This window comes from Achromobacter sp. MUI-25009338, assembly GCF_057359325.1.
The window spans coordinates 3,432,705-3,488,282 of record NZ_CM170627.1 but is presented as its reverse complement, the minus strand read 5'-3'; the positions used below and the strand labels follow the sequence as shown (position 1 = coordinate 3,488,282).

The window sequence follows — 55,578 nt, the reverse complement described above, 5'->3', positions numbered from 1 at the left end:
CGCCGCCGCCCATCCTCCAAAGGAGACATACCATGCAAGCATACGCACGCGGGCTGTCCGCGCTGGCCGCCATCGCGGCCCTGACGGCGGCCAGCGCCGCAATGGCGGACATCCGCATCGGCTTTACCGGCGTGCTGTCCGGGCCGCAGGCGGCGCTGGGCCAGGACCAGTACGACGGCCTGATGCTGGGCATCGAGCAGCTGGGCGGCAGCCTGGGCGGCCAGAAGGCGGTGGTGATCCGCGAAGACGACCAGCTCAAGCCCGACGTGGGCGCGCAGATCGTGCAGAAATTCATCGAGAAGGACAAGGTCGACGCGATCGTCGGCCTGGGCTTCTCCAACGTGCTCATGGCCGAGCTGCGGCGCATCAAGGAATCCGGCGTGGTGGCGATATCCACCAACGCCGGCCCCGCGCCGATCGCCGGACGCATGTGCCTGCCCAATCTGTTCGTGCTGGGCTGGCAGAACGACAGCATGTCCGAGGCCATGGGCAAGTACGTCAAGGACCAGGGCTACAAGCGCGCCTACCTGATGTCGTCCAACTACCAGGCCGGCAAGGACAAGCTGGCCGGCTTCAAGCGCTTCTACGGCGCCGCGCCGGCCGACGAAATCTATACCCAGCTGGGCCAGCTGGACTATTCCGCCGAGATCTCGCGCATGCAGTCGGCCGGGCCGGACGCGCTCTTCGTGTTCTACACCGGCGGGGTGGGCGTGAACTTCGTGCGCCAGCTGCGCCAGGCCGGCCTGATGGAGAAACTGCCGTTCTTCTCGGAAAGCCTGATCGACTCCAACACGCTGGCCGCGCTCAAGGACCAGGCCACCGGCGCCATCTACGGCACGCCCTGGGCGACCACGCTGGACAATCCGCAGAACCGCAAATTCGTCGAAGCCTTCAAGGCCAAGTACGGACGGCTGCCGTCGGAGTACGCGGTGGGCGGCTATGACGCCGCCTATCTGCTGGACGCGGCGGTCAAGCAGCTCGACGGCAAGCTCGGCGACAGCCGCAAGCTGGCCGCCGCGGTCAAGGCGGCGGGCGCCAGCTTCCCCTCGGTGCGCGGCTCGTTCCGCTTCAACACCAACAACATGCCGGTGCAGAACCTGTACGCCTACCAGGTCGTGAAAGACGGTGAAAACGTCGACGTCAAGCAGTTGGCCACCGTGTTCACCGACCATCAGGACGCCTACGTGGCCGACTGCCCGATGAAATAACGGAACGCCCATGAACGGATCACTACTGCTGTCCCAACTGCTCAATGGCCTGCAGCTGGGCGCGCTGCTGTTCCTGCTGTCCTCGGGGCTGACCCTGATCTTCGGCATCATGAACTTCATCAACCTGGCGCACGGCTCGCTCTACATGATCGGGGCATTCCTGGGCGCCACGGCCTACAACGCCAGCGGCTCGTTCGCCTTCGCCATCCTGGCGGCGGTGGTCGGCAGCGGCTTCGTCGGCGTGGTGCTCGAACGCCTGATCGCGCGGCCGCTGTACCGCCACGATCACCTGTACCAGGTGCTGGCCACCTTCGGCCTGATGATGTTCTTCAACGAGCTGGCCTCGGTCATCTGGGGCAGCCGGCCGTATTTCGCGGCCGTGCCGAGCAGCCTGGACGGCGCGGTCAGCCTGTTCGGCAGCGACTACCCGGTGTATCGGCTGATGATCATCGGGGTGGGGGCGCTGGTGGCGTTGGGGGCCTGGTTCCTGATCCAGCGCACGCGCTTCGGCATGCTGATCCGCGCAGGCGCCAGCAACGCGCCCATGGCCAGCGTGCTGGGCGCCAACGTCGACCTCCAGAAAACGCTGCTGTTCCTGCTGGGCGCCGTGCTGGCCGGCGTGGCGGGCGCCCTGGCCGGGCCGATTCTGTCGGTGCAGTCCGGCATGGGCGAGCCGGTGCTGATCCTGGCGCTGGTGGTGATCGTGGTCGGCGGCATCGGCTCGGTGCGCGGCACCCTGGTCGCGGCGCTGCTGATCGCCATGATAGACACGCTGGGCCGCGCCTTCCTGCCCGACATGCTGCGCGCGGTCTTCGACGCCTCGGTCGCCAACGCGGTCGGCCCGGCGCTGGCCTCCATGCTGATCTACGTGCTGATGGCGGTGGTGCTGGCATTCCGGCCGCAGGGCCTGGTCTTTTCCGCGCGGCGCTGACGGCGCCGCGCAAGGGCATAACATCATGCAAGCAAACGACAAGCGGCGCTGGGCGCTGCCCCTGCTGTTCCTGGTCCTGGCCGGCGTGCCGTTCGCGGCGCAATGGCTGGGAGAACCGTTCTACGTCACCCTGGGCGCGCGCATCCTGATCTACGCCCTGGCCGCGCTGGCGCTGAACCTGGTGCTGGGCTTCGCCGGCCTGGTCAGCTTCGGCCACGCCATGTTCCTGGGCCTGGGCTGTTACGCGGTAGGCATCCTCAGCTACTACGGCTTCGGCAACGGCTGGCTGCAGCTGGCCGTCTGCATCGCCGTATGCGCGCTGGTGGCGCTGGTGGTCGGCACGGTCTGTCTGCGCACCTCCGGCATCGGCTTCATCATGATCACGCTGGCCTTCGCCCAGATGTTCTATTTCCTGGCCGTCAGCCTGCGCGAGTACGGCGGCGACGACGGCCTGAACATCTACGAGGCCAGCGCCTTCGGCCTGTTCGAACTGGACGGCAGCCTGCCCGTGTACTGGGCGGCCTGGGCGCTGCTGCTGGTCTGCAGCATCGGCATGCTGCGCCTGCGCCGCTCGCCCTTCGGCATGATCTTGCGCGCCACCCACGCCAACCCGCGGCGCGTGGACGCGCTGGGCTACTCCGTGTTCGGCGTGCGCCTGACGGCCTACGTCGCCTCGGGCGTGCTGACCGGCGTCGCCGGCCTGCTGCTGGCCAACCTGACCGCCTTCGCCTCGCCCAGCTACATGTCCTGGCCCGTCTCGGGCGAGCTCATCGTCATGGTCGTGATCGGCGGCCTGGGCAGCGTGCTCGGGCCCATCGTCGGCGCCATCGCCTACCTGCTGATGGAAGAAGCCTTCAAGAGCCTGACCCAGCACTGGATGCTGCTGATGGGACCGGCCGTGGTCGTCATCGCCATGCTCGCCAAGGGCGGCTACGGCAATTCCCTGGCCTGGCTGCGGCGCGCGCCGCCGGCCGGACCCGCCGCGCCCACCGCTGCGCCGCCGGCCGGCGACGGCCAGCAGGACCGCCGTGCGCCGGACACCCTGGCCAAGGAGGCCTCCGCATGACCATGCAAACCGCCTCCGCGCCGGCCGGCCTGTCCACCCACGACCTGGTGCGCCGCTTCGGCGGCCTCAAGGCCACCGACGGCGTATCGCTGGACGTGGCCCCCGGCGAATTGCACGCGCTGATCGGCCCCAACGGCGCCGGCAAGACCACGCTCATCAACCTCCTGTCGGGCGAACTGCGGCCCGACGGCGGCGCCGTGCGCCTGGGCGCGGCCGACGTCTCGCGCGCTTCTGTCCAGGAGCGCGTCGCCCAGGGCATGCTGCGCTCCTATCAGGTGACCTCGGTCTTCGACAGCTACACCGTGCTCGACAACGCCTGCCTGGCCGCGTTGCGCAAGCGCCGCCGGCGCCTGTCGCCCTGGACCGCGCTGCGCGACTGCGCCGACGTCGTGGACGCCGCCACCCAGGCGCTGCGCGCCTGCCGGCTCGAAGACGTGGCCGAGGCCGAGGTCGCCAGCCTGGCCTACGGCCAGCGCCGCCAGCTCGAAATCGCCATGGCCCTGGCCGGCGAGCCCTCGGTGCTGCTGCTGGACGAACCCATGGCAGGCATGAGCGCGGCCGAAAGCGCCGGCGTCATCGCCCTGCTGCAAAGCCTCAAAGGCCGCTACACCATCGTCCTGGTCGAGCACGACATGAACGCCGTCTTCGCGCTGGCCGACCGCATCAGCGTACTGGTCTACGGCAAGATCATCGCCACCGGCAGCGCCGAACAGATACGGAACCATCCCGATGTGCGCCGCGCCTACCTGGGCGACGACGCCGACGCATAAGGAGCCGCCATGTTGAGCATCAACGGATTGACGGCGGCCTACGGCCATTGCCAGGCGCTCTTCGGCGTGGACCTGGACGTGGGCGAGGGCGAAGTCCTCGGCCTGATCGGCCGCAACGGCATGGGCCGCAGCACCGTCATCAAATGCCTGTTCGGCCTGCTGCCGGCCAGCCAGGGCAGCATCCGCTACGGCGACCGCTCGCTGCGCGGACTGGCGCCGTACCGCATCGGCCGCATGGGCCTGTCCCTCGTGCCCGAAGGCCGCCAGATCTTCCCGACCCTGACCGTGGAAGAAAACCTCATCGCCACCGCCATCGCGCGCGGCGGCGCCCGCAACTGGACGCTGGAGCGCGTCTACGAACTGTTCCCGCGCCTGCGCGAACGCCGCGCCAACCTGGGCACCCAGCTCTCCGGCGGCGAACAGCAGATGCTGGCCCTGGGCCGCGCGCTCATGACCAACCCCAGCCTGCTGGTCCTGGACGAAGCCACCGAAGGCCTGGCGCCCGTGGTGCGCGCCGAAATCTGGCGCGTGCTGGCGCAACTGAAAGCCGAAGGCCTGTCCATGATCGTGGTCGACAAGAACACCACGGCCCTGCTGCGCCTGTCCGACCGCAACGTCATCCTCGACAAAGGCGTGACCGTGTGGCGCGGCAGCTCGGCCGAACTGTCCAAACGGCCCGACCTGGTGGCCGCCTACGTGGGAGTCTGAAATGAGATTGCAGGACAAAGTGGCGCTCGTCACCGGCGCGGCCGGCGGCATCGGCCTGGCCATCGCGCGGCGCTTCGTCGCCGAGGGCGCCTGCGTGCTGCTGGCCGACCGCAAGCAGGCCGAACTGACCGCGGCGGCCCGCTCCTTGGGAGACCGCGCCGCCGCCGCCACGGCCGACGTGACCGACCCGGCCGACGCCCAGGCGCTGGCCGACGAATGCGTGCGCCGCTGGGGCGGCCTGGACGTCTGCGTCTGCAACGCCGGCGTGATCCGCGCCGCCGACTTCCTGGACCTGACACTGGAAGACCTGGACGCCGTCATGAACGTCAACGTGCGCGGCACCTTCCTGGTCGCCCAGGCCGCCGCGCGCGCCATGGTCGCGGGCGGACGCGGCAACGGCGCCATCGTCACGCTGTCCTCGATGACCGCGGAACTGGCCATGCCCGACCAGCTGGCCTACGGCGCCAGCAAGGGCGCGGTGCGGCAGATGACCAAGTCGATGGCGCTGTCCCTGGCGCCGCATGGGATACGGGTCAACGCCATCGGGCCGGGCAGCATCGATACCGAGATCCTGGCCACGATTACCAGCAACCCCGACGCCCGCAAGACCGTGCTGTCGCGGATTCCGATGCAGAGGTTGGGGTCGCCGGACGAAGTCGCCAAGGTGGCGGTGTTTCTGGCTTGCGATGATTCCAGTTATGTGACGGGGCAGACGGTGTATGCGGATGGGGGGAGGTTGGCGTTGAACTATACGGTTGCCGTCAAGGAGTAGGGGGCGTTATGGGTAGTGTCGCTATGGGGTCAGGTGGGTTAGAGGGATAGAACCACGAAGAGCCGCAGGCCGTGAGCATGACGGTGGTCGAGTCAAGGCCGGATCTACGTTCTGATGTCGCGGCCGGACGAGTTGGCGTAACTGCCTTTTCAGCTTCCTAGCCAGAATATGTTCATTTGGCGGCAGATCTCGCTGACAACCTCGGCTAGGTCGGGCTCATGTAGATTTGCGATGCAGCGCGATTTGCCGGCGTTAGCGCACAGTGACGGATCTTGTTGGTTGAATTGAGCTGGGGCATTCCTGACAGCCGCTCGTCCCATGTCTCAAATAGGTCGTAAGCAGTCGTTGATGGCGGACGGCTTTCGACCCATTGCGGCCGTTGGGCTAGACAGATTGATCGGCTGCAATACAGCGATTGCTATCCGTGTCACATCTGCCTGGCCCAAGGGGCCAAGGGCCTGGCCGCCAGTCCTTACGCGGTGCCGGCCACGCGCAGGAATTCGCGCACGACGGCCGGAGCGTCCATGCCGAACTCGGCCATCAGGTAAGGCGTCGTGCCGCCATGGGTAAACGTGTCGCGTACGCCGACGCGAGCGAAATTGACCGCGACTTTGTTTTCCATGAGCAACTCTGCCACGGCCGAGCCCAGGCCGCCGATGATCGAATGGTTTTCCACCGTGATCACCGTGGGCACTTCGCGCGCCATGGCCGCTATGGCGGGGTTCAGCGGCTTGAGCGACGTGACGGCGACGACGCCCACGTCCTTGCCCTGACGAGCGAGTTCGGCGGCGGCGGCTTCGGCGATCGGAATGCTCAGGCCGCTGGCCAGGAGCAGGCCGTCTCGTCCGGCGCGCAGTCTGGCGAGTCCCTGCTCGGACGACGGGCGGCTCGCAGCGGGCGTGGCCCCGTTGGCTCGCGCCAGGCGCAGATAGACGGGGCCGTCGTAGGCCAGCGCCTCGTCCACTGCGGCGGCGGCCTGTCCGGCGGCCGGTTCCAGGACGCGCATGCGGGGCAGGGCGCGCATCAAGGCCACGTCGTCGATGGCCTGGTGGCTCACGCCGAGCAAGGTGTCCACGCCCGGGATGAAACCGACCAGCTTGACGTTCAATCCGGGATGGGCCACCTGCATGGCGACCTGGTCGTAGGTGCGGCGCGTGGCGAAGACGCTGAACGTATGCACGAACGGGATGCAGCCGCAGCGCGCCATCCCGCCTGCCATGCCGACCATATTGGCTTCGGCGATGCCGGCCTGGTAGAAGCGGTTGGGCAGGGCGTCGCGGAAGATGTCGGTTTCCGTGGGGCCGCTCAGGTCCGCGGTCAGCGCCACGATGCGCGGGTCGCGGCGGGCCGCGGCCAGCAGCGCCTCGCCATAGATCCGGCGCGCGGCCGGGGCGCCGGAGCGGTCGGTGAAATCATTGACGGCCAGGTTGTCTTGAGAGCGGCTCATGCCTGGATCTCCAGATGATCGAGTTCTTGCAGCGCGAGAGCGGCGGCCTGCGGCGGCAGCTTCAGGTTGTGTCCCAGTATCCCTTCGAGCGAGGGCGCGCCCTTGCCGACCAGCGTGCGCGCGATGATGCAATGCGGCTGTCCGGGAACGGTGCGCGCGAGTTGCAGCGTTTTCAGCAAGGCGGGAATGCTGTTGCCGTCGATGTCATGCGTGTGCCACCGGAACGCGCGCCATTTGTCCGCCAGCGGTTCGTCGGGCTGGACCTGATTGATGTGGCCTTCGACCTGCATGGCGTTGGCGTCGATGATGAGGCAGAGGTTGTCCAGGCCCCAGTTGCCGGCGACCAGCGCGGCCTCCCAGACCTGGCCTTCCTGCAGCTCTCCGTCGCCCAGCACCACATAGACGCGGCTGTTGCTGCCCGAGCGCTTGAGCGCGGCGGCCATGCCCACGCCGACGGACAGGCCCTGGCCCAGCGAGCCGCAGGTCGCCTCGATCATGGGGCCAAGGCGTTCCGACGCGTTGATCTCCAGTTCGGAACCGTCGTCGCAATAGGTGTCCAGGCGCCGTGCGTCCAGGATGCCCCGCGCGGCGAGCGTGGCGTAGAAAATGGCGGTGTTATGCGCGGTGGACAGGATAAAGCGGTCGCGCTGCGGCCATGCCGGATCTTCGGGCTTGAGATTCAGTTCCGAAAAGTACAGCGTGGCGAACAGGTCGGCCGCGCCGAGCCCTTGCTGGACATACCCCTGGCCGGTGCGCGCCACCATGTGCACAACCTGCTTGCGCAGCGCGAGCGCGATCCGCGCCAGTTCGGATGCTTCCCGGGTCGGGGCGAATACCGGGAGTGGTGTAAGGGCGGTCTGTGCTGCCATCGTTTTTCCTTCAGTGGGCGGCCACATCAGCGACCATCCCGAAGGCGTGGTCGGTGACCTGCAGGGCGTGATCGATGTCTTGCGCGGTATGCGCGAGGCTGAGGAACATGTTGTGGCGGTGGTGCAGGTAGACGCCATGTTTCAGCGCTTCGGCCGTGAAGCGGGCGCCCCGGGAGTAGTCGGCGTCATCCTCGAACAGCACCAGCGGCAGCTGGGCGGGGCCCGTCTGACTGATCTTGACGCCGTGCTTGTCCGCCTGGCGTTGCAGGCCGTCGCGCAAGCGCTGGCCCATCTTCTCGAAGTGCTGGATCGCGCCGCTGTTTTCCAGGACGTCCAGCGTGGCGATGGCGGCGGCCATGGCCACCCCGCCCATCCAGAACGAACCGGTGATGTAGATCTGCTGCGCCGCTTTGCGAAAGGCGTCGTTGCCGGTCACCGCGGCCAGGGAGTGGCCGTTGGCGATTGCCTTGCTCCAGGCGCAGATATCGGGCCGCACGCCCAGGGGTTCCCAGCTTCCTTGCAATGACAGGCGCATGCCGGCGCGCACTTCGTCGATGACCAGCGCCGCGCCCTGGCGGTCGCACAGGGCGCGTGCCGCCCGGGCAAAATCGGGATGCGGCAATTCCTGCGGTACGCCCAGGTCGTGGCGGAAGGCCGACACCAGGACGGCAGCCAGATCGTCGCCGGCTTCGCGGGCTGCGGCTTCCAGGCTTTCGATGTCGTTGAACTTGAAGTAAATCAGGTGCGCGCGGTCTTCGGCGGTGACGCCTGCCACCGATGGCGTGCACCACGGCACGGCGCCGTGATAAGCGCCTTTGGCCAGGAGGATCTTGCGCTTGCCGGTGCCGGCGCGGGCAATCATCAGGGCGGCGGTGGTGGCGTCCGAACCGTTCTTCTGGAACATGGCCCAGTCCGCGTGGGGCAGCATGCCGACCAGCCGCTCCGACAGCTCCACCAGCCGGGCGGTGGGGCCGTTCATGCAATCGCCTTGCTCGGCCTGCTTGCGGGCGGCCTCGTCGATGACCGGATGCTTGTGGCCCGCGATGATGGGGCCCCAGCTGCACATGAAATCCAGGTATTCACGGCCGTCCACGTCCCAGAGGCGGCAACCGTCGGCGCGCGCAAAAAACTGAGGGTAGCCGGCCGGCAGGATCCTGGCGTTCAGGTGGCCGTACATGCCGCCCGGAATGACCTTGTCGGCCCGGGCCCGTAGGGCCGCGTCCACAAGTGCGAGATTACTGCCCTGGTTCAGATCTACTGCCGTTTGTGTCGCGGTCATATGTCGTTCCCATCCCTGGCTGACAGTGCTTGGAATAAACATGATACATGATATATGATGTTTGCAAACACAGTGTTTGCCCCGATCGGAATGCGGGAAAACAGCGGGGAATCGTCTACTTGCGCCGGCTGCGGCGGACCGATTTGGTCGAGGACTTTTTCACCGGCTCCGGCTCTTCGTGGTCGATGGATTCGAGGTAGGCGACGAACTGTTCGCCGCCCTCGATCAGGTCCTGTTCCACGGCGGTGGCGAGCGCTTTGGCGTCACCCGCCTTCAGCGCTTCGATGATGCGCAAGTGTTGATGCTCACCCTCGTAGGTGGGGTGGCCATGGGGGTAGAGGTAGTTCAGCAAGGGGCCCGCCTGGATCCACAGGCGTTCCAGGATTTCGGTCAGCTGCGGCATGCCGGACCGGCGATAGAGCGAGAAATGAAAGTCGTAATTGGATTGCACCGCTTGCGGATAGTCTTTTTGCTCTTCGGCACGGATCAGCGTGGCGTGGATGCGCTCGAGATCGGCAATGAATGCGGCATCGATGTGCGACAGCGCCTCGACGGCGGCCATCGGCTCCAGATGCAGACGCAGGCGCCGGATCTCCAGGTACTCGGAGAGCGACAGGCGGCGGGTCAGGAAGTAGTAGCCGGCCTTCATTTCGATGGCGCCGTCGTTGGTCAGCAGCAGGATGGCTTCGCGCACGGGCGTTTCGCTGACTTCCAGGTCGGCGGCCAGCGTGGCGATCTTCAGCCGTTCGCCGGGTTGGAAGCGGCCGGACATCAATCTGTCGCGCAGCGTGCGGTAGACCTGTCCGGTAAGGCTGGAGCGAGTGACGGAAGTTTTCTCTGTGGCCATAGTGGGCTGAGCGAAGGTCGACAGCGATTGTCTCGGACCTAGATTTTAGGGAAGAGCTGCTGCCTAGGTAGAACTACGGATATGAGTACCACCTAAAAGAACACAATATATTATATATCGTGTTAAGCCAGTGGCCCGCGCCACGGCAAAGATCGGAGGAACGCTGGATGTCGTCGTCCCCTGAAGTGCTGCGAGATCGCTGGGGCATACCGCATGTCCGGGCCGATGGCGTCGATGAGCTGTTCTTCGCCAACGGCTATGTCCACGCGCAGGACCGGCTCTGGCAGATGGACGCCGCGCGCCGGCGCGCCGTCGGCCGGTATGCGGAATGGGTCGGGCCCGAAGGAGCGGCGGCGGATGCGCTGGCCAGGCGGCTGGGCGTGGAGGCGGCCTCGCGCAGGGATTTCGCGGCGCTGTCGGCCGAGACACGGCGCATGTTGGAGTGCTATGCACAGGGCGTCAACGCCGCAATAAATGAGTTTCCGCTGCCCGTGGAATACGAGCTGCTGGGTGAGCGGCCGCAGCAATGGGAACCATGGCAATCGGTTGCCGTGATGCGCCAGCGCGGCCTGCTGATGGGATCCATCTGGTTCAAGTTGTGGCGCGCGGCCGCGCTGCGCACGATCGGACCCGAGGCCATCGGCCTGTTGCGGTACGACGACGGCGGCAACGAGCGTTTCGTTTCGCCGCAAGTCGATGACGTACAGACGCGGCGCTGGATCGCCGGCCTGCAGTCGCTGGCTCCTTCCATCGATGCGCTGCTGGCGCTGGCGCCGGCGGACGGCACCATTGCCGGGTCCAACAACTGGGCGGTGTCGGGCGCGCGCACCGTCAGTGGCAAGCCCATGGTCGCGGGCGATCCGCACCGGATCTTCGAGATCCCCGGGATGTATGCCCAATTGCACCTGAGCTGCGGCGAGTTCGATGCGCTGGGCTTCTCGGTGCCGGGCGTGCCGGCCTTTCCGCATTTCTGCCATACGGAGCACGTCGCGTGGTGCGTGACGCATGCCTTCGCCGATATCCACGACCTGTACCTGGAGCGTTTCGATCCCTCCGATCCCGCGCGCTATCAGACGGAGACAGGCTGGGCGCGGGCCGAGGTCCATGAGGAAATCGTGAACGTACGCGGCGCGGAATCCCTGAAGGTCCGCGTAATCCGGACGCGTCACGGTCCGCTGCTGGCGGATCCCGAGGCGAGCGGGTACGGGGTGGCGCTGCGTTCGGTGCAGCTGGACCCCGTGGACCGTTCCCTGGACTGCCTGCTGCCGATGCTGCGCGCCCATGGCGTGCGTGAGTTCAATGAGGTGTGCCGTCCCTGGGGCGTGATCGACCACAGCGTGGTGGCGGCCGACACGTCCGGCCACATCAGCGTGAACGTGCGGGCCATCGTGCCGGAGCGCGACCGCGTCAACGGCTGGCTGCCTGTGCCCGGTTGGACGGGGCAACACGAATGGCGCGGCTACATCCCCTGGGAACGCATGCCGCGCGAGGTGGACCCCGCGTCCGGCAAGCTGGTGACGGCCAACAACCGCATCGCGCCGGACGGCGAGGGCGATTACCTGTGCACCGATTGCCATCCCTCGACGCGGGCCCGCCGCATCAGTGAACGGCTCGACGGTTTTCCCGCCGCCAGCGTGGACGACATGGTCGGCCTGCTTGGCGACACCGATAGCGCGCGCGCTCGCGACATCGCCGCGCGCATCTGCAAGGTGACCCCTCAGGGCGCCGGCGCGGAACTGGTGGCCTTGCTGCGAGGCTGGAACGGCAACATGGCCGCCGGCGAGTTGGCTCCGTCGGCCTACTACCAGGTGCGCCAGGCAATGACGCGCATCCTCGCGCGGCGCTCGGGCCTGGACCGCGCCGCCCGGAACATCTTCGCCACGATGGCCGCGCCGGGCGTGGTGCCCGTCAATCAATTGTGGTGGACGCTGCCCGAACTGCTGCGCCGCGAAGACGTCAGCCTGCTGGCCGGCGCCACTTGGGACCAGGTCATTCAAGAAGCGCTGGCCGCCGTCGCCGAGGGCGGCGCGGTGCAGCCCTGGGGGCGCCTGCACCGTCCGGTGTTCTCGCATCCGCTTGCAAACGCCTTCCCGGAGGCAGCGGCAAGGCTTGCGCCCGCCTCCAACGATGTCGCGGGCGATGGCGATTGCGTGTGCGCCACCGGCGCCTGTCCCACCGGCGGCCCCTCGTCCAGCTATGGGCCGGTTGCGCGTTATGTCTTCGACGTGGGTAATTGGAATGCGAGCCGCTGGTCGGTTTTTCATGGCGCCTCGGGCGCGCCCGACAGCCCTCACTACAGTGACCAGAACCCATTGTGGGCGCGCTGCGAGCTTGCGCCCGCGCCGTTCACGCGGGAAGCGGTGGACGCTTGCGCCGTGTCGCGCCAGCGCATCGAGATCAAGGGGCTGAAGCCGGAATCCGCGCATACCGACAGCCCGTAATGCCGAGTGGGGGTGCGCCCGCCGCGCGCCCATGCTGTTTTAACCGGGTCCGCCGCAAGCCTCGGCCGGAACCCACGAATAGAAAGGGGAACAGGATGTTCGCGAATTCCACATTGCAGCGGATCGGATGCGGCATGGTCATGGGCGCCGCCCTGTTGGCCAGCGCCATGGCGCCGGCAGGCGCGGCGGAGGACACACCCAAAAAGGGCGGGACTCTGATCTATGCGAGCCTGTCCGGCCCGGGCACCCTTGATCCCCAGGTTGCGGCCAGCATGGTGGATCTGGAAGTGATCCACCATCTGTACGAAGGCCTGGTGACCATCGACGGCTCCTACAACACCAAGCCCTTGCTGGCCCGCGAGGTCAAGGTCAGCGACGACCTCAAGACCTACACCTTCCTGCTGCGCAAAGGCGTCAAGTTCCATAACGGCAAGGTCATGACCTCCGAGGACGTGAAGGCGACCTTCGAGCGCTATGCCCGTGTCAGCCCGAACAAGGCGGCGCTGGATGATGTGGAAAGCTACGAAGCGCCCGACGCCGATACCTTCATCATCCGTCTGAAGAAAACGAATGCGGCGTTCCTCGATGTCCTGAAGACGCCGGTCTATCCCTTCGTGATCCTGCCCTCGGAACAGAAGGACAAGCCGGCGCGCGGCATAGACATCATCGGCACCGGCGTTTTCAAGCTGGGCCAATGGGTCAAGGACAGCCATCTGGTGATCCAGCGCTTTGCGGATTATGTGCCCGACGACCAGGCGCAAGGCCCCGACGGATTCGCCGGCAAGCGCACTGCCTACGTCGATGCCGTGCGTTTCAACTTCGTACCCGAGGCCAATGCGCGCGTCGCGGCGATGCAGACGGGCGAAGCCCTCTTTACCTCCACCATCCCGCCAGAATTGGCCGCCAGGCTGAAGAGCCAGAAGCACTTGCAGGAAGTGACGGTCTACCCGTACTGCCAGCAATATCTGATCGTGCATTCGCAACAGGCTCCCACCGACAACGTCAAGGTGCGCCAGGCAATTCGCGAGGCGGTGCACGTGGACGACATCATGAAAGTGATCGGCGCGTCCAAGAAGAACCACTCCATGGTCTATCCGGAAGGCGCGTATTACGGGGGCAAGGTCACCGATGGCCGCTACAACCAGAACGATCCGAAGAAGGCGCGCGAACTGCTCAAGGAAGCGGGCTACAAAGACACGCCTATCGTGCTGCAGACGAACAACAACTACGACTACATGCGCGACGCCATCCTGGTCCTTTCGGAGCAGCTCAAGGCGGCCGGGATGAATGTCAAGATCGACATCACCGACTGGACCACCAACGCCTCCAATCTCCAGACGGGCAAGGGCAACTGGAACGTGTCCACCACCAGCTTCTGCTCCAACCCCATCCTGGGCCCGCAGCAGTGGCAGTCCATGATCTACAACTTCCCGCACGTGAAGGACGACAAGGTGCTCGATGGCGCCTACGAAACCTTCTACAAGACGCCCGATCTGGCCGGCCGCAAGGCCGCGTGGCTGGACATCGAGCAGCGTGTGCTGGATGAGGCGTACATGATCAAGGTGGCCGACCGCGGCAACGTGCAGGTCATCAATACGCGCAAGGTGGGCGGGTTCAGGCCGTACTACATGAATCACTTCTGGAACGTGTGGCTCAAGTAGGAAGCGGCGACCATGTTCCATACCGTTTCCACTCGTATCGCGCAGGCGGTTCCGGTCATGCTGATCGTGGCCGTCCTGACCTTCTTCCTGATGCACCTGCTGCCCGGGGACCCGGCCGTCATCATCGCCGGCGACCAGGCCGGCCCGGAAGCCATCGAGGCCATGCGCCGCACGCTGGGGCTGGACAGGCCCTTGCTTGAGCAGCTCTGGTTGTGGCTGACGCATCTGGCCCAGGGCAATTTCGGCGAGTCCCTGGTGCTCAACCAGCCCGTGCTGTCCGCCGTCGCCGAGCGCATGCCCGTCACCTTGTCGCTGGCGGCCGTGGCATTCGCCATTACCTTACCGGTGGGCATTGCGTTGGGCATCACCGCGGCCTATTGGCGCGATTCCTGGCTGGATTCGGCCGTCATGGGCTTTGCCTTGCTGGGCGTGTCGGTGCCCAACTTCTGGATTGCGACGCTCTCGGTCATTCTGTTCAGCGTCAATCTGGGGTGGTTGCCCTCCGCCGGCTATGTGCCCATGGAAGACGGCTTCTTCGAATGGCTGGGCGCGCTGATCCAGCCGGCCGCCGTGCTGGCGCTGTTCCAGATCGGCTTTCTGGCGCGTATGACGCGCTCCGAGATGCTGGAAATCCTGGACCAGGACTACGTGCGCACGGCCCGCGCCAAAGGCGTGTCGGAGTTCTTCACCGTCTCCAAGCACGCATTCCGCAATACGCTGGTCCAGGTGTTGACGGTGGGCGGGTACATCGTCAGCCTGCTGATCGGCGGCTCGGTGGTCGTGGAGCAGGTGTTCGCGCTGCCGGGCATCGGCCGGCTGCTGGTGCAGGCCATCATGGCCCGCGACTATCCGACCGTGCAGGGCACCATGCTGCTGCTGGGCTTCGCCTTCGTGTTGATCAACGTGTTGATCGATGTGCTCTATACCTTCATCGACCCGCGGGTGCGCTATGACTGATATTGCGATCAACAGCCAGGCGCAGGCGGCGCCCGCCGTATCCAGCGCCCGGCGCCGTGTCTTCAAACGCCTGTGGCGGCACCGCTCGTTCAGGATCGGCGCCGCCATCCTGCTGGTCATCATCGCCGGTGCGGTGTTCGCTCCGTTCATTACGTCGGGCGATCCGATGGCGATGCGCATTTCCGACCGCTTCCATCCGCCCTCGTGGCAACATCCGTTCGGCGCGGATATGTACGGCCGGGACGTCTTCACTCGCGTACTGTATGGAGCCCGCCTGTCTCTGTGGATCGGCCTGGCGGTGTCGGTGCTGGCAGCTATCGGCGGATCGCTGGTGGGGATGATCGCCGGTTATTTCAGCTGGCTGGATTCGTTCTTGATGCGCATCATGGACGCGCTGCTGGCGTTCCCGGCGATTCTGCTGGCCATCGGCATCAATGCGGTGCTCGGCCCGCAGATCCACAGCGTGATCATTGCACTGGCTTTCGCCTATGTGCCTCGCATCGCGCGCATTGTGCGGGCCACGGTGCTGGTGATCCGCCGGCTGGACTATGTGGACGCGGCCCGCATCAGCGGCGCCAGCGCGTGGCGCATCATCGGCCGCCACATATTCCCGAATACGCTGGCGCCGTTGCTGGTCTCGCTGACCTTCATTTTCGCCTACGCCATCCTGGCCGAGGCCACGCTCAGCTTCCTGGGCATCGGCCCTCCGCCGCCGATGCCGAGCTGGGGCAACGTTATTTCCGAGGGGCGGGATTACGCCGTCGAAGCCTGGTGGATCATGCTGTTTCCTGGGCTGGCCATCAGCCTGTCGGCATTGGCCATCAACCTGCTGGGCGACGGGCTGCGCGACGTTCTCGATCCCCGGCTGAAAGTGGAGGGCGCATGATGAACCAGCCCTTGTTGGAGGTGGATGACCTCAGCGTGGACTTTCGCACGGACGCCGGCTGGACGCGCGCGGTCAGCAATGTCAGCTTTTCGCTGGACGCGAACCGTTCATTGGGCATCGTCGGCGAGTCGGGCAGCGGCAAGAGCGTCTGCGCGCTGTCCATCCTGCGGCTGCACCATAAGCGCACCTCGCGCATGCCCGGATCGGCGATACGCTTCGAGGGCAAGGACCTGCTTGCCATGCCCGAAGGCGGCCTGCGCCAGGTGCGCGGCGGCGACATCGCGATGATCTTCCAGGATCCCATGACGTCGCTCAACCCGGTGCTGACCATCGCGGACCAGATTGGTGAAACGCTGCGCATACACCAGGGCCTGGACAAGGCCGCCGCACGGCGCCGTGCGGTCGAGCTGCTGGACATGGTGCGCATTCCCGACGCCCGGCGCCGCGTGGACGAGTATCCGCACCGCCTGTCCGGCGGCATGCGGCAGCGGGTCATGATCGCGATGGCGATCGCTTGCCGTCCCAAACTGCTGATTGCGGACGAGCCCACGACGGCGCTGGACGTCACCATCCAGGCCCAGATCATGCAGCTGCTGCGCGAGCTGCAGGCCGAGATCGGCATGTCCGTCATTCTGATTTCCCACGACCTTGGTCTGGTTGCCGAGTTCGTCGAGCGCGTCATCGTGATGTACGCCGGCCACATCGTCGAGGAAGCCGGCGCCGCGCAGATGTTCGAAAAACCCCTGCATCCCTATACCGAAGGTTTGCTGCGCGCCATTCCGGACCTGGACGCCGATCATGAGCGTCTGCTGGCCATTCCCGGCAGCATTCCGGCCTCGGGGAATTGGCCGCAGGGCTGCCGCTTCGGGCCGCGCTGCGGCCGTGCGGAGCCTGCCTGTCTGGCTGCGCCGGTGCCTATCCAGGCCTTGCCGTCGGGACGCATCCTGCGCTGCCCGCCCCGCGCGGCTGAGCAGCTAAAGGAGGAGATCGCCGCATGAGCCAGAATCCTATCGTGCAGGTCAGCGGCTTGAGCCGCGATTTCAAACTGGGCCGGAGCGCCGGCAAGAACGCCGTCCTGCGGGCGGTCGACCAGGTGAGCTTCGACATTCATCACGGCGAGACCATCGGCCTCGTGGGGGAGTCCGGGTCCGGCAAATCCACGATCGGCCGGATGATGATCGGACTGCTGGAACCCTCGGAGGGCGATATCCGCCTGTTCGGAAAATCCATCGCCGGGCCGCAGGGGCGGGCCAATCTGGCCGCGGTGCGGCAACGCATCCAGTTTGTGTTCCAGGACCCGTATTCCTCGTTGAATCCGCGCATGCGGGTGGGCGATGCGGTCGCCGAGCCGCTGGATATCGCGCGCAAATCCACGCGCAAGGAGCGCCAGGAGAGGGTGGCCGAATTGTTCGACATGGTGGGGCTTCCCGCTGCCTTCGCGGGACGCTTCCCGCACGAATTCTCCGGCGGGCAGCGCCAGCGCATCGTGATCGCCCGGGCGCTCGCGCTCAATCCGGATTTCGTGGTGTGCGACGAGGCGGTGGCGTCCCTGGACGTTTCCATGCAGGCCCAGATCGTCAACCTGTTGATGGACCTGCAGCAACGGCTGGGCCTGAGCTACCTGTTCATCGCCCATGACCTGGCCGTCGTCAAAGCCATTTCCCATCGCGTGGCGGTGCTGTACGCCGGGGAGATCGTGGAGATCGGCAACAAGCGTTCGCTTTACGCCGCGCCGCGCCATCCCTACACGCAGGCCCTGCTCAAGGCCGTGCCGCGTCCGGTGGCGGGCCGCGTGCGTCCGCCGCCGATCAAGGGAGAGTTGCTCAGCGTGCTGAACCGGCCTGCCGGATGCAGCCTGAGCCCGCGCTGTCCGCATGCGGCCGCGCGTTGCCGGGAAGAAAAGCCCCTGCTGCGCGAAGTCGAACCCGGCTGGCTCGTGGCCTGCCACTTCCATGAAACCCTGGCCGCCCAACCCGCGTCCTGACCGCAACGATCGAGGAATGTCCGTCATGTCCGACCCGCAGCAGCCCGCCCGTCCCGAGTTCGGCCCTTTGAACCAGCGCGCGCGCCCCACGGGCGTCATGCATCCCGACCGGGCGCTGCACCTGTCGCACTGGTACGAGGCGCCCAGCGAGGACCCGTCGCTGCCGGAGGTCTATGTCTACACCGACGCCATGTCCTACGAGGCCGGCCAGGAGGTCGCCTTCCATGCCTCCAGCACCGCGCAGCGCTGGACGCTAGAGGTCTGGCTGGACGGCGCGGCGCCGCAATGCGTGCACAGCCAGCAGGGCATCGCCGGCGAGTTCGCGGCCATGCCCGACCAGGCTTACCGCAACGGCTGCGGCTGGCCCGAGGCGCATCGCTGGCGCCTGCCGCCAGACGCCGCCAGCGGCTTCTACAGGGTGGCCGCGCATTGCGAGCGGTCGGATGGTTCGCGCTTTCTGCAGCACCATTTCTTTGTCGTGCGTCCAAAATCGGGGCAAGGCGCGCGTCCGGGCAAGTTCCTGTTCCTTCTGTCGACGTCCACCTGGATGGCCTATAACGATTGGGGCGGCGCCAACGCCTATGACGGCATCGACGGGCCGCAGCGGAATCAGTTCTCGCCCGTGCTCAGCAACCAGCGCCCCTGGACGCGCGGGCTGGTATGGCTTCCGCCGGGTGCGCCGCGCCTGTGCGATCCGGTGCCCCGCGAGCCCTGGGAGGCGCCGCGCTATCCCACCAAGGAGTGGGCCTACACCAACGGCTTCGCGCAGTATTACGCATCCTCGGGCTGGGCGCACTTCGAACGGCATTTCGCGGTGTGGGCGCAGCGCGAAGGCTATGCCTTCGACATGGCAACGCAGACCGATCTGCACTACCGCCCCGAGATCCTGCAGGACTACAGCACGGTGGTCATTGCGGGCCACGACGAGTACTGGACCCGCGGCATGCGCGAGTCCATCGACCGCTTCGTGGAGCAGGGCGGCAGCGTGGCGCGATTCGCCGGCAACTTCATGTGGCAGATCCGCCTGGAGGACGAAGGGCGGACGCAAGTCTGCTACAAGGCCCGAGCCAAGACCGAAGACCCGGTAGCCGGCGGCCCGGAGCACGCGACCCTGACGGGCGCCTGGGAAGAGCAGGCCGTGAACTGGCCTGGCGCCACCACTTTCGGCGTCAACGGCATGCGTGGCGTGTACTCGTCCTGGGGCGGTTTCGCGCCGCGAGCCAGTCGGGGGTTCACGGTGTACCGGCCCCGTCATTGGGCGTTCGAGGGGCTGGACATGCACTATGGCGATGTCATGGGCGCGCAGGCCGGCATCTTCGCCTATGAGGTCGATGGCCTGGAATACACCTTCCGGCATGGCCTGCCATATCCGACCCACGAGGATGGCGCGCCGAAAAGCGCCGAAATACTGGCCATGTCGCCGGCGCTCTATGGCGAAGAAATGCACGACGGCGAGGGCTTCCGGTACTACCTGAAGGACGGCGGCCTCGCGCGCAAGGCCGAGGCCTTGAGCGGCGAGTCCACGCCAGAGGCGATCGCCCGCCATCAATACGGCTCAGGCATGATCGTCTCGATGACGCGCGGCCAGGGCGAGGTGTTCACCGCGGGCAGCTGCGAATGGGTCATGGGCCTGACGCGCAACTGCTATTACACCCAGGGCGTCACGCGCAACGTGCTGGACCGCTTTCTCGCCAAAGGGCGGGCTTAGTCCGTCTTCCAGCCCCACTTCATGAAAATGGCCCTGCCTTCCGGGGCCGTCAGGAAGCCGACGAACGGCTGGGCCTGCGGATTGGCCACGACGGCGCCAGCATCCCGGTAGATACGGTACGGTTCCTCACACAGAATGTGCGCGACCTGCCCGGCTCGAGTCTTGGATAGCATGTATATGGCTCCTGCTCCCTTGGTTGTCAAAATTCGCTGACATACCTTTTGGCCAACGCTGACATACGAGGACCGTGCGTCCGTTGCACACCGGCGCATACCGATTCAGAAGCGGCGGACGATATGAAAGACCGGCTCTACACGGCGCCTCAGCGCGACATGCAGTTTGACGCTCGCGCGCCTAGTGACCCGCCGCTAGCCGGGTGCCGTCTATGACGACAGGCTGCTCCCGACCCGAAGCAGTCTCCTGCGTCTATTCATGGCGAAGATTCCGACTGCGGTCAGCAAGGCGCGCTGAATCACAGCCATTGCAGCGCGGCACCATGCGGATCCGTCCAGGCCAGCGGATTGCCATCAACGCATAACAGAAACATGCCGGACGGTTGCGGCGCGGCTGCGGGCAGGAATTGTGGAAATACCAATGGGCTCTCGTTACTGATCCAGACACAACGCGACGCCAACATGTTGTGTGCAAATTCATTGCGCACTGCCTGATCCATCACGTAGTTCAGGACAGCGGAGTGATACACAACCACGGTTGCGTCCGGCGGGGTCTGATCGATCAAGGTAGCAAGATCGCGCAGCAAATCGCCCCGCACGATTTGAGGCGGCTCGCGTTTGCAGATCCGCAGCGCCGACTGAAGGCGTGCGAGTCGGGGGCCATCCTCCGGCCACACCAAGTCCTCTAGCCACTTCCTATCCTCGTCGCAGTGAACGTCGATTGGGTTCAGGTCTAGTCCAGCCCGCCACACAAATTCGGGATAGGTGCCGGGGAGCGGGCCTTTGCCGGTGATCTCACAGGGGAATACCGGATAGCCCCAATCGTCTCGAACGGGAGCCAGGCGTTGGGAACCCCAGTCGTAACCGTATTTGTCCATCAGCAGGCACAGCCCTGCAGATGCGCCAACTTCGATGAGCGCTATCTTGCGCCCGATCGAGGCTAGAGCAGGCAGTAATACCGCACAGCGCCCTGGTTCGTTAGTCTGCGTGGAACGAGCCAGCATAAGAGCCCGGACGGCAGCGGCATGTTGTGCCAGGCCTGCATCGAATTCCACAGTCGATTTGGGCGTGCCTACGGTATGCCGGAACGCTGCAAACAGCAGATTGGGTTGCTGTTTTTCTACAGGTAGCCCCTGTAAAAAAGCCAGTGTGTCCACGGATGTCGCGACATGCAATGCCCATTGCTCATACAACGGCGAGCGGCCCGCCGCCTCAACCTTTGCAAACCTCAAATAGCGCTCAGCAATTCGATCCATGCCATCTTCCATGTGCAGATGAGTCCCGGCGGATTAGCATCGCTCGCGGGAGTCAGTCACGCCACTAAGCAGCCGCCAGCTGTTGGAGATTGAGGTTGCATTATGACCGCTACTGGCCGAAAGCCGTCCTCAATGTCAAGAAATCAAGCCAAAATTCGAACTCCCGCACAAACGGCCTGAGTGAGCTTTCCAGAACACACCGACATCACTACTCCGATCAATTCCTGTTAAAGCCAGTTTCCCGAGTCATCAACACAGACTTCCAGTGCTCTTCACGAGCCAGAATCTCGTCTTTCGTTGAATGGATATCCGTTATCTCAAGCAGCGAGAACCGCAAATCCGCCTGACGATCCGCAGAAGAAAGCCCGAATTCTTCCTTCAAGGCCACATTGCCCCCGTGTCCATTCTGCGCGTAGGCGCACCAGCGTCCCCAGATGCCCTCGGTACCGTCCGCCTTGCCTACATAGAGCTGATGCGTTTTCCTGTCGGAAATCAGGTAGATGCCTTTCACATTGGACAGGGCAGTACGCCAGGTCGGTATGTTGTCTCTTACGATGATGTCGAGCTGAGCCTTGGGCACGTCCACCCGCTTGTAGCCGGGGAAATCCGCAATGCTGAGCCGGCGGGGCAGGAGCTGGCTTACCACCAGTTCGGCCTCCAGCGTTTCCCCATACACATAGGAATTGCGTTTTGTGTAGGGGCTGGAAGCATATAGCCTGCCGACCAGGTCTTCACACGCGTTGATTCGCTCCATTTCATAAATGAAGTGCGCAGGCGGCGTTGCTACTGCCTGGCAGTCTTTCACGCGATACAGTCCGACGAACAGCCACGAAGTTGTCGTCCCGGCTTGGACGAAAGACAACACGAATTCTCGTTGAAAGTTTCGGCTGCGTTGCCAGTGATGGCGCCTCGAAGGAGAAGCTCAACAGAATCATCGACACCGCGATGCTGGCCTGGCCGCCCGTCTGAGGTCGGGCGGCGAACCGCAGGACCTCATCCACCGCGCCCCTCGCGATGCCGCGCCGCATTGGCAAGATCAGCGATCGGCGCCAACAGCTCCCGATCGAAGCGCTCCAGCGGCTGGCCGGCGCGCAGCCTCGCGGGCCAGTCGGCGTGCGTGAGCGCGCCGCGCCCCAGCGAAACGAAGTCCGCCTCGTCGCGCGCCATCATGCCGGCCGCCGCCATCGGGTCGTGCAGCGAGCCGTTGGCCAGCACGGGGACTGGAACATGCCGCCGCGCCAGCGCCGCGAGACTTGCGCCCTGCGCGCCGAAGGCGGGGCGCCAGGCCTCGAATTCGGTGGTGTGCAGGTAGTCGATGGGCTGCGCGCCCAGTGTGCGGAAGATCTGCGCGGCGTCGGCCTCGGCGCCGGGCCATTTGTGGGTGAAGTCGTTGACCTTGCCCTGCGAGCTGCGCACGCCTACGGTGAAGCCCGGCTCCGTGGCCTGGCGCACCGCCTGGATGACTTCCACCGTCAGGCGCAGCCGGTTGTCCAGGCTGCCGCCGTAGCGGTCCGCGCGCCGGTTGGTGTAGTCGGTGAGGAACTGGTCCAGCAGATAGCCGTTGGCGCCATGGATCTCGACGCCGTCGAATCCGGCCTGCTGCGCCCTGCGCGCCGCCTGTGCGAAGCCTTCGACCGCGACCGCGATGTCTTGGTCCGTCATGGCTTCGGGCAGCCGGTACGGGCCTGCTCCGCGGTAGAACGTCATCTGCTGCCCGCGCGGCAACACGGCCGAGGGACCTTTGGTGGTGGCGCGATGGGGATTGCCCTGCGACAGCGCGCCCGCGTGCATGAGTTGGGCGACGATGCGGGCGCCGTGCGCATGGACGCGGTCCACGACGGGGCGCCAGGCATCGCGCTGGGCGTCGTCGGCCAGGCCGGGCTGGAACAGGTAGCCCTGCGCGTGGGCCTGGTCCGTATAGACGCCTTCGGTGATCACCAGACCGAAGCCGCCGGCGGCGTAGGCTTCGTAGTAGTCGACCATCTGCGGCGTGGCGCGGCCGTCGGCCGTGGCGCTGACGCGGGTCATGGGCGCGACGGCGAGGCGGTTGGCCAGGCGCAGGCCGTTGCCCAGCCGCAGCGGCATGTACAGGGCGGCGTGCGCGCCCATGTCAGCGGCCCTCCTGCGCACGCACGGCCGCGATGGCCTCGATCTCGATCATGGCGGCCGGGTCGTACAGCGCCTTGATCTCGGCGATGGTGTCGGCCGGGTAGGGGGCCGAGAAATGACGGCGGCGCAGCGCCACCACGTCCTTGAAGTGCCCCATGTCGGTGACGAAGATGGTGACCTTGATGACGTCCTTCAGGCTGGAGCCGCCGGCTTCCAGCGCGCGGCTCAGGTTGCGGAAGGCCTGTTCGCCCTGCGCCAGGAAACCGCCGTCGACGATCTTGCCGTCGTCGCCGGCGCCGGCCTGGCCGGAGATGAACAGCAGGTCGCCGAAGCGGATGCCCTGCGACAGCAGGAAGGGTTCGTAGTTGTCGGGCTGGGTGACGATGCGTTGTAGCATGATGAGTATTCCTTATTCATGGTCGATCGGGGAATCGGCCCGGGGGTGGCCGACTCATGCCGTTAATTTAGGGATGCGAGGCATCGGTGACAAAGGTTCATTTGTCAGCTATAAGGTGAGTAAAACTCATCTGTAGGGCAGATCATGCAACGCCGATCCCTTCCGCTGTCCGGGCTGCGCGTATTCGAGGCCGCCGCGCGCCTGGGCAGTTTCAAGGCCGCCGCCCAGGAGTTGGCGGTGACGCCAACCGCGGTCAGCCACCAGATCCGCGCGCTGGAGGCGCAGACCGGGCTGGCGCTGTTCGAGCGCCACGTGCGCAGGGTGTCTTTGACCGAGGCGGGCGTGCAGCTTTATCCGGTGCTGCGCGACGGGTTCGATGCCTTCGAGGCGACGCTGGCGCGCCTGACGCATGCGCGCACGCGCATGCAGGTGACCATCTCGGCGACCAATGCCTTCACCGTGAAGTGGCTGGTGCCGCGCATGGCCGATTTCCGCAGCCGGCATCCGGGCATCGACCTGCAGTTGCAGGCCAGCGACGAGGTGGTGGACCTGAGATCCGCGGCGGTGGACATTGCGATCCGCTACGGCCGCGGGCCGTATCCGGGCCTGGTTGCCCGGCCGCTGTTCACCGACCGCTTCGCGCCCGTGGCCAATCCGCGGCTGGGCGTGGAATCAGCGGACGATCTGGCGCGCGTGCCCTTGATCCGTTTCGACTGGAAGCGGCCGCAGGCCGAGAACCCGACCTGGGAGCGCTGGTTCAGGATCGCGCGGCGGCGCGAGCCGCGGCAGGCAAGCGAGCTGCGGTTCTCCGATGAAGGCCATGCCATACAGGCCGCCGTCGCCGGGCATGGGGTGGCGCTGGTCAGCCTGGCGCTGATCGCCGAGGAGCTGGAGGCGGGCCACCTGGTGCAGCCGTTCGGGCCGGTGATCTCGGGGCACACCTATCATCTGGCCATGCCCGCGGACCGGCCGCCGTCGCCGCCGGTGCGCGCCGTTGCGGACTGGCTGGAAACGCAGGCGGGGCTGGAAGCTACGCCCTGAACGACGCAAACCCGTCCCAGCACTGGCGCGTGAATTCGTACAAGGCGTCTTGCGCCGTCAAGGGCGTGCGTCCTTTCAGCCGCGCCAGCGCATAGTGGCCCTGGCGCTGCGGGTCCGGCGGAATCGGCACTTCGACCAGCTGCCCCGCTTCCTGCTGCCGGCGGGTGACGCAGATCACCCCCAGCAGCAGGGTGTCGGAATGCAGCGTCAGCTCGACCAGCGCGTCCAGGTTTTCGCAGCGGTGGGTGACCATTTGCTCGGGCGCGCCGCCCGGTCCCAGCGTTTCGGCCAGGCGCAGCGAGACTTCGGGGCTGAGCGTGCTGGAGGCCACGGGATAGCGGCGGACCTGTTCGATGCCCGGGCGCCGGTGGGCCAGGATGGGATGGCCCTTGCGGCAGACCAGCCCGGCGCGCAGCGGCGGCAGGGCGCGGGTTTCGAGGTCGGCCGCGTCATACAGCATGCGGGCGTCGCACACCATGGCGTCGACGCGCTCGGCGCGCAGCATGTCCAGCAAGGCGGCGGTGGCGCCCAGTTCCACGCCGACGCGCACCTGCGGATGGCGCTCGGCCATGTGGGTCAGAAAGGGCGAGAGCAGCAGCGAGGCGGGCGCGGGGCTCAGGCCGATGGATAGCGTGCCCGATTCGCCGCTGTGCAGGGTCTTGAGTTCGCGCTGCAGTTCGGCTTCCTCGAAGCGCATGCGGCGCGCGCGTTCGGCCACGCAGGCGCCGTAGGGCGTCAGGCGCACGCGGCGCGTGCCGCGGTCCAGCAGCGGCAGGCCCAGCTCGGCTTCCAGCGCCTGGATGCTGCGGCTGAGCGCGGGCTGCGACAGGTTAACCGCGTCCGCCGCCCGCGAATAAGTGCCGTGCTCCACGACCGCGAGCAGGTGTTTGAGTTTCTGGAAGTCCATGATCCAAGCGCATCAATACTATGAAATAAATGCATTGGAATTATAAATTGGCAGTTCGTATGATGGTCCGCTGACGGCGCCCGGCAGAGGCGCCGCGATCCGCGCGCGGGACTCGCACCGTGGCGCGGCCAGTCAAATACGGAGACAGAAACTGATGAAGCAGCACTTGTTGTCGGCCGCCATCCTGGCGGCCTGCGCGGCCGTGGGCGCCCAGGCCCAGGCCCAGGACGTCCAGCAGCATTCCCGCCAGCATGCCGAGGCGCCGGCGCGTCCGGCCGGCGTCGCCGGCGGCCAGGTCACGATACGGCGCGACGGCTATGGCATGCCGCATGTGTACGCCAATACCGTGTACGGGATTTTCTATGGCTACGGCTATGCCGTGGCGCAGGACCGGCTGTTCCAGATGGAGATGGCCCGGCGCAGCACGCAGGGCCGGGTGGCCGAGGTGCTGGGGGCGTCCATGGTGGCTTTCGACAAGTCCATCCGCGGCAATTTCTCGCCCGAGCGCATCCAGCGCCAGCTGGCCGCGCTGCCGGCCTCGGAACGGCAGATCCTGGACGGCTATGCGGCCGGCATGAACGCGTGGATCGCGAAGGTGCGCGCCGAGCCGGGCAGCCTGATGCCCAAGGAGTTCAACGACCTGGGCTTCCAGCCCGGCGACTGGACCGCGTACGACGTGGCGATGGTGTTCGTGGGTACCATGGCCAACCGCTTTTCCGACGCCAATAGCGAGATCGACAACTTGGCGCTGCTGACCGCGTTGAAGGATAAGCACGGAGACGAGCGCGCCATGCAGATCTTCAACCAGCTGCGCTGGATGAACGACAGCCGTGCGCCCACCACGGTGCCCGAGGAAGACGGCGTGTACCAACCCGACGCCGCCCGGCCGGCGGCCAGGCTGTCCTATGCCTTGCCGCGCTATGACGGCACGCCGCCCATGCTGGAGCGCGTGGCGCGCGATCCGCAGACGCGCGGCGTGGTGGACGAGCCGCCCGCGGCCGCGCGCGCGCAGCTGCTGGCGCAGTTCGCCGAGACGGGCCAGCCGGGCATCGCCGGTTTCCCGACCACCAGCAATATGTGGATCGTGGGACGCGAACACGCCAAGGACGCCCGCTCCATTCTGTTGAACGGGCCGCAGTTCGGCTGGTGGAACCCGGCCTACACGTATGGCATCGGCCTGCACGGCGCGGGCTTCGACGTGGTGGGCAATACGCCGTTCGCCTATCCCAGCATTCTGTTCGGCCACAACGCGCACGTGACCTGGGGTTCGACCGCGGGCTTCGGCGACGACGTGGACATCTACGCCGAAAAGCTCGATCCCGGCGACCGCACGCGCTATTTCCACGACGGCGCCTGGAAGACCATGGAAAAGCGCAGCGAGCTCATCCAGGTCAAGGACGGCCAGCCGGTGCTGATGGATGTGTACCGGACGGTGCACGGCATCGTCACCAAGTTCGACGAGAAGAACAACGTGGCCTACGCCAAGGCGCGCGCCTGGGAAGGCTTCGAACTGCAGTCGCTGATGGCCTGGACCCACAAGACCCAGGCGCGCAACTGGGAGCAATGGAAAGCGCAGGCCGCGCGCCACGCCCTGACCATCAACTGGTATTACGCGGACGACCGCGGCAATATCGGCTACGCGCACACGGGCTTCTATCCCAAGCGCCGCGCCGGCCACGATCCGCGCCTGCCGGTGCCCGGCACCGGCGAGATGGACTGGGACGGCATGCTGCCGTTCTCGACCAATCCGCAGGTCTACAACCCGCGCCAGGGCTTTATCGCCAACTGGAACAACCAGCCCATGCGCGGCTACCCGTCCACGGACCTGTTCGCCATTGTGTGGGGCCAGGCCGACCGCTACGCCGAGATCGAGACCCGCCTGCGGGCCATGACGGCCAACGGCGGCAAGGTCAGCGCGCAGCAGATGTGGGACCTGATCCGCACCACCAGCTACGCCGACGTCAATCGCCGCCATTTCCTGCCGTTCCTGCAGCAGGCGGTGCAGGGGCTGCCGGCCGACGACGCCCGGGCGCGGATGGTCGCGGCGCTGGCGTCGTGGGACGGCATGGCGACCAGCGACAGGCAGCCCGGCTATTACGACAATGCCGGGCCGGCCGTGATGGACGCGTGGCTGCGCGCCATGCTCAAGCGTACGCTGGCCGACGAGATGCCGGCCGACTTCTTCAAGTGGTACAGCGCCACCGGCTATCCCACGCCGGCCGCGCCCGCCACCGGTTCGCTCAACCTGACGGTGGGCTCCAAGGTGCTGTACAACGCGCTGGCCGGGCGCGCGTCCGGGGTGCCGCAGCGCTACGACTTCTTCAACGGCCAGCCGCCGCAGGCGGTGACGCTGGCCGCGCTGGACGACGCGCTCGCCGCCCTGCGCAAGACCTATGGCGACGACCCGGCCGGCTGGCGGATTCCGGCGCCGCCCATGGTGTTCGCGCCCAAGAACTTCCTGGGCGTGCCGCAGGCCGACGAGAAGGCGGTGCTGAGCCATTCCGCCACCCACAACCGTGGAACCGAGAACAACATGACGGTGTTCGACGCCCGCGGCGTGCGGGCGGTGGACGTGGTGGCGCCGGGGCAGAGCGGTTTCGTGGCCCCGGACGGCACGGCCTCGCCCCACACCCGCGACCAGTTCGACCTGTACGCCAGCTTCGGCAGCAAGCGGGTCTGGTTCACCGAGGCCGAAGTCCGCGCCAACGCTAAGTCGGCAGAGACGTTGCGCTACTGACCGCGTAGCCGCCCTGGTGGCTGGCCAGGCGCGCATAGACCCCTTGCCGCCTGAGCAGCTGGTCGTGCGTGCCGGCCTCGGCCAGCGTGCCGCGGTCCAGCACCAGGATCAGGTCGGCGTCGCGGATCGTCGACAGGCGGTGCGCGATGACCAGCGTGGTCCGGTGGCGCATCAGCACGTCCAGCGCGCCGCGCACCTGCATTTCCGACAGCGTGTCCAGGTGCGAGGTGGCCTCGTCCAGGATCAGCACGGGGGCGTTCTTCAGGAAGGCCCGGGCGATGGAGATGCGCTGGCGCTGGCCGCCCGACAGCTGCATGCCGCGCTCGCCCACGCGCGTGGCGATCCCGTCGGGCAGGCTGCGCACGAAGTCGGCCAGGGCCGCCTGTTCCAGCGCGCGCGCCAGTTCCCCGGGGCTGGCCTCGGGCCGGGCCAGGCGGATATTGCCTTCCAGCGTGTCGTTGAACAGATAGGTGTCCTGGGTCACCAGCGCCACCTGTTCGCGCAGGGCGTCGAGCCGCAGCCGGCGCACGTCCACCCCGTCCAGCTTGACCGCGCCCGTGCGCGGGTCCCAGAAGCGCAGCAGCAGGCTGGCCACGGTGCTCTTGCCCGCGCCCGACGCGCCCACCACGGCCACCGTGGACCCGGCCGGAACCGTGAAGCTCAGGTCGCGCAAGGTGTCCTCGCGCTTGCCCGGGTAGGCGAAGCTGACGTGCTCGAACGCCAGCGACAGGCCGTGGGCCGCCGCCGGCGCGGGCAGCGGGCCGTCGGTGACCGGTTCGGGTTCGTTGGCCACCACGTGCAGGCGGCGGGTGGCGGCGATGGTGTCGGCCAGCTGCCGGCTGACCTGCGAGATTTCCGAGACCGGCAGGAAAGTGGCCAGCGCGATCAGCACCAGCAGCGGCAGCATGCCGGCCGACAGCGCGCCGGCGGCCACCTGCAGCGCGCCCACGACGGCCACGGCCAGGCCGCCCAGCCCCATCGCGACCTCGAACCAGGCGGTCTGGCGCGACAGGTCGTCCAGGATCTCCAGGCGGCGGATGCGGTAGCGGTCGGCCACCTGCAGGAACTGCGCGCGGCGGCGTTCCGTGGCCTGGAACGCGGTCAGGTCGGCAAGGCCCTGGATGGTGTCGGTGGCGTGCGCGCTCATTTCTCCCAAGGCATGGCGCGCCTTGTCGCCCAGCGCGTCGACCTTGCGCCGTCCGCGCACCGGCGACACCAGCGCATAGGCCAGGAAGGGCAGCAGCGCCAGCGCCACCGGCCAGCTGTAGACCGCCAGGAATCCCAGCACCGACAGCGGCACCAGCACCGACACGATGGCCGGCGCGATGGTGTGGGCATAGAAGTACTCCACCATCTCCACGTCCTGCGTCGCCAGCGCGACCAGGTCGCCGGAGCGGCGCTGCAGCAGATAGGCGGGCGCCAGCCGTTCCAGCTTGTCGTAAAGCTTGACCCGCATGTCGGCCAGCAGCTGATAGGCCATGGCATGCGCCAGCCACGACTCCAGCCAGTGGAACAGCGCGGCCAGCGGCGCGACGACCAGCAGCGCGACGATCAGCCCCGACACCTCGCGGCCGTCGCGGATGGCGGCGACGATCAGCGCGCTCAGCACGCCCACGCCGATGAAGGCGGCCACCCGCGCCACGCCCAGCAGGATGGTGGCGATCAGCGTGCCGCGCCAGGGCTGCACCACCGACAGCAGCGTGCCCAGCGTGTCGCGCCAGCCCACGCGTGCGGCGTCCGCGTCCAGCGTGCGCATCGCCGGGCTTGTCGTGTCCGGCTCCTTGCCGGAGGTTTCGCCGGGCGCGCCGCGTTCGGCGGCGGGCAGAGGGGACGCCGCGGCCGGCTGCCGGTGCGCCTCGGCCTGCTCGCGCATCAGCCGGTAATACAGCCCGCCTTGGGCCATCAGCGCGGCATGGGCGCCGGCCTCGACCACGCGGCCCCGGTCCAGCACCAGGCAGCGGTCCGCGCCGATGACGCTGGCCAGGCGGTGCGCCAGGATCAGCGTGGTGCGCCCGGCCATCAGCCGGTCGAGCGCCTGCTGGATGAGCGCCTCGTTCTCGGTGTCCACCGAGGACAGCGCTTCGTCCAGGATCAGGATGGGCGCGTCGCGCAGCAGCGCGCGCGCGATCGCCACGCGCTGGCGCTGGCCGCCCGACAATTGCAGGCCGCGTTCGCCGATGCGGGTGTCGTAGCCGTCGGGCAGCGCCATGATGAAATCGTCGATATTGGCCGCGCGGGCCGCGGCGCGCACCTGTTCCTGCGTGGCGTCCGAGCGCCCCAGCCGCAGGTTTTCGTCGATGCTGCCATGGAACAGCGTGATGTCCTGGCTGACCAGCGCGATATGCGACAGCAGCGCCTGGGTGTCCAGTTCGTTCACGTCGCGCCCGCCGACCCGGACGCGGCCGGCCTGCGGCACGCATTCGCGCAGCAGCAGGCGCACGATGGTGGACTTGCCCGCGCCGCTGGGTCCGACCACGCCGACCCGTTCGCCGGCCGCGATACGGAAGCTCAGGCCCTGGTGCGCGCGGCGCTCGGGCGTGTACGAGAACGCCACGTCCTCGAATTCGATGGTGGGTTCCAGCCGCGCCGGCGCGCCGCCGGCCTGGGGCAGGGCGGGCGCCGGCGTGAGCGGCCGCGCGTCCATCAGGGCGTGGATGCTGACCGCGGCCGATTGGCCCAGCATGCCCCGGTGCAGCACCGAGCGCAGGTCGCGCAGCGGCCGGAAAATCTCGGTGCCGGCCATCAGCACGATCAGCAGGGCTTCCACGCTCATGTCGCCGGCGGCCACGCGCCAGGCGCCCAGCGTCAGGGCCAGCGCCGCGCCCAGCGCCACGCCCAGGTCGCTGATGCCGCGCGTCAGCAGGCTCACCGACAGCACCCAGAAAGTATTGTCCGACAGGCTGCGGGCGCGGGCGGCCAGGCGCCGGCCCCAGGCCTTGCCCTGGCCATACGATTTCAGGGTGGGCAGGCCTTGCACCGCGTCCAGGAAGTCTTCCCCGAACTCGTTCAGGGCGTTGGTGCGCGCCAGGCTGGCGCGGCGGTCCAGCATGTGCACGGCCATCGGCCCGAACAGCGCGAACAGCGCCGCCACCAGGAACACCAGCGCGGTCGGCACGTCCCAGAAGGCGATCACCGCGAAAATGGCGAAGGGCGCCGCGGCCGCAATGGCCACCTGCGGCAGGTATTGGCCGAAGAAAGTCTGCAGCTGTTCCACGCCGTCGACCACGGTCAGCATCACGCCGCCGGTGCGCTGGTTGGCGAACCAGGCCGGACCCAGCGCCACGATGCGGTCGTACAGCCGGCCGCGCAGCGCCTGCTGCACCTCGGCCGAGCAGCGGTTGGCCTGCACCGTGCGCCAGTGGTCCAGGCCGGCGCGCAGCAGCACCATGGCGGCCGCGTACAGCGCCGGCTCGGCCCATTGCCGCCACGGCGCGGCCTCGAACACCCGGGCCAGCAGCTGGCCCAGGAACACATAGCGCGCGATGCCCGCGGCCAGGGCCAGCAGCCCCAGCAGAATGCCGCCCGCCATGCCGGCGCGCAGTCCTTCGGTCAGCCGCCACAATCGTGAATCGAAATACATAGCACTCTCCTTCCCTGAGCCTGCATGGTCCCCGATCGCCGGCCCGGGCGAAAGCGATAGTTTTTCAATCAAGGGTCGAGATAAACTCAACCCATGCCCGATCTTCCCAACCGCACTCCGCCATTGGCCGCCCTGCGGGCCTTCGAGGCCGTGGCGCGCCTGGGCAGCCTCAGCCGCGCCGCCGCCGAACTCAGCGTCACCAAGAGCGCCGTCAGCCACCAGCTGCGCGCGCTGGAAGCCGACCTCGGCGTCACGCTGCTGCGCCGCGGCGGCACGGTGCGCCGCGCCGAAACCACGGCCGAAGGCGCCGACCTGCTGGCATCGGTGCAACAGGCCTTGACCCTGCTGGAGACCGCGTGCCGCAACGTCCGCATGGCCGCGCGCGGCAGGCGGCGCTATACCCTGAACGTGTCCGCCAACCCTTCGCTGGCCTCGCTGTGGCTGGCCCCGCGCATCGGCCGTTTCATCGAACTGCACCCCGACATCGACATCCAGGTCTATCTGCACGCCAGCCAGGACCCCGCCTGGAAAAGCCAGGACATCGACCTGGCCTTCCTGCACGTGCGCGCGCTCGGACCGCACAACCCCGAGCCCGGCGACATCCCGCTCATGACCGAAACCGTGGTGCCGGTGTGCAGCCCGGCCCTGGTGCCCGCGGCCGAGCGCGACGACCCCAGGGTGTTCACGCGCCACCGCTGGCTGGAGGAAAAGCACGTCGACAGTCCCGAAACCGACTGGCGCATCTGGCGCCCGCGTCTGGGCCTGGGCGAATCCGACTGGCAGGAGCCCATGGTGCTGAGCGGCATGAGCACGATCGCCGCGGCGGCTGCCGCCGGCGTCGGCATCGCGCTGGGACGCGCGCCGCTGATCGACGAGGAACTGGCCAGCGGCCGCCTGGTGCCGCTGGTGCCGCGGCTGAGCATGGCCGGATCGTGGGGGTACGTGATGCGGATTCAGCCGAACCGGCCGATGGACGCTTCACTGCCTGCGCTGGTGGAGTTTTTGCTGGAGGAGGGGAAAAGCAGGGGGGCGTGGCAGGCTGGCGGGGCCGCCTAGCGGATGCGGCCTTGCACCCCGGCGGCAGGCGTGGACGGGATCGCTTCACTCCCCGAACAAGCTCTCCACGCTCTCCCGGACCAGCCCGAACAACTCCACCGCCAGCGCCGACGGATCGGCGTCGCGCAGCCGGAAAATGGCCACCGGCGGCAAGGGAATCCGCGGCCGCACGTCCAGCAGCGCCAGGTTCAGGCGCTGCGCCAGATAGGCCGCCGAGTCCGATCGCAACAGGCCGATGAAGCCGGGCTGTTCGGCGACCACGGCGCCGATGAAGGGCGGGCTGGATTCGACGGTGGCGGGCGGGACGGGCAGCTTCTTCTTCAGCAGGGCCGCGCGCAGCGCGCTGCGCACCAGGGAGTCCCTGGACGGCATCACCCAGGAATGCGGCAATAGCTCCGCGATAGGCACGGGCCGGCCGGTCAGGCCCATGTCGCGGTGCGCGACGAAGCGCACCTCGTCCGGATACAGCACTTCGACGTGGAGCAGGGCGGCTTCCTCGTCGCTCAGGTTGCGGCTGGGCAGGCTGCCGATGACGAAGTCCAGTTCGCCGGCCATCAGCATGTCGAACAGGCGGCTGGCGATGCCGTCGATGATTTCCACGTGGGCCTGCTGGTGGCGGGCCGCGATCCGCGCGACCGGACGCGACAGCAGGGACATGCCGGTATACGAGGGGGCGCCGGCGCGCAGCGTGCGGATGGGGCTGCGCTGCAGCTCGGCCAGTTCGGATTCGAGGCGCGCCAGCTTGTTGACGATGAGGCGGGCGTCGTGCACCAGCGAGCGGCCGAATTCGGTCAGGGAAACCCCGTCGCGGCGGCGCTCGAAAACGGCCGCGCCCAGCGTGTCTTCCATTTCGCGGGCCATTTTGCTGATGGCGGGCTGGGACAGCGCCATGCTGTCGGCCAGCTGGCGAAACGACAGTCCTTCGGAGACGCCCTTGATCAGTTCGAACTGCTTGAGGCGCAGGCGGTTAAGGAGTTTGCCGCTGCCTGCCGGGGCCGGAGCTAAGGGCATGGCTTATCCAAAAGTTATCACCAGGTGATTTTATTTCAGTTATCAGTTAATGGCGCGGTCCGTATTCTATGGCTGGCAGTCAAAGCAAAAACGGCAAAAACACCGGAGGAGACCATGCAATCCAGGAACCTGTTCACGCGCCTGGCCGCGCTACTGATGCTGGGCGCGCTTTGCGGCGGCGCGCAGGCCGCGGCCGACTGGCCGGCGCAGCCCATCACCATCATCGTGCCGTTCCCGCCCGGTGGGGCCACCGACGTGATGGCCCGCCTGTTCGCGCCGCGCATCGAGGCGGCCATCGGCCGGCCGGTGGTGGTCGAGAACAAATCGGGCGCCGGCGGCACCATCGGAACCCAGCAGGTGGCCCGCGCGCGCAACGACGGCTATACGCTGCTGTGGGGCACGGTGGCCACGCACGGCATCGGGCCGAATATCTACAAGAAGCTGTCGTATGACGCGGTGGCCGATTTCGAGCCGGTGGTGCACGTGGTGGACCAGCCTTATGTGCTGGTGGCGCACCCGTCGACGAAGATCTCGTCGGTGGCCGAGCTGCGCAAGCAGGCGCAGGCGCGGCCGGGGCAGATTTCGGTGGCTTCGGCCGGCGTCGGCACGGCGGCCGACATGCTGTTGCGCAAGTTCCAGGCCGACACCGGTTCGTCGTTGCTGGGCGTGCCCTACAAGGGAGCGGGGCCGGCCATGGCGGACCTGCTGGGCGGCCAGGTGGATCTGGCGTTCGACGTGATCCTGACCACGGCCCCGTACATCGCGGCGGGCAAGCTGGTGCCGCTGGCGGTGACCAGCGCGCAGCGCTCGCAGACGCTGCCGCGGGTGCCGACCATGGCCGAGGCCGGGGTCGACGGCTTCGTGGCCGCGGGCTGGAACGGCCTGTTCGCGCCGCGCGGCACGCCGGCGCCGGTGATCGACAGGATCAACGCCGCCGTGAACCAGGCGCTGCAGGACCCCCAGATCAATCAGCGCCTGCAGTCGGAAGGGTCGATTCCGGTGGGCGGGACGCCCGCCGATTTCTCGCGCTTCATCAAGGCGGAGATCGGGTCCTGGGGCGAGGTCGCGCGCAAGGCCAATGTGTCGCTGGATTGAGGGAAAATCATGAGCGTCGAGCAGGTTATGGATGCGCAGACCAGCGCGGCCCGCGGGGCGGGACCGCTGAGCGGTGTGCGTGTGCTGGATATTTCCACCGTGGTGGCGGGGCCGTTCTCGTGCACGCTGATGGCGGACCTGGGCGCGGAGGTGCTGAAGGTCGAGGTGCCGGGCGAAGGCGACCACATACGGCAACTGCCGCCGCATAAGAACGGCGTGGCGCTGTGGTCGAAGGTGGCCAACCGCAACAAGCGCGGCGTCACCCTGGACCTGCGCCAGCCCGAAGGCATCGAGATCCTGGAGCGGCTGCTGCCGCAATATGACGTGCTGGTGGAGAACTTCCGGCCCGGCACGCTGGACCGCTGGGGCCTGGACCTGGCGCGGCTGCGCGCGTTGCGGCCGGACTTGATCGTGCTGCGGGTGACGGGCTTCGGCCAGACCGGGCCGTACCGTTCGCGGCCGGGCTTCGCGCGGATTTTCGAGGCCATGTCGGGCTTCGTCAACCTGTGCGGCGAGAAGGACGGACCGCCCCTGTATCCCGGTTTTCCGGTGTCCGATGCGCTGACGGGCGTGTTCGGCGCCTACGCCGTCGCGGCTGCGCTGCTGCACCGGGAAAAGCACGGCGAGGGGCAGGAGATCGACCTGTCGGCCACCGAGGCCATGCTGCGCGTGCTGGATTTCATGCCCATCGAGTACGACCAGCTCGGGGTGGTGCGAACCCGCCAGGGCAATCTCAATGCATACTCGGCGCCCAGCAGCGTGTACAAGACCCGCGACGACAAGTGGGTGGTGCTGGCGGTCAGCGCGCCCACGGTGTTCCGGCGGCTGGCCATCGCCATCGGCCGCGCCGACCTGCTGGAAGATCCGCTGTACAGCAGCAACACCGCGCGCATCCGGAACCGCGCCGGGATCGAGGGCATCATGGAGGACTGGTTCGGCGCGCATACGCTGGCCGGGGCGTCCGACATCCTGATGCGCCACGAGGTCAGCTTCAGCCCCATCTACGACATGGCCGACATCGCCGCCGATCCGCATTTCATCGCGCGCGAAGTGCTGGTGCGGATCGAGGACGAGGAACTGGGAGAGGTGAGCATGCAGAACGTGGTGCCGCGGTTTTCCGCGACGCCCGGCCGCATCTGGCGGGCCGGACCCGGCGTCGGCCAGCACAACGAAGAGGTCTATGGCCGCGAACTGGGCCTGTCGGCGGCGCAGCAGGCCGCGCTGCGCTCGCGCGGCGTCATTTAGGAGCCGTCCATGACCGGTCTATCGTTGCCCTTGCAGTTTCATGGCGGCTTCACGCTGCCCGATGCGCGCCACGCCGCCTATCTGCAGTCGGTGGGCGGCGGCCACCCGGTGCACAGCTCGCGCGAACTGGCGCTGCGGGCCGGCTTTGCCGAGGTGCCGCTGGCCGGCATCCACGTGCTGGGCGCGGCCATGGCCGCGTTCACCGCGCAGTTCGCCGCCAACCCGGTGCAGCTGCTCAAGGTGGAAAGCAAGTTCCTGCGCCCGGCCTATCCGGGCGAGTCGTTCGAGCTGGCGCTGGAGCGGCTGGACAGCGAAGCGGCGGCCGGCACGCCGTTCGTCGCCGGCCGCTACCAGGGCTATTGCAGCAACGCGCAGGGCCACAAGGTGCTGATGCTGGACTTCAAGATACGGGTGGCGCCGGCGCGGGATCGAGCCGCCTAGCCCTTGCGCGCCACGGTCTGGCGCAGCGCGGCCTGCACCATGGACTCGACCAGCGGAATCACTTTGTCGGCCAGTTCGGGGCGATAGGCGTAGGGATAGGTTTCGTCCATGTAGGTGGACTGGCACATCTCGAGCTGGATGGCGTGGACGTTGTCCGCCGGCCTGCCGTAGTGGCGGGTGATGTAGCCGCCCTTGAAGCGTCCGTTGACGGCCCAGGTGTACGGCGCGCTGTCGGCGCGCAGGCGCGCTTCGACCGCGGCCAGCACGTCCGGCGCACAGGCGGCGCCGTCGGCGGTGCCGATGTTCAGGTCGGGCAGCTTGCCTTCGAACAGGCGCGGCAGCACGCTGGCGATCGAATGGGCTTCCCACAGCAGCACCGTGCCGTGCTCGGCCTTGATGCGGTCGAGCTCTTCGCGCAGCTTGGCGTGATAGGGCTGCCAATAGGCTTGCAGGCGGCGCGCGCGTTCGGCGTCGGTCAGGACGCCGTCGTCCAGGTAGAGGGCGTCGCCGCGGAAGGTCTGGGTCGGGCACAGGCCGGTCTTGGTCTGGCCGGGATACAGGCTTTCGTCGTTGGGCGGGCGGTTCAGGTCCACCACGTAGCGCGAGTAGCGCGCGCCCAGGACCGAGGCGCTCAGCGATTCGGCGAAACGGTACAGCGTGTCCAGATGCCAGTCGGTGTCGCCGGACTGCAGGCCCGTCGGCGTCATCTGCGCGCGCTGCGCGTCGGGAATCTGGCTGCCCAGGTGGGGAATGGAGATCAGCAGCGGGGCGCTGCCGCGGCTGAATTGATAGATATCGCTCAAGAAAAACTCCGGGGAAAGCGGCATGACATGGCGTGGCGCCATGCCGATGATGATAAAGGATGCGCGGGCCGGGTTCAGGCGCCCCAGGGCGGAGCGGCGCTCCAGCGGCGCGCCATGGCGTCGATCAGCGCGCGGACCTTGGGCGCCAGGTGGCGGCGGTGCGGATACACCGCGCATACCGGGGCGCCTGGCGGCGCATGGGCTTCGAGCACGGCCACCAGCCGTCCGGCGCGCAGGTCCTCGCCGACCAGAAACGCGCCCAGTTGGGCGATGCCGGCGCCGGCCAGGACGGCGTCGCGCAAGGCTTCGGTGTTGCCCAGGCGCAGGCGTCCCGCGGGCTGCACCTGGCGTTCCTGCCCCTGGACCGCATAGCGCCAGGGCACCGGCGCCCCGGCGTGCGTGAACGCCAGGGTCTGATGGCGGGCCAGGTCGTCCGGCGTGGCGGGCGCGCCGTGCCGGTCCAGGTAGCCGGGGGCGGCGCAGGTGATCAGGCGGTGCGGCGCCAGCACGCGGCGCACCAGCCGGCTGTCGGTATCGCCGCCGATGCGGATCGCGAGGTCCACGCCGTCGCGCACCAGGTCGGTGTAGTCGTCGGAAAAACTGACGTCGGCCTCGACTTCGGGCCATAGCCGCAGGTAGTCGCGCAGCAGCGGCATGACGTGCAGCCGGCCCAGCGACACCGGCAGGTCCAGGCGCAGGCGTCCGCGCGGCGCCCGCTTGCGGCGGTCCATCGCGTCGGCCGCGTTGTCCACTTCGGCCAGGATGCGCTGCGCGTGCTCGTAGAACACGCGGCCTTCGTCGCTCAGGCTGACGCTGCGGGTGCTGCGATGGAGCAGCCGCGAGCCCAGGCCTTGCTCCAGGCGGGCGATGCATTTGCCGATGGCCGAGCGCGACAGCGCCAGTTTTTCGGCCGCGGCGGTGAAGCTCTGCATATCGGCCACGCGCACGAAGGCCAGCAGGTCGCCGATGTGGTCCAGCCGGGCAGCGGAATTGCGCACGATTCGTCCCTAGTGTTGGTCTGCAAGCCTACTTTATCAGTTTGCTGGAAACAGTAGAGTGCAGAGGAGTCGGCCCGGCCAGGGCATTCATGGACATACCGTTATGACTTCAGGCACTCCTCCCCATCGAAACGCTGTGGCGCGCCGGCCCTGGCTGGCCGTCGCGGCCGTCGGCATGGCGACCTTCTGCGTGGTGACCAGCGAAATGCTCCCCGTGGGGTTGTTCGTTCCCATCACGGCCGAGCTGGGCGTGTCCACCGGCATGGGCGGTTTCATGTTGTTCGTGCCCGCGATCGTCGCGGCGCTATGCGCGCCGCTGATCGTGATGGGGGCGAAGGGCGCGGACCGCCGCCGCATTCTTTGCGGCCTGCTGGCGCTGCTGGCCGCGGCCAACGCCGCCGGCGCGCTGGCCTGCGGCATGGCCTGGTTCCTGGCGGCGCGCGTGCTCGTCGGCATCTGTATCGGCGGAATATGGGCGGTGGCCGGCGGACTGGCGGGCAGGCTGGTTGCGCCGGCCGCGGTAGGGCTGGCCACCTCCGTCATATTCGGCGGCGTCGCGGTGGCGTCGGTGCTGGGGGTTCCGCTGGGCGCGTTCATCGGTGGCCTGGCAGGGTGGCGCACGGCGTTCGGCCTGATGGCCGGACTGTGTTTCGGCGTGCTGTGCCTGAACGCGCTGAGCCTGCCGCGCCTGCCCGCCGGGCCGGCGCCGGGGCTGCGCCGGATGCTGTCGCAACTGGCCGATCCGGGCGTCAGGCTGGGGCTGCTGGTCACGCTGTGCCTGGTCGCCGGGCACTTCATGGCCTATACCTTCGTGCGGCCGCTGTTGCAGTCCTACGCGGGATTCGAAGCGGGCTGGATAGGACCGCTGCTTTTCGCCTACGGCGCGGCGGGCGTGGCCGGCAATTTCCTGGCCGGCAGCGCCGCGGCGCGGCGCGCGGGCGCGACGCTGTGCGCCATCGCAACCGCGCTGCTGCTCATCCTGTTGCTGTTCAGCGGCCTGGGGCAGTTCCGTCCGGCCGCGGCGGTGTTGCTGCTGGCGTGGGGGCTGGCGTACGGCGGCGTCTCCGTCGCGCTGCAGACCTGGATGATGCAGGCCGCGCCCGAGGCGGTCGAAGCGGCGACCTCGCTGTTCGTGGCCGTCTTCAACCTGGGCATCGCCGCCGGCGCGCTGCTGGGCGCGCCCAGCGTGGACGTGCTGGGGCTGCGGGCCAACCTGTGGCTGGCCGCGGCCTGCATGCTGGCGCCGCTGGCCATGCTGGCGCGGGCGGGGCGCTATGGCCGGAAGGCGCGCAGCAACGTATCGACCGCGTAGCGGCAGGCGGCCAGGTGTTCGGCGTCGGGGCCCTCGGCCCTGCCGCCGGACAGGCGGGCCTGGAAGGCGATGCCGTTGATCTGATTGCCCAGCATCGCCGCCGCGCGGCGCGGATCGTCGATGCGGAGTTCGCCGCGCTCGCAGGCCTGTCGCAGGCATGCTTCAAGCGGGGCGTGGATCTGCGTGTCCACGGCGGTCTGCAGCGATTCGGCCAGTTGCGGCAGGCGATGGCATTCCGAGACCAGCAGGCGGTAGAGCGCCGCCGATTCGGGCTGCAGGGCGTAGGCCAGCAGGCGCACGGACAGTTCATGCAGCGCCGTGGCGACGGATTGCCGGAGCAGGGCGGGCGGAAACACCGCCTCGCGCACGCCATCCAGTTCATGCTGCAGCACCGCTGCCAGCAAGCCCTCTTTGCTGCCGAACAGTTGATAGGCGGTGGCCGCGGAGCCGCCGGCCTGTTTGACCACCTGCTGGATGGAGGTCCGGGAGTAACCGTGCTCGAGCAGCGATTGCTTGGCGGCCTCGAGCAGCCGCACGCGGCGCGCTTCGCCTTTGCTGGTCGGCGGGCGGGGCGCGCTGACGCGGGTAACCGGGCTCACTGTGTCCTCTCCCCGGAGAATCGCCGCGGCGGGCCGGCAAGCCGTCCACGGTCAGGGTCAATTTTTGTAATGTATAGTACATTACATTCAAAAGTTTACGCGCGGCTGCCGGGGCCAGGCTGCGCCTGTTTTTGCAAGGCAGCCTTGATAAGCGATGATCTGGTGTTTTTTTCCGACGATAGCAGTACGTTGCGGCCATATGGCGAGAACTAGCCGGGCCGCATGCCGCGCCGGCGGGAGCGCCGGATGATGGCCTGGACGATCATCGCGGCCGTGGGCCTCGTCGTCGGCGCTGCGCTGGCGGTATTGCTGCGCCATCCCGGTGTGGTGCTGTACGACTGGATCGCGACGCGCGCGAACAAGCCCCTGCGGCAAGCCCGGCCGGCCCGGCTGCGCGAGTCCGCCGAGCACCGCAAGCCGGTCTCGCAGGCCGGCCAGACCGTGCTGGGGACCGCGCGGCAATAAAAAATTGCTGGCGTCAAGCATTTTGTTGAAATCACGCGAAGCTTGAAACCATATACGGGGCAATAGGTTAGCTCTGTTTCATGCCGTTCGCAGAGGATGCGGCATTGTGGGCTGGGAGCCACATAAGAGCCTGGAGAAAGAGAGTCGAGTCGCGTTGCAGCGATGGAGATTGCCAATGGCTGGCAGGCTTGTTCAGTCATCTTAGCCGATTCCCTCGCAGCCTATCCAGAACGAAGAACGCGCAGCGTTGGGCTGCGCGTTCGAGGGATGGTCAGTCTGGTTCCAGTGCATCTTCAGCTTGGCTTCGGTGGCACGGCCTTGCTGCCGTTTCCTTTCCTGAATCCCCGATCCCCCGCCATGAACGCCTCCAGCATGTGCGGGATCAGCGTCGAGGCATCGACCGCCTCGCCATACGCCTGCGCATGCAGCGCGGCGTAGCGGTCGAGATCGGCTTTCAAGCTGGCCGGGCAAGCGAAGGTCAGCTTGACGCTTTCGGTCTTGGGTAGCGGCCCCAGCCGCAGTTTCTTGGTCGTGCTCATCGAGAAGTCCCCTTGTTGAAGAACAGCGGCTGATAAGGCCGTAGCACCAGATCGCGGTTGACGATGATGCGCACCGGCAAGCCGGGGCGGCTGGTCAGCGTGGGTTGGATGTTGAGATTGCGCCGGGTCACTTCCTGGCCGACCTGGTTCACGGTGTCCTGCAGGCTGTCGCGCCCGGCGATGATGACGCGATCGCCGTCCTGGCGGTTCTCAGGTGCAGCCAGTTCGGCACCGACACCCAGCAGCGTGGTCAGCACGGCACCTGCAAAGATCCGATCCCAATGCCAGTCCACGTTGTCCTCCAGACCGGCATAGCCTGCCGGGTCGGTGCCGATCAGGTTGTCGAGCGTGAGTGATGACGTGTCGGGCAGGATGATGCGATTCCACACCACCTGCACGCGGCTCTGGCCGTAGCTGACCTGGCTGTTGTACTTGCCCAGTATGCGAGATCCCTGCGGGATCAGCAGGAACTTGCCAGTGGCCGTGTCGTAGATCGGTTCCGTCACCGTGGCGATCACGTCGCCCGGCAAGTCGGACTTGATGCCCGTGACCAGTGCCCCGGCAATGACCGTTCCGGCCATCACCTGATACGGCGAGGTGGGCATTTGCAGGTTGCCGGAGTTACGGGTTTCCGTAGAACCGCCTGTCAGGAACGCCTCTTTCTGGTCTTGCCGGTTCTGCACGGCAGTCGGATCAGCAGGCTGGGCCGCCGTCGAGGCCGGGCCAGCGGCCAGTGGATCGAAAGCGGCATTGGCGGCGAAGCCCGGCGCGGCAGCGACTTGCGACTGCGCCACGGGCGCGGCCTGCGGGGAGCCGGTGCGGAAGAACACCGTTGAAGCTGCCGCCGCTTCTGCTTCCTTGTGCAGCGCATCGTTGGGGTCGTAGCCGGGCGCGGCATAGGTGGCGGCGACCGGCTGCTGCGAATTGACGATGGCCGGCCCCAGATCACCCGGTAGCGGTGGCCCCAGCTCCGGCACGTCGGGCGGCAGCGCTGGCAACTTGGAATAGTCGGCAGGAAGTTGGTCGAGGCCTTCCGAGCGCGATACACGATCCACGTTGTACAGTTCGGTGGATTCGCCCGCGCCGCGTTGCTGCGGTTGCAGTGACCAGATCAGCGCGCCCATCACGCCAACCGACAGGCCGCCAGCGAGGATGGCCAGCGTGCGTCGGTTCAGACGCGTGACCGGGCGCGGTTGGGCGCGCAGCGCCACCGCCTCGGGTGCCATCTTGTCCGCCTGCGGCGTGGCAAGGTCGGGAGTGTCGTCCTGGCTCATGCTCAGTTCCTCCCGACGATGCCATCCGCGCGCTCGATGCGCACCATATCGCCCTTGTCGGCCCCCAGGCGCAGTTCTGCTGCACCGAACAGGCGATCCACGATGTAGTACGGCGAGCGGAAGCGATAGTTCACCAGTTGCCCGTCGCCCTGTGCGCCGATGACGAACAGCGGCGGCAGCTCGCCCTGGGCGATGCCTGCCGGGAACTGGATATAGACCTTCTCGCCATCATCAAAAGCGCGCAGCGGTTTCCACGATGGATTGCTGCCGCTGATTGCATAGCGAAAGCGGATGTTATCCAGCGACAAGCCTGCATCGACCGGCGCGGCAGCGTTGGCGGCTTGGGCTTGGCGCCGCAAGGCCAGCATTCGGTCTTTCGGGTAGTCCCAGGACACCGACGCCATCCATGCCTTGTCGGTCGAAGTCAGTTCCAGCAGGTACGTCCTGCGGCTGGTGGTAATGACCAGATTGGTCTTCAAGCTGGAACGGATAGGCTTGACCAGCACATTGACGCGCAGATCGGCCCCGCTGCCGCTGGAGGTGTCACCGACGATCCAGCGCACGGTATCGCCCGCAGCGACCGTCACCAGTTCCTCGCCAGGCTGGAGCGCGATCACCGTCACGCGACCTACTGACGCATAGACCTGGTACAGCGCGCCATCGCTATACGGCCAGACCTGGATCGCATTGACATAGCCTTCGCGCGTCGGAGCCACCCGTGCCTCGGCATTGGCTTTCGAGACACGTACCGTCTCATCAGCCGGTTCAGGCGCAGGCTTCGCATCCTTTTCCTCCGGCACTGGCTTCAACTGCTCAGGCAATGGCAGTGGCTCTGCAATAGTGACCACCTCGATCGGCACAGGCATTTCCGGCAAAGGCTCCGCCTGTACCGGCTCATCCAAGGAAATCACTGGCGGGGGTTTGCCCTGCGTGGCGCAGCCGGCCAAGGCCAGCACGACAAGCGGCAAAGCGTAAAAACGGAAAGGCACATTCATGGCTTCACTCCTTCAGACGAATCCAGTTCACGGCTCCACGACAGGCCATTGACGTAGATGCCCAGCGGGTTGCGGCGCAGGCGTTCTTCGGTGCGCGGGGTCTGCTGCACGATGGACACCACCGCCGTCCATCGCTCCAGCCCGGCCGCCGCGCCATTGACGTAGCGGCGTTCCATCCAGCGCACGTTGAACGACGCATCGCTGGCGCGAACCACGCTGGTGATCTGTACCGTTACCGACTCTTTGCCGATGCGGGCGAACGGGTCATTCACCCGCGCATAGTCGTTAAGCACCGCCGCGCCTCGGTCGGTGGTGTAGTCGTAGGCATCGAGCCAGTTCTGGCGCACGACGATGGGGTCGATGGACAGTGAGCGCACCAGCGTCACGAACCGCGCGATATGGTGTGCCGTCTGCGCATCGGTGGGCCGGTACGGCGTGGCCGCTTCGCCCACGGTGCGCACCTGGCCGGACTGATCGACTTCGATGACATAGGGCGTGACGATGGATTGGGCCGAGCGCCACACCAGGCCACCGGCCATCAGCAGCGCGAGCACCAGGCAGCCGAAGGCCATCAATCGCCAGTTCTTGGCCTGCACGCGGGCCGAGCCGATGCGCTCGTCCCACACCTGGGCAGCGGCTTGATACGGGGTGGCAGGCTGCGGCGTATCGGCATAGCGCACCTGCGGTCGTTTGAATCGCATGGCGTTCTCCTTGAAAGTCAGCTATCGGAATCTCGCAGACTCGGGCCTTGGCCCGAACCGCCGCCGTCGCCACCGCGCAGCGTGTGCGCGGCCGTGGTGGTGGCCTGGGTGAGTCGTTGGCGGCGTTGCAGGCGCTTGGCCCAGCCCGGTTTTTCCTGCTTCTGCGCGTTGGCCGTGTCGCCAGCGGCATCGCCTGCGGTGGCCTGCCCGGAACTGGCAGCGCCACCGCCTGAGCCACCATCGGTGCCGGAGCCTTGCCAGCCTGCTTTGAATGGCGCGGCCGCCTTGGCTGCCGCCGCTTTGATGCCTGCACCGGCGCGCTGGCCAGCGGCCTGTGCGCCGCCCTTGGCGACACTGCCCAGTCCAGCCATCGCGCCTTTGGCTCCGCCGCCCGCAGCGGCAGAACCGGCCTGGAAAGCCGACTTCGCGCTGCCAGCCGCCGAAGTCGCGGCCCGCGCGCCAGCCCCGGCGAGCTTGGCGGCAGCCGGTGCCATGCGCGCTCCGGCCATCACGGCACCGCCCACGCCGGTGGCGGCGGCACCTACGGCAACCGCCGCGCCTGCGGCACCAATCGCAGCACCGGCCATCGCGCCTGCGCCAAGCTGCGGTGCACCGGATACCAGCCCGGTGGCAATGCCCGGCCCGAAGATCCCCAACGCCAGCAGCGTGAGCGAGGCCAGCATGATGACCACTGCATGGTCGATGGACGGCTCGGCCGGATGCACCTGGAACTCGGCAAACAGGCCCGAGCCGATGCCGACGATGACGGCCAGCACCAGCACCTTGATGCCCGAGGACACCACGTTGCCCAGCACCTTCTCGGCGAGGAAGCTGGTCTTGTTCCACAGCGCGAACGGCACCAGCACGAAGCCCGCGAGCGTGGTCAGTTTGAACTCGATCAGCGTGATGAAAAGCTGGATCGCCAGCACGAAGAAACACAGGATCACCACCGCCCAGGCCAGGAACATGACCACGATGGGCGTCATGTTCACGAACACTTCGGGGAAGCCCGCCATGTCGCTGATCTGCTCAAGAATGGGGGCCGCCGCGTCGATGCCGGTCTTGGCCAAGCGTCCCGGTTGCAGGAATTCGCCCATGCTCATCGTCGAGCCGCTGGCCGTCAGGCCGAGGCCCGCGAACGAGCGGAAGACAATGCTGGCCAGCCAGTTGAAGTTGTTGATGATGTAGGCGAAGGCACCGACGTAAAGCACCTTGCGCAGCAGTTTGGCGATCACATCATCGCCCTGATCGGTGGCGTGGCTCATCGCCCAGTACAGCCCGGCAATCGTCATGTCGATGACGATCAGCGTGGCGGTGAGGAACGCGACTTCGCCCTGCAGCAGCCCAAAGCCCGAGTCGATGTAGCGCGAGAAGGTAGCGAGAAATCGGTCGATCACGGTCACGTCATTCATGGCACGTCCCCCTCGAAGGGCATGGCGCCCTGGTCACTGATGGGCGAGTCGAAGCTCGGCGGGATCGGCGGCAGATCGGCCAACGTGCGGAACTCGTCAGGCCCGGTTTCACCGGCGACGAAGCGCCGCCGGAAAGCGTCGGCCGCGGGCAGGCAGGCGTCTTCGCCTGCGGCCGTCCTGTCGGCGGCACACTGCACACGCAAAGCCTTGAGCCGCACGGGATCAGCGACCAGGTCTTCGGTCGGCTGCTGGCTGCAAGCGACCAGCAGCACGGGAAGCAGCAAGGAAACGCATCGCATGGCCGTCTCCCGTCAGTTGCCGTAGAAATCCACGCGCTGCGGCGTGTACGGCGTGCCATCACCCAGGAAGCGGCGCGTCACTTCACGGCCACGCTCGACAGCCGCTGCTTGGCGTGCCAGTTCCAGCGCGGCGGCGCGTTCCTGCGTGATCTGGAGTTGCTGCGCCTGGATGGACTGCTTGGCCTGCAAGGCCAGAAGCTGGTTGGTCGCCTGCATGGCTTGCAGCGCGCCGGTGGCGGACTGACTTTGGCTGACCAGATCGGACAGTGCGCTTTCGTCTTTTGCCAGGTTCTGCGACACCTGCGCCTGCATCCGCATCGCGGTATGCAGGCCATTCAAGGTGTTCTTCCAGCGCTCCTGCGCGTCGCGCACCATCTGGTCGCCGCTGACAGTCGCGGCGTACTGCTCCGGGTACAGCCGGGCGAAGGTCGCATCCATGCTCTGCACGTCGTAGGCCAGGCCGCGTGCCTCGGCGATCAGGCGTTCGGTCGTGGCGAGCGTCGAGCGCAGGCGATTGACGATGTTGAAGTCCAGATTCGCCAGATTGCGCGCCTGGTTCATCAGCATCTGTGCTTCGTTCTGGAGTTGGTTGATCTGGTTGTTGATCTGCTCCAACGTGCGCACGGCGGTCAGCGTGTTCTGCACGAAGTTGGACGGGTCGAACACCGTCAGCGCGGATGCGGGCTGAACGATTAGCAGCGACACCGACAGCACGGCGGCAAGCGAGACAGACAGCAGACGGGGCTTGGTCTTCATGGCAAGTTCTCCTGTGGTTGGGAAAGAAAGGAAGTGGCCGCCGGTGCGGACGGCAACAGGTCGGCCGCCCAATCGAGGCCGCGATGACGTAGCCAGGCACCGGCAAAGCCAGGTGTGCCTGCGTCCAGCAGCATGCGATCCATGTCGCGTTGGTCTTGTGGGGTGGATGCCCCGGCGAAGGCCAGCGTGGTTGGCCCCAGGTCGAGGTCGAACAGGCGATTGCCCAGACGCGATTGGTAGTAGTAGTCCCGCTTGGGCTGCGCGGTCGCCACGATCTCGATCTGGCGAGAGTTCAGCCCAAAGCCTTCGTAGATCGTGCGAATCTGCGGCTCGGTGGCCTGCGGATTAGGGAGAAAGATCCGACTGGCGCAGCTTTCAATCACCGCCGGTGCAATGCTCGAATCCTTGATGTCGGCCAGCGACTGCGTGGCGAACATGACGCTGACATTCTTCTTGCGCAGCGTCTTGAGCCACTGGCGAATGCGGGCGGCGAACACAGGGTCATCGAGGAACAGCCAGGCTTCATCGAGGATCAGCAGCGTGGGCGCGCCGTCGAAGCGTTCATCGAAGCGGGCGAACAGGTAGCCCAGCACGGCCAGCACCGCCGCCTTGCTGTGCATCAGTTCTTCCATCTCGAAGCACTGCACGCCGCCGGAACCCAGGCGGTCGGCATCGGCATCCAGCAGCTTGCCGTGGGCACCGCCCAGCACATAGGGCGCAAGCGCCTGGCGCAGTGCGTTCGATTGCAGCAGTACCGACAGGCCCGTCAGCGTGCGTTGCTCCGCTGGCGCACCGGCCAAGCTGCCTAGTGCCGACCAGATCGCAGCCTTCTCGTCCGGGCCAATGACGACACCTTCATGCAACAGGCGGCCTTCCACCCATTCGGCGGCCCAGGTGCGGTAGCCCTCCTGGTCGATGCGGGCCAATGGCTGAAAAGCAATCGCCCCGTCATTGCCGAGGTCGTAATGCTCGCCGCCCAGCCCGAGGATGGTGGCGCGCATCGAGCGGCCCATGTCGAAGGCGAAGATGCGCGAGCCGGGATAGCGGCGAAACTGCATTGCCAGCGTGGCGAGCAGCACCGACTTGCCCATGCCGGTTGGCCCGGCGACCAGCGTGTGGCCCACATCGCCGATGTGCGTCACCAGCCGGAACGGCGTCGCGCCATCGGTGCGGGTGACGATCAGCGGCGGGCCATCCAGATGCGCGTTCTTCTCCGGCCCGGCCCACACGGCGGACAGCGGCATCATGTGCGTCAGGTTCAGCGTCGAGACGATGGGCTGGCGCACATTCGCGTAGGCGTTACCGGGAATGGACGACAGCCAGGCATCCACCGCGTTCAAGGTTTCGGGGATGGTGACGAAGCCGCGCCCCTGAATGACGCGCTCTACCATGCGCAGCTTCTCGTCGGCCACGGCAGGGTCGGTGTCGAGCACTGTCACGGTAGCCGTCAGGTAGCCGAAGGCCACCTGATCGCTGCCCAGTTCTTGCAAGGCGGCGTCTGCATCGGCGGCCTTGTTGTTGGCGTCGGTATCGACCAGCGGGCTTTCCTGCTGGAAGATCGTTTCACGCAACAGCGCGACGACATTCTTGCGCTTGGCGAACCACTGGCGACGCAGGCGTCCAAGCTCTTTTTCCGCTTCGGCTTTGTCGAGGCAAAGGAACCGGGTTGCCCAACGATAGCCGAAGCCCAAGCGGTTGAGGTCGTCCAAAATCCCCGGCCAAGTCGAGGTCGGAAAGCCTCGCACCGACACCACGCGCAGGTGCTGATCGCCCAGCATGGGTGCCAGACCACCGACCAGCGCGGAGTCGGCCAGCAATGCGTCGATGTGGAATGGCACCTCGGGTACGCCGACGCGGTAGCGCCGCGTGGACACCGTGGCGTGCAGGTAAGTCAGTGTCTGGCTGTCATCGAGCCAGGCAATCTCCGGCATCACGCCGTCGAGCAGGTCGAACACGCGATCCGTTTCCGCCACGAAGGCTTCCAGCCGACCCTGCCAGTCCACGCCATCGCCCGGCGCATTCTCATAGAGCATCTTGGCGGCACGGGCGCGGGATTCTTCTGGTGGCAGGTAGGCCAGCGTCAGGTGATAGGCGCTCTCGTAGTGGTGGCCGGATTCCTCGAAGGCTGCACGGCGTTCTTCCTCCACCAGCCAGGACAACGGCTCGGGGAAATCGGAACGTGGATAGCCCGCCGCTGCGCAGCGCTCGGCTTCGATGAACAAGGCCCAGCCCGACCCCAGGCGGCGCAGTGCGTTGTTCAAGCGTGCCGACGTGGCGATCAGCTCGCCTTGCGTGGCGCTGTTCAGATCCGGCCCGCGAAAATGTGCCGTGCGCTGGAACGAGCCATCCTTGTTCAAGACGACGCCCGGCCCGATCAGCCCGGCCCAGGGCAGCCAGTCGGCCAGCAGTGCGGGCCGCTGGCGGTATTCGGCAAGGTTCAGCATGTCGGCACTCCCCTATGCGTCCAGCAGCGGCTTGTGCTTGATGTGCCGGGCGAAGACCTGCATGAACTGCGGATCGACGCGCGCGCCCCAGACCGCCAGCGAATGGCCGGCGATCCAGAGCACCACGCCGGGAATCCACAGTTGCAGGCCCAGCCCGACGGCGGCGGCCAGCGTGCCGTTGGCAATCGCCACGGTGCGCGGCGCACCGCCCAGCAGGATCGGCTCGGTCAGCGAGCGATGCAGCGGCACTTCAAAGCCCGGAAGATCGGTGGCCGTGCTCATACGACGGCCCCGCCGGAGAAGCTGAAGAACGACAGGAAGAAGCTCGAAGCCGCGAAGGCGATGGACAGGCCGAAGACGATCTGGATCAGCTTGCGAAAGCCGCCACTGGTATCGCCGAAGGCCAACGCCAGGCCGGTGGCGATGATGATGATCACCGCGACGATGCGGGCTACCGGCCCCTGGATGGATTCGAGAATGGATTGCAGCGGGCCTTCCCACGGCATTGAGGAACCGGCGGCCTGCGCCGTGCCCGCCAGCAACAGCATCAACACCGCGAGCAGCAACCCTTGTCCTGCGGGTCGGGCCAGGCGATGCAAACGCGCCAGCATGGGCAGCGGGGAAAGCGGGTTTACAGAAAGACGGAAAGCATCAACGTGCGTCATGGCAGTTCTCCAGGTTGTTCAGGGATCGAGGAAGGCGTAGCGGCAGCGGCTGTAAGAGGAACCGGCGGCAGCTCGGGAAGCGTCGCTTCCAGCGCATCCGCCAGGCGGTAGCCCGCGCCGTCGAAACCGACGACGCGGGAAATGGTTTCGACGTGGCGCTTGCGGCCGCGGCCTGCGATGTGGATCACGACATTGACCGCCTCGGCGATCAGGGCGCGGGGCGGATTCACCGCCACTTCGAGGATCAGTTGCTCCAGGCGCAGCAGCGCGCCCAACGCGGAGCCGGCATGAATGGTGGCGATGCCGCCGGGGTGGCCGGTGCCCCAGACCTTCACCAGATCCAGCGCTTCGCCGCCGCGCACTTCGCCGACGATCACGCGGTCGGGCCGCAGGCGCATCGTGGCCCGCACCAGCTCGGTCATGGACACGACGCCGGCGCGGGTGCGCAGCGGCACATGGTCGCGGGCCGCGCATTGCAGTTCGATGGTGTCTTCGAGCACCAGCACGCGGTCGCCGGTGGCGGCGATCTCGGCCAGCAAGGCATTGGCCAGCGTGGTCTTGCCGGTGCTGGTGCCTCCGGCGATCAGGATGTTGTGCCGCTCGCGCACGGCATGACGCAGAAACTCGGCCTGCCCAGTGGTCAGGATGCCATCAGCCACATAGCGATCCAGACCGATGATGCTCACGGCACGCTTGCGCAGCGCAAAGGCCGGGCCGGGTGCGGCGGGCGGCAGGATGCCCTCGAAGCGTTCGCCGGTTTCAGGCAGTTCGGCGGTCAAGAGCGGTTGGCCGCGATGCACCTCCGCACCGACATGGGCGGCGACCAGGCGGATGATGCGTTCGCCATCGGCTTCGGGCAGTTCGACGCCGAGCGGCGCACGGCCAGACGACAGCCGATCCACCCACAATGTCCGGTCGGGGTTGAGCATCACTTCCACCACGTCCGGGTCTTCCAGCGCAGCGGCGATCACCGGCCCCATCGCCGTGCGCAGCATCTGGATGCGGCGATCCTGGGATGCTGCAGCGGATGAGCGCGGTTCGGGCGGGATTTGAGGAACGGCACTCATGACGCACGCTCCGCAGTGCGTTCATGGGCGGCGGCCATCGCGGCCGCGTCATCCATGCGCATCTCGAACTCACGATCCTGGGGATGCAGTTCTTCCACCACGTCCCGTACCAGGCTGCGGCCACGCAGCAGGTGGCGGCCTAACTGTTCGACGAACTGCTCGAAGCGCGCCTTGCCCTGCGCGCGAGCCGCATCCTGATGGGCCTCCGGCACCGGCGTGCTGACGGTCAGGTAGTAGCGGACGAATAGCGCCAGCGTCTCGATCTGGATGTTCTGGTCACGCTCCAGGCGCTCGGCCTGCCGCGACAGGCGATCCAGTCGTTTGGCGATGGCGGCCTCACGCTGGTCGCCGGCATCGGGTGACAGCCAGGACGCCAAGGCAGCGGCGACGATGCTGGACTTTGACACGCCTTTCTTCGCGGCCAGCTCGTCCAGACGCTTGGCGTGCTCGTGCTGGATGAACAGGTTCAATCGGTATTGGCTCATATGTCGATTCCGTCGTTGGGGTCGAGAGATGCCAGCCGCGCCGTGCGTTGCAGGGCGGGGTCGAACTGGTCGGGAAGCAGCGGGGGCATGTCGTCGTCATCGAGCAGCGCCAAGTCGCTGGGCGTGTAATCGGGTTCGGGGTCGTAGGCGACGGTTTCGGACAGCTCGGGCTGACGGCGGGGGCCGCCGTCGTCGGAGCCACCCAGGTCATCGGCAGATGCCGTGGCCTGTGCCGCAGGCACGGCCGGGATCGCCAAACCGCTCCAGTCATCGGGACGTGCAGGCGGCACATCGGCATAGCGGCCTGCCGTTAGCGCAGGCGGCGGCAGTACCCGCTGCTTGAAATTGGCATCAGCGTAGTAGCGCAACTTCTTGGCCTTGATCGGCGCGACGCTGGACACCATCACCACTGATTCGTCTGGCGCAAGCTGCATGACTTCGCCGGGCGTCAGTAGCGGCCGCGCCGTCTCTTGGCGGGACACCATCAGGTGGCCGAGCCACGGCGCAAGTCGATGGCCTGCGTAGTTCCGCTGCGCACGCAGTTCGGTAGCCGTGCCCAGCGTTTCGGAGATCCGTTTCGCCGTGCGTTCGTCATTCGTGGCGAAGGTCACGCGCACATGGCAGTTGTCCAGAATCGAATGGTTCTGCCCATACGCCTTGTCGATCTGGTTGAGCGACTGCGCGATCAGGAAACTGCGGATGCCGTAGCCGGCCATGAAGGCCAGCGCCGTCTCGAAGAAGTCCAGGCGCCCCAGAGCCGAGAACTCGTCGAGCATCAGCAACAGCTTGTGGCGGCGCTCAATGCCGTCGCTGCCATCGAGCGACTCGGTGAGCCGTCGCCCGATCTGGTTGAGGATCAACCGGATCAGCGGCTTGGTGCGGCTGATGTCCGAAGGCGGCACCACCAGATACAACGACACAGGGGATGCAGACGCGATCAGATCGGCGATGCGCCAGTCGCAGCGCGACGTGACTGCGGCCACGGTCGGATCACGGTACAGGCCGAGGAACGACATGGCGGTGCTCAACACGCCGGAACGCTCGTTGTCCGACTTGTTGAGCACTTCGCGGGCGGCGGACGCGACAACGGGATGCGGTACATCTCCAAGATGCCGCGTGGTCATCATCCGATGCAGCGTCAGCTCGAACGGGCAAGCCGGGTCACTGAGGAAGTTCGCCACGCCGCGCAGCGTCTTGTCCTCTCCCGCGTAGAGCACATGCAGGATCGCGCCGACCAGCAGCGCATGACTGGTCTTCTCCCAGTGGTTGCGCTTCTCCAGCGCCCCTTCGGGATCGACCAGGATATCGGCGATGTTCTGCACGTCGCGCACCTCGTGCGCGCCGCGCCTCACTTCCAGCAACGGGTTGTAGGCCGCCGAACTGGCATCGGTCGGGTTGAACAGCAGGCAGTGGCTAAATCGACTGCGCCAGCCAGCGGTGATCTGCCAGTTCTCGCCCTTGATGTCGTGGATGACGGCGGATGCCGGCCAGGACAGCAGCGTCGGCACCACCAGGCCCACACCCTTGCCCGAGCGCGTGGGCGCAAAGGTCAGGACGTGTTCCGGCCCTTCGTGCCGCAGGTAGTGGCCGTCATGCTGGCCGAGAAAGACGCCGGCGGGCTGCGTCAGCCCGGCCTTGCGAATGTCGGCGACATCGGCCCAGCGGGCCGAGCCATAGGTCGTCACTTTGCGCGCCTGGCGCGAGCGCCACACCGACATGGCGATGGCGACCACCACGGCCAGCAGGCCGCTGCTCGCCGCGATCATGCCGCCGGTGTCGAACACCTGCGGCGCGTAGGCGTCGAAGAAGAACCACCACTCGAACAGCTTCCACGGGTAATAGACCGGCGTGCCGTGGAAGTCGAACCAGGGCGCGCCCAGGCGTAGCTGGTAGCCCAAGGCGGCGGCGGTCCATTGCGTGGCACCCCACACACCGGCGATCACGATGCCGAAGACGGCGGCGATCTGCCCGAACAACACGCCCTGAGCTTGCATACCCTGGCCTCCGATTTCTCCTGCGCTGATTCCCCGTGGAAAACGCGGCACAAAGGCGTGCCGCAGGCGTCAGGATCGGTGCCGGTTCAGTGCCGGTCAAAGACCGTTATCGGCAGCAAGGTGATGCAAAAAGCATGGTGTCATGCAGAGGCGAAACCAGTAAAAACGCCGCAGGCGTGAGCGCGCGGCGGCGTGTCGAGAAAGAAAAATCAAGATTCGCGGCAGAAAGCCAACAATCAGAACTTCGGCGGCGTGTAGGGCGTGTTTCCATAGCCAAAGAAGCGCTTGTTCGTCGCCTCGGCCACCCGGTTGCACAGCACGTCTCCCATCGTCGGGCGTTCGGTCTTGCACTGGCGGCGCAGCTCCCTCAGGCGCGCAGGATCTGCGACCAGCTCTTCCACGGTCGGTACATTGGTTGCCTGTTTCGGTGTTTCGGACTGGCCGCAAGCGGACAGCGCGGCGACCAACAGGAATGGGGCGATCTGCTTCATGGTCATGACTCGACTTCCTCTTGGGAATCGGGTTCAAGGGGGGGCGTGGCTCTGATGCCGTCCGGCGATTCGATGGCCTGCACACGCTCGATAAAGCGTGACAGCACGTCCGAGGATCCACCTTCCCGGTGCAGCACATAAGTGGTCAGCATGGGTGAGCGACCCGCCAGCGGCCGAGCCACAATCCCAGGCTCACGGCTGCCTGCGATATGCGGCGCTCCGGCTAGGCCCAGCGCAAAGCCCGCCGACACTAACGCCATCATCAAATCGCACGAAGCCACACGTTCGGCAATCAGCGGCTCCATATCTATCCGGCGCAGTACGCGCTCGACTTGGCGAGCATGGCCTTCGCATACGTGCGGATCGCACAACACCAGCGGATAGCGCAGCACTTCTTCCAGCGGGATGCGCTTGTGCTTCAAAAGCGGATGACGTGCAGGAACCGCCACCATCAGCGCATCGCTCCAAACGGCTTCGGCAGTGATGCCTTCTCCAACTTCATCGGACTGGGCAAAGCCCACGTCGTAAAGGTCGTCATGCAGTCCCTTGATCTGCTGCGACAAGGGTACCTCGAACAGGCGAATCTCGACTTCGGGTTCTTCCTGCCGACACAGCGCCAGCAAGGACGGCAGGCGCGAGGGCGTGATGCCGTCGGACAGTGCGATACGCAACTGACCGTGGAAGCCGTTGGTGGCTGCATTCACGCTATCGCGCGCCTGCTGCAAGGCGGTGAAGATGCGCGGCACATGCTCCAGAAACAGCTTGCCCGCCCGTGTCAGCCGCGTGCTGCGGCTGGTACGAATGAACAACTGTTCGCCCAGGCTCTCCTCCAGCTCCTTGATAGTGCGCGACAGCGGTGACTGCTCGATGTGCAGCCTCTCCGCCGCGCGGGCGAAATGTAGTTCTTCGGCGACAGCGAGAAAGCAGCGTAAGTGTCGAATCTCCATTTCGCCTCCTGTTGTCAGTACAAAGGCCGTTTGAGAGTCGCAGCGTTGTAGCCGCTCATCTCACCGAGTTCATCCAGTTCAGGCCTGTCGCCGCTTTTGTGGCGCTGCGCGACTGCCTCGCCCTGCGGTCCGGGCAAGGCGTGTGACCAGCCGCCGGCCAGCGTCTTGTAGACCGCCACCAACGCCGTCGCCCTGCGGGTGGCGCTTTGTGCCAGCAAGTCTTCGGACTCCAAGCGTGAACGTTCGGCCTCCAGCACATCCAAAACATGGATGGCGCCGCCCTCAAATTGCAGGCGAGCCGTCTTGGCTGCCCGGCGGCTGGCCTCGGTCGCCTGTACCAGCATGGCGTACTCGGTCTGCGCGCGCGATAGGCGTACCAGCGCGTTCTCGGTTTCTTCCATGGCGCGCAGCACCGTGCGCTCGTATACCGCCAAGTTTTCGGCAGTGGCTGAATTGGCCGCCGCGATGCGCGACCGCACCCGGCCCACGTCTAGGAAGGAACCACCCACACCGAGCGAGATCATTCGCGTTTCACTATCACGCTCGAACAACGAACCAAAGCCCAACGCCTGCGTGCCGATCAGCCCTCCCAACGTAAAGCGAGGGAACAGGTCTGCCATGGCTACGCCGATACGCGCAGTGGCCGCAGCCAGCCTACGTTCTGCCGCAGCCACATCGGGACGGCGACGCAGTAGATCGCCCGGTGCACCGGCGTTGATCTGGGCGGGCAGCTCAGGCAAGGCTGCGGGG

52 protein-coding genes (1 of these 52 cut by a window edge) are annotated in these 55,578 nt (G+C 66.8%); 21 read left to right on the top strand and 31 right to left on the bottom strand.

What is annotated here, in order from left to right; all coding sequences use genetic code 11:
- Positions 1-32: 32 nt before the first annotated feature.
- Genes AC1IQ6_RS16515 through AC1IQ6_RS16490 form a run of 6 tightly spaced genes read left to right on the top strand, consistent with a single transcriptional unit; the run spans position 33 to position 5,455 of the window.
- Complete coding sequence (locus AC1IQ6_RS16515; protein ID WP_111825374.1) at positions 33-1,208, top strand: ABC transporter substrate-binding protein; 1,176 nt, start codon at positions 33-35, stop codon at positions 1,206-1,208.
- A gap of 10 nt (positions 1,209-1,218) precedes the next feature.
- Complete coding sequence (locus AC1IQ6_RS16510; RefSeq protein ID WP_102771437.1) at positions 1,219-2,139, top strand: branched-chain amino acid ABC transporter permease; 921 nt, start codon at positions 1,219-1,221, stop codon at positions 2,137-2,139.
- 25 nt (positions 2,140-2,164) lie between these two features.
- Complete coding sequence (locus AC1IQ6_RS16505; RefSeq protein ID WP_485864955.1) at positions 2,165-3,205, top strand: branched-chain amino acid ABC transporter permease; 1,041 nt, start codon at positions 2,165-2,167, stop codon at positions 3,203-3,205.
- The gene (locus tag AC1IQ6_RS16500) at positions 3,202-3,975 is read left to right on the top strand and encodes an ABC transporter ATP-binding protein (RefSeq protein ID WP_102771435.1); all 774 of its coding nucleotides are present in this window, start codon (positions 3,202-3,204) and stop codon (positions 3,973-3,975) included. Before AC1IQ6_RS16505 ends, AC1IQ6_RS16500 begins: the two co-directional genes overlap by 4 nt.
- Positions 3,976-3,984: 9 nt before the next feature.
- On the top strand, positions 3,985-4,683 hold the full coding sequence (locus AC1IQ6_RS16495) for an ABC transporter ATP-binding protein (protein ID WP_485864954.1): 699 nt from the start codon (positions 3,985-3,987) through the stop codon (positions 4,681-4,683).
- A 1-nt stretch (position 4,684) separates the two neighbouring features.
- A complete protein-coding gene (locus tag AC1IQ6_RS16490; protein ID WP_102771433.1) occupies positions 4,685-5,455 on the top strand; it encodes an SDR family NAD(P)-dependent oxidoreductase in 771 nt (256 codons plus the stop codon).
- A gap of 472 nt (positions 5,456-5,927) precedes the next feature.
- Here the strand turns inward: AC1IQ6_RS16490 and AC1IQ6_RS16485 are convergent, their stop codons facing one another.
- From AC1IQ6_RS16485 to AC1IQ6_RS16470, 4 genes are all read right to left on the bottom strand, one after another.
- Entirely contained in the window at positions 5,928-6,902 is a 975-nt protein-coding gene (locus tag AC1IQ6_RS16485; RefSeq protein ID WP_485864953.1) for a transketolase family protein, read from the bottom strand.
- Positions 6,899-7,771 (bottom strand): transketolase, encoded by an 873-nt coding sequence (locus AC1IQ6_RS16480; protein WP_168202128.1) that lies wholly within the window; start codon positions 7,769-7,771, stop codon positions 6,899-6,901. The genes AC1IQ6_RS16485 and AC1IQ6_RS16480 overlap by 4 nt, the downstream gene beginning before the upstream one ends.
- Positions 7,772-7,781: 10 nt before the next feature.
- Positions 7,782-9,050 (bottom strand): aminotransferase class III-fold pyridoxal phosphate-dependent enzyme, encoded by a 1,269-nt coding sequence (locus AC1IQ6_RS16475; RefSeq protein ID WP_485864952.1) that lies wholly within the window; start codon positions 9,048-9,050, stop codon positions 7,782-7,784.
- Positions 9,051-9,165: 115 nt separating this feature from the next.
- Positions 9,166-9,897: a GntR family transcriptional regulator gene (locus tag AC1IQ6_RS16470; RefSeq protein WP_102771429.1), complete on the bottom strand. Its 732-nt coding sequence runs from the start codon at positions 9,895-9,897 to the stop codon at positions 9,166-9,168.
- 167 nt (positions 9,898-10,064) lie between these two features.
- Between AC1IQ6_RS16470 and AC1IQ6_RS16465 the strand changes: the two genes are divergently transcribed.
- The 7 genes from AC1IQ6_RS16465 (at position 10,065) to AC1IQ6_RS16435 (ending at position 19,534) form a co-directional block, all read left to right on the top strand.
- The gene (locus tag AC1IQ6_RS16465; RefSeq protein WP_485864951.1) at positions 10,065-12,338 is read left to right on the top strand and encodes a penicillin acylase family protein; all 2,274 of its coding nucleotides are present in this window, start codon (positions 10,065-10,067) and stop codon (positions 12,336-12,338) included.
- A gap of 95 nt (positions 12,339-12,433) precedes the next feature.
- Entirely contained in the window at positions 12,434-13,999 is a 1,566-nt protein-coding gene (locus tag AC1IQ6_RS16460) for an ABC transporter substrate-binding protein (protein ID WP_485864950.1), read from the top strand.
- Between the two features lie 12 nt (positions 14,000-14,011).
- On the top strand, positions 14,012-14,956 hold the full coding sequence (locus tag AC1IQ6_RS16455) for an ABC transporter permease (RefSeq protein WP_210405780.1): 945 nt from the start codon (positions 14,012-14,014) through the stop codon (positions 14,954-14,956).
- On the top strand, positions 14,949-15,842 hold the full coding sequence (locus tag AC1IQ6_RS16450) for an ABC transporter permease (protein ID WP_102771427.1): 894 nt from the start codon (positions 14,949-14,951) through the stop codon (positions 15,840-15,842). Before AC1IQ6_RS16455 ends, AC1IQ6_RS16450 begins: the two co-directional genes overlap by 8 nt.
- Positions 15,839-16,840, top strand: a complete 1,002-nt coding sequence (locus tag AC1IQ6_RS16445; RefSeq protein WP_485864949.1) for an ABC transporter ATP-binding protein — start codon at positions 15,839-15,841, stop codon at positions 16,838-16,840. The genes AC1IQ6_RS16450 and AC1IQ6_RS16445 overlap by 4 nt, the downstream gene beginning before the upstream one ends.
- Positions 16,837-17,826, top strand: a complete 990-nt coding sequence (locus AC1IQ6_RS16440) for an ABC transporter ATP-binding protein (protein ID WP_102771425.1) — start codon at positions 16,837-16,839, stop codon at positions 17,824-17,826. The genes AC1IQ6_RS16445 and AC1IQ6_RS16440 overlap by 4 nt, the downstream gene beginning before the upstream one ends.
- Before the next feature lie 25 nt (positions 17,827-17,851).
- Positions 17,852-19,534 (top strand): N,N-dimethylformamidase beta subunit family domain-containing protein, encoded by a 1,683-nt coding sequence (locus AC1IQ6_RS16435; protein WP_102771424.1) that lies wholly within the window; start codon positions 17,852-17,854, stop codon positions 19,532-19,534.
- Here the strand turns inward: AC1IQ6_RS16435 and AC1IQ6_RS16430 are convergent.
- The 5 genes from AC1IQ6_RS16430 to AC1IQ6_RS16410 all read right to left on the bottom strand — a co-directional run bounded on the left by AC1IQ6_RS16430 (position 19,531) and on the right by AC1IQ6_RS16410 (position 23,469).
- Positions 19,531-19,707, bottom strand: coding sequence for a hypothetical protein (locus tag AC1IQ6_RS16430; RefSeq protein WP_485864948.1), 177 nt, complete (start codon positions 19,705-19,707; stop codon positions 19,531-19,533). The genes AC1IQ6_RS16435 and AC1IQ6_RS16430 overlap by 4 nt on opposite strands.
- Before the next feature lie 299 nt (positions 19,708-20,006).
- Positions 20,007-20,963: a DUF2332 domain-containing protein gene (locus AC1IQ6_RS16425; RefSeq protein ID WP_485864947.1), complete on the bottom strand. Its 957-nt coding sequence runs from the start codon at positions 20,961-20,963 to the stop codon at positions 20,007-20,009.
- A gap of 217 nt (positions 20,964-21,180) precedes the next feature.
- Positions 21,181-21,828, bottom strand: coding sequence for a GIY-YIG nuclease family protein (locus AC1IQ6_RS16420; protein WP_485864946.1), 648 nt, complete (start codon positions 21,826-21,828; stop codon positions 21,181-21,183).
- Between the two features lie 128 nt (positions 21,829-21,956).
- The gene (locus tag AC1IQ6_RS16415) at positions 21,957-23,072 is read right to left on the bottom strand and encodes an NADH:flavin oxidoreductase (RefSeq protein ID WP_485864945.1); all 1,116 of its coding nucleotides are present in this window, start codon (positions 23,070-23,072) and stop codon (positions 21,957-21,959) included.
- Between the two features lies 1 nt (position 23,073).
- Entirely contained in the window at positions 23,074-23,469 is a 396-nt protein-coding gene (locus AC1IQ6_RS16410; RefSeq protein ID WP_485864944.1) for a RidA family protein, read from the bottom strand.
- Positions 23,470-23,613: 144 nt separating this feature from the next.
- Between AC1IQ6_RS16410 and AC1IQ6_RS16405 the strand changes: the two genes are divergently transcribed.
- Entirely contained in the window at positions 23,614-24,510 is an 897-nt protein-coding gene (locus AC1IQ6_RS16405) for a LysR substrate-binding domain-containing protein (protein ID WP_485864943.1), read from the top strand.
- On the opposite strand, the gene AC1IQ6_RS16400 is transcribed toward AC1IQ6_RS16405, so the two are convergent.
- Positions 24,500-25,417 (bottom strand): LysR family transcriptional regulator, encoded by a 918-nt coding sequence (locus AC1IQ6_RS16400; protein WP_111825361.1) that lies wholly within the window; start codon positions 25,415-25,417, stop codon positions 24,500-24,502. The two genes, AC1IQ6_RS16405 and AC1IQ6_RS16400, sit on opposite strands and share 11 nt — an antisense overlap.
- 154 nt (positions 25,418-25,571) lie before the next feature.
- Between AC1IQ6_RS16400 and AC1IQ6_RS16395 the strand changes: the two genes are divergently transcribed.
- Positions 25,572-28,154 carry a penicillin G acylase gene (locus AC1IQ6_RS16395; protein WP_485864942.1) on the top strand — a complete coding sequence of 861 codons (2,583 nt, stop codon included), beginning with the start codon at positions 25,572-25,574 and terminating at the stop codon, positions 28,152-28,154.
- Here AC1IQ6_RS16395 and cydC read toward each other — a convergent pair.
- Positions 28,126-31,734, bottom strand: coding sequence for a thiol reductant ABC exporter subunit CydC (gene cydC / locus AC1IQ6_RS16390; RefSeq protein ID WP_485864941.1), 3,609 nt, complete (start codon positions 31,732-31,734; stop codon positions 28,126-28,128). The genes AC1IQ6_RS16395 and cydC overlap by 29 nt on opposite strands.
- A gap of 93 nt (positions 31,735-31,827) precedes the next feature.
- On the opposite strand from cydC, the gene AC1IQ6_RS16385 reads away from it, so the two are divergent.
- Positions 31,828-32,790, top strand: coding sequence for a LysR substrate-binding domain-containing protein (locus AC1IQ6_RS16385; protein WP_102776110.1), 963 nt, complete (start codon positions 31,828-31,830; stop codon positions 32,788-32,790).
- A gap of 45 nt (positions 32,791-32,835) precedes the next feature.
- Here the strand turns inward: AC1IQ6_RS16385 and AC1IQ6_RS16380 are convergent, their stop codons facing one another.
- On the bottom strand, positions 32,836-33,801 hold the full coding sequence (locus AC1IQ6_RS16380; protein WP_485864940.1) for a LysR family transcriptional regulator: 966 nt from the start codon (positions 33,799-33,801) through the stop codon (positions 32,836-32,838).
- A gap of 114 nt (positions 33,802-33,915) precedes the next feature.
- Between AC1IQ6_RS16380 and AC1IQ6_RS16375 the strand changes: the two genes are divergently transcribed.
- Genes AC1IQ6_RS16375 through AC1IQ6_RS16365 form a run of 3 tightly spaced genes read left to right on the top strand, consistent with a single transcriptional unit; the run spans position 33,916 to position 36,582 of the window.
- Complete coding sequence (locus tag AC1IQ6_RS16375) at positions 33,916-34,896, top strand: Bug family tripartite tricarboxylate transporter substrate binding protein (RefSeq protein ID WP_485864939.1); 981 nt, start codon at positions 33,916-33,918, stop codon at positions 34,894-34,896.
- A gap of 9 nt (positions 34,897-34,905) precedes the next feature.
- Positions 34,906-36,141 (top strand): CaiB/BaiF CoA transferase family protein, encoded by a 1,236-nt coding sequence (locus tag AC1IQ6_RS16370; RefSeq protein ID WP_485864938.1) that lies wholly within the window; start codon positions 34,906-34,908, stop codon positions 36,139-36,141.
- Positions 36,142-36,150: 9 nt separating this feature from the next.
- On the top strand, positions 36,151-36,582 hold the full coding sequence (locus AC1IQ6_RS16365) for a MaoC family dehydratase (protein WP_111825358.1): 432 nt from the start codon (positions 36,151-36,153) through the stop codon (positions 36,580-36,582).
- On the opposite strand, the gene hutG is transcribed toward AC1IQ6_RS16365, so the two are convergent.
- Together hutG and AC1IQ6_RS16355 are read right to left on the bottom strand one after the other, a co-directional pair.
- Complete coding sequence (gene hutG, locus AC1IQ6_RS16360; RefSeq protein WP_485864937.1) at positions 36,579-37,385, bottom strand: N-formylglutamate deformylase; 807 nt, start codon at positions 37,383-37,385, stop codon at positions 36,579-36,581. The two genes, AC1IQ6_RS16365 and hutG, sit on opposite strands and share 4 nt — an antisense overlap.
- A gap of 74 nt (positions 37,386-37,459) precedes the next feature.
- Positions 37,460-38,383: a LysR family transcriptional regulator gene (locus AC1IQ6_RS16355; protein ID WP_258231560.1), complete on the bottom strand. Its 924-nt coding sequence runs from the start codon at positions 38,381-38,383 to the stop codon at positions 37,460-37,462.
- Positions 38,384-38,486: 103 nt separating this feature from the next.
- Between AC1IQ6_RS16355 and AC1IQ6_RS16350 the strand changes: the two genes are divergently transcribed.
- Positions 38,487-39,695, top strand: a complete 1,209-nt coding sequence (locus tag AC1IQ6_RS16350) for an MFS transporter (RefSeq protein ID WP_485864936.1) — start codon at positions 38,487-38,489, stop codon at positions 39,693-39,695.
- Here AC1IQ6_RS16350 and AC1IQ6_RS16345 read toward each other — a convergent pair.
- Positions 39,656-40,294 carry a TetR/AcrR family transcriptional regulator gene (locus AC1IQ6_RS16345; RefSeq protein ID WP_485864935.1) on the bottom strand — a complete coding sequence of 213 codons (639 nt, stop codon included), beginning with the start codon at positions 40,292-40,294 and terminating at the stop codon, positions 39,656-39,658. The two genes, AC1IQ6_RS16350 and AC1IQ6_RS16345, sit on opposite strands and share 40 nt — an antisense overlap.
- Before the next feature lie 246 nt (positions 40,295-40,540).
- Between AC1IQ6_RS16345 and AC1IQ6_RS16340 the strand changes: the two genes are divergently transcribed.
- Positions 40,541-40,759 (top strand): hypothetical protein, encoded by a 219-nt coding sequence (locus AC1IQ6_RS16340; protein ID WP_102776103.1) that lies wholly within the window; start codon positions 40,541-40,543, stop codon positions 40,757-40,759.
- A 293-nt stretch (positions 40,760-41,052) separates the two neighbouring features.
- Here AC1IQ6_RS16340 and AC1IQ6_RS16335 read toward each other — a convergent pair whose 3' ends face one another.
- From AC1IQ6_RS16335 to AC1IQ6_RS16260, 16 genes are all read right to left on the bottom strand, one after another.
- Positions 41,053-41,298: a DUF2274 domain-containing protein gene (locus AC1IQ6_RS16335; protein WP_009398072.1), complete on the bottom strand. Its 246-nt coding sequence runs from the start codon at positions 41,296-41,298 to the stop codon at positions 41,053-41,055.
- A complete protein-coding gene (locus AC1IQ6_RS16330; RefSeq protein ID WP_009398074.1) occupies positions 41,295-42,572 on the bottom strand; it encodes a TraB/TrbI/VirB10 family type IV secretion system protein in 1,278 nt (425 codons plus the stop codon). The genes AC1IQ6_RS16335 and AC1IQ6_RS16330 overlap by 4 nt, the downstream gene beginning before the upstream one ends.
- A 2-nt stretch (positions 42,573-42,574) precedes the next feature.
- Positions 42,575-43,567, bottom strand: a complete 993-nt coding sequence (trbG, locus tag AC1IQ6_RS16325; protein ID WP_009398076.1) for a P-type conjugative transfer protein TrbG — start codon at positions 43,565-43,567, stop codon at positions 42,575-42,577.
- Entirely contained in the window at positions 43,564-44,268 is a 705-nt protein-coding gene (gene trbF, locus AC1IQ6_RS16320) for a conjugal transfer protein TrbF (protein ID WP_022960598.1), read from the bottom strand. Before trbF ends, trbG begins: the two co-directional genes overlap by 4 nt.
- A gap of 17 nt (positions 44,269-44,285) precedes the next feature.
- Positions 44,286-45,680 carry a P-type conjugative transfer protein TrbL gene (gene trbL / locus AC1IQ6_RS16315; RefSeq protein WP_004350798.1) on the bottom strand — a complete coding sequence of 465 codons (1,395 nt, stop codon included), beginning with the start codon at positions 45,678-45,680 and terminating at the stop codon, positions 44,286-44,288.
- Positions 45,677-45,979, bottom strand: a complete 303-nt coding sequence (locus AC1IQ6_RS16310) for a hypothetical protein (RefSeq protein ID WP_004350800.1) — start codon at positions 45,977-45,979, stop codon at positions 45,677-45,679. Before AC1IQ6_RS16310 ends, trbL begins: the two co-directional genes overlap by 4 nt.
- Positions 45,980-45,991: 12 nt before the next feature.
- Positions 45,992-46,735: a P-type conjugative transfer protein TrbJ gene (trbJ, locus tag AC1IQ6_RS16305; protein WP_004350802.1), complete on the bottom strand. Its 744-nt coding sequence runs from the start codon at positions 46,733-46,735 to the stop codon at positions 45,992-45,994.
- Positions 46,732-49,179, bottom strand: coding sequence for a conjugal transfer protein TrbE (gene trbE, locus AC1IQ6_RS16300; RefSeq protein ID WP_022960599.1), 2,448 nt, complete (start codon positions 49,177-49,179; stop codon positions 46,732-46,734). The genes trbJ and trbE overlap by 4 nt, the downstream gene beginning before the upstream one ends.
- A gap of 12 nt (positions 49,180-49,191) precedes the next feature.
- Positions 49,192-49,461, bottom strand: a complete 270-nt coding sequence (locus tag AC1IQ6_RS16295; protein WP_003462917.1) for a VirB3 family type IV secretion system protein — start codon at positions 49,459-49,461, stop codon at positions 49,192-49,194.
- Positions 49,458-49,844 (bottom strand): TrbC/VirB2 family type IV secretion system protein, encoded by a 387-nt coding sequence (locus tag AC1IQ6_RS16290; RefSeq protein WP_022960600.1) that lies wholly within the window; start codon positions 49,842-49,844, stop codon positions 49,458-49,460. Before AC1IQ6_RS16290 ends, AC1IQ6_RS16295 begins: the two co-directional genes overlap by 4 nt.
- Positions 49,841-50,911 (bottom strand): P-type conjugative transfer ATPase TrbB, encoded by a 1,071-nt coding sequence (gene trbB, locus AC1IQ6_RS16285; RefSeq protein ID WP_022960601.1) that lies wholly within the window; start codon positions 50,909-50,911, stop codon positions 49,841-49,843. The genes AC1IQ6_RS16290 and trbB overlap by 4 nt, the downstream gene beginning before the upstream one ends.
- The gene (locus AC1IQ6_RS16280) at positions 50,908-51,396 is read right to left on the bottom strand and encodes a ribbon-helix-helix protein, CopG family (RefSeq protein WP_008294937.1); all 489 of its coding nucleotides are present in this window, start codon (positions 51,394-51,396) and stop codon (positions 50,908-50,910) included. Before AC1IQ6_RS16280 ends, trbB begins: the two co-directional genes overlap by 4 nt.
- The gene (locus AC1IQ6_RS16275; protein ID WP_022960602.1) at positions 51,393-53,390 is read right to left on the bottom strand and encodes a conjugal transfer protein TraG; all 1,998 of its coding nucleotides are present in this window, start codon (positions 53,388-53,390) and stop codon (positions 51,393-51,395) included. The genes AC1IQ6_RS16280 and AC1IQ6_RS16275 overlap by 4 nt, the downstream gene beginning before the upstream one ends.
- Before the next feature lie 236 nt (positions 53,391-53,626).
- Positions 53,627-53,881: an EexN family lipoprotein gene (locus AC1IQ6_RS16270; RefSeq protein WP_024718240.1), complete on the bottom strand. Its 255-nt coding sequence runs from the start codon at positions 53,879-53,881 to the stop codon at positions 53,627-53,629.
- Positions 53,882-53,883: 2 nt separating this feature from the next.
- Complete coding sequence (locus AC1IQ6_RS16265) at positions 53,884-54,828, bottom strand: LysR family transcriptional regulator (protein WP_004350822.1); 945 nt, start codon at positions 54,826-54,828, stop codon at positions 53,884-53,886.
- Between the two features lie 14 nt (positions 54,829-54,842).
- On the bottom strand, positions 54,843-55,578 hold the final stretch of the coding sequence (locus AC1IQ6_RS16260) for an efflux transporter outer membrane subunit (RefSeq protein WP_022960603.1). It continues 794 nt past the right edge of the window; the window shows 736 of its 1,530 coding nt (coding positions 795-1,530); its start codon lies off the right edge, out of view — the gene reads right to left on this strand; its stop codon occupies positions 54,843-54,845.

Excerpts from the sequence above, each read along its gene's own strand:
- AC1IQ6_RS16515 (WP_111825374.1), top strand. The coding sequence starts at position 33 with ATGCAAGCATACGCACGCGGGCTGTCCGCGCTGGCCGCCATCGCGGCC.
- AC1IQ6_RS16510 (WP_102771437.1), top strand. The coding sequence starts at position 1,219 with ATGAACGGATCACTACTGCTGTCCCAACTGCTCAATGGCCTGCAGCTG.
- AC1IQ6_RS16505 (WP_485864955.1), top strand. The coding sequence starts at position 2,165 with ATGCAAGCAAACGACAAGCGGCGCTGGGCGCTGCCCCTGCTGTTCCTG.
- AC1IQ6_RS16500 (WP_102771435.1), top strand. The coding sequence starts at position 3,202 with ATGACCATGCAAACCGCCTCCGCGCCGGCCGGCCTGTCCACCCACGAC.
- AC1IQ6_RS16495 (WP_485864954.1), top strand. The coding sequence starts at position 3,985 with ATGTTGAGCATCAACGGATTGACGGCGGCCTACGGCCATTGCCAGGCG.
- AC1IQ6_RS16490 (WP_102771433.1), top strand. The coding sequence starts at position 4,685 with ATGAGATTGCAGGACAAAGTGGCGCTCGTCACCGGCGCGGCCGGCGGC.
- AC1IQ6_RS16485 (WP_485864953.1), bottom strand. The coding sequence starts at position 6,902 with ATGAGCCGCTCTCAAGACAACCTGGCCGTCAATGATTTCACCGACCGC.
- AC1IQ6_RS16480 (WP_168202128.1), bottom strand. The coding sequence starts at position 7,771 with ATGGCAGCACAGACCGCCCTTACACCACTCCCGGTATTCGCCCCGACC.
- AC1IQ6_RS16475 (WP_485864952.1), bottom strand. The coding sequence starts at position 9,050 with ATGACCGCGACACAAACGGCAGTAGATCTGAACCAGGGCAGTAATCTC.
- AC1IQ6_RS16470 (WP_102771429.1), bottom strand. The coding sequence starts at position 9,897 with ATGGCCACAGAGAAAACTTCCGTCACTCGCTCCAGCCTTACCGGACAG.
- AC1IQ6_RS16465 (WP_485864951.1), top strand. The coding sequence starts at position 10,065 with ATGTCGTCGTCCCCTGAAGTGCTGCGAGATCGCTGGGGCATACCGCAT.
- AC1IQ6_RS16460 (WP_485864950.1), top strand. The coding sequence starts at position 12,434 with ATGTTCGCGAATTCCACATTGCAGCGGATCGGATGCGGCATGGTCATG.
- AC1IQ6_RS16455 (WP_210405780.1), top strand. The coding sequence starts at position 14,012 with ATGTTCCATACCGTTTCCACTCGTATCGCGCAGGCGGTTCCGGTCATG.
- AC1IQ6_RS16450 (WP_102771427.1), top strand. The coding sequence starts at position 14,949 with ATGACTGATATTGCGATCAACAGCCAGGCGCAGGCGGCGCCCGCCGTA.
- AC1IQ6_RS16445 (WP_485864949.1), top strand. The coding sequence starts at position 15,839 with ATGATGAACCAGCCCTTGTTGGAGGTGGATGACCTCAGCGTGGACTTT.
- AC1IQ6_RS16440 (WP_102771425.1), top strand. The coding sequence starts at position 16,837 with ATGAGCCAGAATCCTATCGTGCAGGTCAGCGGCTTGAGCCGCGATTTC.
- AC1IQ6_RS16435 (WP_102771424.1), top strand. The coding sequence starts at position 17,852 with ATGTCCGACCCGCAGCAGCCCGCCCGTCCCGAGTTCGGCCCTTTGAAC.
- AC1IQ6_RS16430 (WP_485864948.1), bottom strand. The coding sequence starts at position 19,707 with ATGCTATCCAAGACTCGAGCCGGGCAGGTCGCGCACATTCTGTGTGAG.
- AC1IQ6_RS16425 (WP_485864947.1), bottom strand. The coding sequence starts at position 20,963 with ATGGATCGAATTGCTGAGCGCTATTTGAGGTTTGCAAAGGTTGAGGCG.
- AC1IQ6_RS16415 (WP_485864945.1), bottom strand. The coding sequence starts at position 23,072 with ATGGGCGCGCACGCCGCCCTGTACATGCCGCTGCGGCTGGGCAACGGC.
- AC1IQ6_RS16410 (WP_485864944.1), bottom strand. The coding sequence starts at position 23,469 with ATGCTACAACGCATCGTCACCCAGCCCGACAACTACGAACCCTTCCTG.
- AC1IQ6_RS16405 (WP_485864943.1), top strand. The coding sequence starts at position 23,614 with ATGCAACGCCGATCCCTTCCGCTGTCCGGGCTGCGCGTATTCGAGGCC.
- AC1IQ6_RS16400 (WP_111825361.1), bottom strand. The coding sequence starts at position 25,417 with ATGGACTTCCAGAAACTCAAACACCTGCTCGCGGTCGTGGAGCACGGC.
- AC1IQ6_RS16395 (WP_485864942.1), top strand. The coding sequence starts at position 25,572 with ATGAAGCAGCACTTGTTGTCGGCCGCCATCCTGGCGGCCTGCGCGGCC.
- cydC (WP_485864941.1), bottom strand. The coding sequence starts at position 31,734 with ATGTATTTCGATTCACGATTGTGGCGGCTGACCGAAGGACTGCGCGCC.
- AC1IQ6_RS16385 (WP_102776110.1), top strand. The coding sequence starts at position 31,828 with ATGCCCGATCTTCCCAACCGCACTCCGCCATTGGCCGCCCTGCGGGCC.
- AC1IQ6_RS16380 (WP_485864940.1), bottom strand. The coding sequence starts at position 33,801 with ATGCCCTTAGCTCCGGCCCCGGCAGGCAGCGGCAAACTCCTTAACCGC.
- AC1IQ6_RS16375 (WP_485864939.1), top strand. The coding sequence starts at position 33,916 with ATGCAATCCAGGAACCTGTTCACGCGCCTGGCCGCGCTACTGATGCTG.
- AC1IQ6_RS16370 (WP_485864938.1), top strand. The coding sequence starts at position 34,906 with ATGAGCGTCGAGCAGGTTATGGATGCGCAGACCAGCGCGGCCCGCGGG.
- AC1IQ6_RS16365 (WP_111825358.1), top strand. The coding sequence starts at position 36,151 with ATGACCGGTCTATCGTTGCCCTTGCAGTTTCATGGCGGCTTCACGCTG.
- AC1IQ6_RS16350 (WP_485864936.1), top strand. The coding sequence starts at position 38,487 with ATGACTTCAGGCACTCCTCCCCATCGAAACGCTGTGGCGCGCCGGCCC.
- AC1IQ6_RS16340 (WP_102776103.1), top strand. The coding sequence starts at position 40,541 with ATGATGGCCTGGACGATCATCGCGGCCGTGGGCCTCGTCGTCGGCGCT.
- AC1IQ6_RS16335 (WP_009398072.1), bottom strand. The coding sequence starts at position 41,298 with ATGAGCACGACCAAGAAACTGCGGCTGGGGCCGCTACCCAAGACCGAA.
- AC1IQ6_RS16330 (WP_009398074.1), bottom strand. The coding sequence starts at position 42,572 with ATGAGCCAGGACGACACTCCCGACCTTGCCACGCCGCAGGCGGACAAG.
- trbG (WP_009398076.1), bottom strand. The coding sequence starts at position 43,567 with ATGAATGTGCCTTTCCGTTTTTACGCTTTGCCGCTTGTCGTGCTGGCC.
- trbF (WP_022960598.1), bottom strand. The coding sequence starts at position 44,268 with ATGCGATTCAAACGACCGCAGGTGCGCTATGCCGATACGCCGCAGCCT.
- trbL (WP_004350798.1), bottom strand. The coding sequence starts at position 45,680 with ATGAATGACGTGACCGTGATCGACCGATTTCTCGCTACCTTCTCGCGC.
- AC1IQ6_RS16310 (WP_004350800.1), bottom strand. The coding sequence starts at position 45,979 with ATGCGATGCGTTTCCTTGCTGCTTCCCGTGCTGCTGGTCGCTTGCAGC.
- trbJ (WP_004350802.1), bottom strand. The coding sequence starts at position 46,735 with ATGAAGACCAAGCCCCGTCTGCTGTCTGTCTCGCTTGCCGCCGTGCTG.
- trbE (WP_022960599.1), bottom strand. The coding sequence starts at position 49,179 with ATGCTGAACCTTGCCGAATACCGCCAGCGGCCCGCACTGCTGGCCGAC.
- AC1IQ6_RS16295 (WP_003462917.1), bottom strand. The coding sequence starts at position 49,461 with ATGAGCACGGCCACCGATCTTCCGGGCTTTGAAGTGCCGCTGCATCGC.
- AC1IQ6_RS16290 (WP_022960600.1), bottom strand. The coding sequence starts at position 49,844 with ATGACGCACGTTGATGCTTTCCGTCTTTCTGTAAACCCGCTTTCCCCG.
- trbB (WP_022960601.1), bottom strand. The coding sequence starts at position 50,911 with ATGAGTGCCGTTCCTCAAATCCCGCCCGAACCGCGCTCATCCGCTGCA.
- AC1IQ6_RS16280 (WP_008294937.1), bottom strand. The coding sequence starts at position 51,396 with ATGAGCCAATACCGATTGAACCTGTTCATCCAGCACGAGCACGCCAAG.
- AC1IQ6_RS16275 (WP_022960602.1), bottom strand. The coding sequence starts at position 53,390 with ATGCAAGCTCAGGGCGTGTTGTTCGGGCAGATCGCCGCCGTCTTCGGC.
- AC1IQ6_RS16270 (WP_024718240.1), bottom strand. The coding sequence starts at position 53,881 with ATGAAGCAGATCGCCCCATTCCTGTTGGTCGCCGCGCTGTCCGCTTGC.
- AC1IQ6_RS16265 (WP_004350822.1), bottom strand. The coding sequence starts at position 54,828 with ATGGAGATTCGACACTTACGCTGCTTTCTCGCTGTCGCCGAAGAACTA.